The sequence below is a fragment of the Streptomyces sp. NPDC007901 genome (genome assembly GCF_042959465.1).
Lineage (GTDB): Bacteria > Actinomycetota > Actinomycetes > Streptomycetales > Streptomycetaceae > Streptomyces.
This window is the reverse complement of the sequence record NZ_JBIBKW010000002.1, coordinates 221,232-276,260: the sequence shown is the minus strand read 5'-3', so window position 1 is coordinate 276,260 and position 55,029 is coordinate 221,232. Positions and strand designations below refer to the sequence as shown.

General features: G+C 71.8%; 53 protein-coding genes, 1 other RNA gene and 1 pseudogene (2 of these 55 running past the window's edge). 22 read left to right on the top strand and 33 right to left on the bottom strand.

What is annotated here, in order from left to right; translation table 11 throughout:
* The 3 genes in view from ACFZDK_RS06995 to ACFZDK_RS06985 are tightly spaced (at most 57 nt apart) and all read right to left on the bottom strand, a layout consistent with a single transcriptional unit that may run on beyond the window.
* On the bottom strand, positions 1 to 1,346 hold the 5' portion of the coding sequence (locus ACFZDK_RS06995) for an aldehyde dehydrogenase family protein (RefSeq protein WP_390970531.1). The gene continues 70 nt to the left of window position 1, outside the view; 1,346 of the gene's 1,416 nt are visible here — the first part of the coding sequence; the start codon lies at positions 1,344 to 1,346; the stop codon falls past the left edge of the window.
* Entirely contained in the window at positions 1,346 to 2,443 is a 1,098-nt protein-coding gene (locus ACFZDK_RS06990) for a phenazine antibiotic biosynthesis protein (protein ID WP_390970529.1), read from the bottom strand. The genes ACFZDK_RS06995 and ACFZDK_RS06990 overlap by 1 nt, the downstream gene beginning before the upstream one ends.
* Positions 2,444 to 2,500: 57 nt before the next feature.
* Complete coding sequence (locus ACFZDK_RS06985; protein ID WP_390970527.1) at positions 2,501 to 3,226, bottom strand: dithiol-disulfide isomerase; 726 nt, start codon at positions 3,224 to 3,226, stop codon at positions 2,501 to 2,503.
* Between the two features lie 1,013 nt (positions 3,227 to 4,239).
* Between ACFZDK_RS06985 and ACFZDK_RS06980 the strand changes: the two genes are divergently transcribed.
* From ACFZDK_RS06980 to ACFZDK_RS06945, 8 genes are all read left to right on the top strand, one after another.
* Positions 4,240 to 5,415 (top strand): 3-deoxy-7-phosphoheptulonate synthase, encoded by a 1,176-nt coding sequence (locus tag ACFZDK_RS06980; protein WP_390970525.1) that lies wholly within the window; start codon positions 4,240 to 4,242, stop codon positions 5,413 to 5,415.
* A 56-nt stretch (positions 5,416 to 5,471) separates the two neighbouring features.
* Entirely contained in the window at positions 5,472 to 6,242 is a 771-nt protein-coding gene (locus ACFZDK_RS06975; protein ID WP_390970523.1) for a 2,3-dihydro-2,3-dihydroxybenzoate dehydrogenase, read from the top strand.
* 49 nt (positions 6,243 to 6,291) lie between these two features.
* Entirely contained in the window at positions 6,292 to 6,951 is a 660-nt protein-coding gene (locus ACFZDK_RS06970) for an isochorismatase family protein (RefSeq protein ID WP_390970521.1), read from the top strand.
* A 25-nt stretch (positions 6,952 to 6,976) separates the two neighbouring features.
* A complete protein-coding gene (locus ACFZDK_RS06965) occupies positions 6,977 to 8,911 on the top strand; it encodes a chorismate-binding protein (RefSeq protein WP_390970519.1) in 1,935 nt (644 codons plus the stop codon).
* Positions 8,899 to 9,240: a hypothetical protein gene (locus ACFZDK_RS06960; RefSeq protein ID WP_390970517.1), complete on the top strand. Its 342-nt coding sequence runs from the start codon at positions 8,899 to 8,901 to the stop codon at positions 9,238 to 9,240. The genes ACFZDK_RS06965 and ACFZDK_RS06960 overlap by 13 nt, the downstream gene beginning before the upstream one ends.
* A gap of 178 nt (positions 9,241 to 9,418) precedes the next feature.
* Complete coding sequence (aroA, locus tag ACFZDK_RS06955) at positions 9,419 to 10,759, top strand: 3-phosphoshikimate 1-carboxyvinyltransferase (protein ID WP_390970515.1); 1,341 nt, start codon at positions 9,419 to 9,421, stop codon at positions 10,757 to 10,759.
* Positions 10,760 to 10,765: 6 nt separating this feature from the next.
* On the top strand, positions 10,766 to 11,974 hold the full coding sequence (locus tag ACFZDK_RS06950) for a 3-hydroxybenzoate 6-monooxygenase (protein ID WP_390970513.1): 1,209 nt from the start codon (positions 10,766 to 10,768) through the stop codon (positions 11,972 to 11,974).
* Positions 11,975 to 12,237: 263 nt separating this feature from the next.
* A complete protein-coding gene (locus ACFZDK_RS06945) occupies positions 12,238 to 13,464 on the top strand; it encodes a transposase (protein WP_390970511.1) in 1,227 nt (408 codons plus the stop codon).
* Positions 13,465 to 13,521: 57 nt separating this feature from the next.
* Here ACFZDK_RS06945 and ACFZDK_RS06940 read toward each other — a convergent pair whose 3' ends face one another.
* The 4 genes from ACFZDK_RS06940 to ACFZDK_RS06925 form a co-directional block, all read right to left on the bottom strand.
* Positions 13,522 to 15,453 carry a helix-turn-helix domain-containing protein gene (locus tag ACFZDK_RS06940; RefSeq protein ID WP_390970509.1) on the bottom strand — a complete coding sequence of 644 codons (1,932 nt, stop codon included), beginning with the start codon at positions 15,451 to 15,453 and terminating at the stop codon, positions 13,522 to 13,524.
* Between the two features lie 55 nt (positions 15,454 to 15,508).
* Complete coding sequence (locus ACFZDK_RS06935) at positions 15,509 to 16,363, bottom strand: shikimate dehydrogenase (protein WP_390970507.1); 855 nt, start codon at positions 16,361 to 16,363, stop codon at positions 15,509 to 15,511.
* The gene (locus ACFZDK_RS06930; RefSeq protein WP_390970505.1) at positions 16,360 to 16,482 is read right to left on the bottom strand and encodes a hypothetical protein; all 123 of its coding nucleotides are present in this window, start codon (positions 16,480 to 16,482) and stop codon (positions 16,360 to 16,362) included. The genes ACFZDK_RS06935 and ACFZDK_RS06930 overlap by 4 nt, the downstream gene beginning before the upstream one ends.
* 250 nt (positions 16,483 to 16,732) lie before the next feature.
* Positions 16,733 to 17,578: a BTAD domain-containing putative transcriptional regulator gene (locus ACFZDK_RS06925; protein ID WP_390970503.1), complete on the bottom strand. Its 846-nt coding sequence runs from the start codon at positions 17,576 to 17,578 to the stop codon at positions 16,733 to 16,735.
* A gap of 164 nt (positions 17,579 to 17,742) precedes the next feature.
* Here ACFZDK_RS06925 and ACFZDK_RS06920 point away from each other — a divergent pair, with 164 nt between their 5' ends.
* Positions 17,743 to 18,498 (top strand): TetR family transcriptional regulator, encoded by a 756-nt coding sequence (locus ACFZDK_RS06920; protein ID WP_390970501.1) that lies wholly within the window; start codon positions 17,743 to 17,745, stop codon positions 18,496 to 18,498.
* Here the strand turns inward: ACFZDK_RS06920 and ACFZDK_RS06915 are convergent.
* Complete coding sequence (locus ACFZDK_RS06915) at positions 18,438 to 19,169, bottom strand: glucose 1-dehydrogenase (protein WP_390971584.1); 732 nt, start codon at positions 19,167 to 19,169, stop codon at positions 18,438 to 18,440. The genes ACFZDK_RS06920 and ACFZDK_RS06915 overlap by 61 nt on opposite strands.
* 100 nt (positions 19,170 to 19,269) lie before the next feature.
* A complete protein-coding gene (locus ACFZDK_RS06910; protein WP_390970499.1) occupies positions 19,270 to 19,899 on the bottom strand; it encodes a ScbR family autoregulator-binding transcription factor in 630 nt (209 codons plus the stop codon).
* Positions 19,900 to 20,032: 133 nt separating this feature from the next.
* Between ACFZDK_RS06910 and ACFZDK_RS06905 the strand changes: the two genes are divergently transcribed.
* Positions 20,033 to 21,007: a ScbA/BarX family gamma-butyrolactone biosynthesis protein gene (locus ACFZDK_RS06905; RefSeq protein ID WP_390970497.1), complete on the top strand. Its 975-nt coding sequence runs from the start codon at positions 20,033 to 20,035 to the stop codon at positions 21,005 to 21,007.
* Between the two features lie 68 nt (positions 21,008 to 21,075).
* On the opposite strand, the gene ACFZDK_RS06900 is transcribed toward ACFZDK_RS06905, so the two are convergent.
* From ACFZDK_RS06900 to ACFZDK_RS06880, 5 genes are all read right to left on the bottom strand, one after another.
* A complete protein-coding gene (locus ACFZDK_RS06900; RefSeq protein WP_390970495.1) occupies positions 21,076 to 21,891 on the bottom strand; it encodes an SAM-dependent methyltransferase in 816 nt (271 codons plus the stop codon).
* Positions 21,892 to 22,017: 126 nt separating this feature from the next.
* On the bottom strand, positions 22,018 to 23,226 hold the full coding sequence (tgmC, locus tag ACFZDK_RS06895; protein ID WP_390970493.1) for an ATP-grasp peptide maturase system methyltransferase: 1,209 nt from the start codon (positions 23,224 to 23,226) through the stop codon (positions 22,018 to 22,020).
* Entirely contained in the window at positions 23,223 to 24,185 is a 963-nt protein-coding gene (gene tgmB, locus ACFZDK_RS06890) for an ATP-grasp ribosomal peptide maturase (RefSeq protein WP_390970491.1), read from the bottom strand. Before tgmB ends, tgmC begins: the two co-directional genes overlap by 4 nt.
* A 5-nt stretch (positions 24,186 to 24,190) precedes the next feature.
* Positions 24,191 to 24,448, bottom strand: coding sequence for a putative ATP-grasp-modified RiPP (gene tgmA, locus ACFZDK_RS06885; RefSeq protein WP_390970490.1), 258 nt, complete (start codon positions 24,446 to 24,448; stop codon positions 24,191 to 24,193).
* A 298-nt stretch (positions 24,449 to 24,746) separates the two neighbouring features.
* A complete protein-coding gene (locus ACFZDK_RS06880; protein ID WP_390970488.1) occupies positions 24,747 to 25,193 on the bottom strand; it encodes an ATP-binding protein in 447 nt (148 codons plus the stop codon).
* Between the two features lie 299 nt (positions 25,194 to 25,492).
* On the opposite strand from ACFZDK_RS06880, the gene ACFZDK_RS06875 reads away from it, so the two are divergent.
* Both ACFZDK_RS06875 and ACFZDK_RS06870 read left to right on the top strand, forming a co-directional pair.
* The gene (locus ACFZDK_RS06875) at positions 25,493 to 26,683 is read left to right on the top strand and encodes a helix-turn-helix domain-containing protein (protein ID WP_390970486.1); all 1,191 of its coding nucleotides are present in this window, start codon (positions 25,493 to 25,495) and stop codon (positions 26,681 to 26,683) included.
* 10 nt (positions 26,684 to 26,693) lie between these two features.
* Positions 26,694 to 27,167, top strand: coding sequence for a hypothetical protein (locus tag ACFZDK_RS06870; protein WP_390970484.1), 474 nt, complete (start codon positions 26,694 to 26,696; stop codon positions 27,165 to 27,167).
* A gap of 118 nt (positions 27,168 to 27,285) precedes the next feature.
* Here ACFZDK_RS06870 and ACFZDK_RS06865 read toward each other — a convergent pair whose 3' ends face one another.
* The 7 genes and pseudogenes from ACFZDK_RS06865 to ACFZDK_RS06835 all read right to left on the bottom strand — a co-directional run bounded on the left by ACFZDK_RS06865 (position 27,286) and on the right by ACFZDK_RS06835 (position 31,634).
* Positions 27,286 to 27,753: a hypothetical protein gene (locus ACFZDK_RS06865; RefSeq protein WP_390970482.1), complete on the bottom strand. Its 468-nt coding sequence runs from the start codon at positions 27,751 to 27,753 to the stop codon at positions 27,286 to 27,288.
* Positions 27,754 to 27,759: 6 nt separating this feature from the next.
* Positions 27,760 to 28,166, bottom strand: an RNA gene (gene rnpB, locus ACFZDK_RS06860) — RNase P RNA component class A.
* A gap of 115 nt (positions 28,167 to 28,281) precedes the next feature.
* A pseudogene (locus ACFZDK_RS06855) lies at positions 28,282 to 29,004 on the bottom strand (DMT family transporter); the annotation flags it as partial.
* A 79-nt stretch (positions 29,005 to 29,083) separates the two neighbouring features.
* Positions 29,084 to 29,914: an AraC family ligand binding domain-containing protein gene (locus ACFZDK_RS06850; protein ID WP_390970480.1), complete on the bottom strand. Its 831-nt coding sequence runs from the start codon at positions 29,912 to 29,914 to the stop codon at positions 29,084 to 29,086.
* Between the two features lie 17 nt (positions 29,915 to 29,931).
* Positions 29,932 to 30,471: a WHG domain-containing protein gene (locus ACFZDK_RS06845; RefSeq protein WP_390970478.1), complete on the bottom strand. Its 540-nt coding sequence runs from the start codon at positions 30,469 to 30,471 to the stop codon at positions 29,932 to 29,934.
* Positions 30,472 to 30,490: 19 nt separating this feature from the next.
* Positions 30,491 to 30,910, bottom strand: a complete 420-nt coding sequence (locus tag ACFZDK_RS06840) for a DUF4260 family protein (RefSeq protein ID WP_390970476.1) — start codon at positions 30,908 to 30,910, stop codon at positions 30,491 to 30,493.
* 88 nt (positions 30,911 to 30,998) lie between these two features.
* A complete protein-coding gene (locus ACFZDK_RS06835) occupies positions 30,999 to 31,634 on the bottom strand; it encodes a TetR family transcriptional regulator (protein ID WP_390970474.1) in 636 nt (211 codons plus the stop codon).
* 46 nt (positions 31,635 to 31,680) lie between these two features.
* On the opposite strand from ACFZDK_RS06835, the gene ACFZDK_RS06830 reads away from it, so the two are divergent.
* Positions 31,681 to 33,318, top strand: a complete 1,638-nt coding sequence (locus ACFZDK_RS06830) for an FAD-dependent monooxygenase (protein ID WP_390970472.1) — start codon at positions 31,681 to 31,683, stop codon at positions 33,316 to 33,318.
* Between the two features lie 39 nt (positions 33,319 to 33,357).
* Here ACFZDK_RS06830 and ACFZDK_RS06825 read toward each other — a convergent pair whose 3' ends face one another.
* The gene (locus ACFZDK_RS06825) at positions 33,358 to 34,794 is read right to left on the bottom strand and encodes an RNB domain-containing ribonuclease (protein WP_390970471.1); all 1,437 of its coding nucleotides are present in this window, start codon (positions 34,792 to 34,794) and stop codon (positions 33,358 to 33,360) included.
* Between the two features lie 154 nt (positions 34,795 to 34,948).
* On the opposite strand from ACFZDK_RS06825, the gene yaaA reads away from it, so the two are divergent.
* Complete coding sequence (gene yaaA, locus ACFZDK_RS06820) at positions 34,949 to 35,731, top strand: peroxide stress protein YaaA (RefSeq protein WP_390970469.1); 783 nt, start codon at positions 34,949 to 34,951, stop codon at positions 35,729 to 35,731.
* Positions 35,732 to 35,804: 73 nt separating this feature from the next.
* Positions 35,805 to 36,479, top strand: coding sequence for a bifunctional 4-hydroxy-2-oxoglutarate aldolase/2-dehydro-3-deoxy-phosphogluconate aldolase (eda, locus tag ACFZDK_RS06815; RefSeq protein WP_390970467.1), 675 nt, complete (start codon positions 35,805 to 35,807; stop codon positions 36,477 to 36,479).
* Here the strand turns inward: eda and ACFZDK_RS06810 are convergent.
* Genes ACFZDK_RS06810 through ACFZDK_RS06800 form a run of 3 tightly spaced genes read right to left on the bottom strand, consistent with a single transcriptional unit; the run spans position 36,451 to position 39,306 of the window.
* A complete protein-coding gene (locus ACFZDK_RS06810) occupies positions 36,451 to 37,707 on the bottom strand; it encodes a bifunctional RNase H/acid phosphatase (protein WP_390970465.1) in 1,257 nt (418 codons plus the stop codon). The genes eda and ACFZDK_RS06810 overlap by 29 nt on opposite strands.
* Positions 37,708 to 37,726: 19 nt before the next feature.
* A complete protein-coding gene (locus tag ACFZDK_RS06805) occupies positions 37,727 to 38,470 on the bottom strand; it encodes a C4-type zinc ribbon domain-containing protein (RefSeq protein WP_390971583.1) in 744 nt (247 codons plus the stop codon).
* Positions 38,467 to 39,306 (bottom strand): Nif3-like dinuclear metal center hexameric protein, encoded by an 840-nt coding sequence (locus ACFZDK_RS06800; protein WP_365690412.1) that lies wholly within the window; start codon positions 39,304 to 39,306, stop codon positions 38,467 to 38,469. Before ACFZDK_RS06800 ends, ACFZDK_RS06805 begins: the two co-directional genes overlap by 4 nt.
* A 188-nt stretch (positions 39,307 to 39,494) precedes the next feature.
* Here ACFZDK_RS06800 and ACFZDK_RS06795 point away from each other — a divergent pair, with 188 nt between their 5' ends.
* Together ACFZDK_RS06795 and ACFZDK_RS06790 are read left to right on the top strand one after the other, a co-directional pair.
* Positions 39,495 to 40,682: a hypothetical protein gene (locus ACFZDK_RS06795; RefSeq protein WP_390970462.1), complete on the top strand. Its 1,188-nt coding sequence runs from the start codon at positions 39,495 to 39,497 to the stop codon at positions 40,680 to 40,682.
* Positions 40,683 to 40,775: 93 nt separating this feature from the next.
* Positions 40,776 to 40,928 (top strand): hypothetical protein, encoded by a 153-nt coding sequence (locus tag ACFZDK_RS06790; RefSeq protein ID WP_390970460.1) that lies wholly within the window; start codon positions 40,776 to 40,778, stop codon positions 40,926 to 40,928.
* A 72-nt stretch (positions 40,929 to 41,000) separates the two neighbouring features.
* Here the strand turns inward: ACFZDK_RS06790 and ACFZDK_RS06785 are convergent, their stop codons facing one another.
* Genes ACFZDK_RS06785 through ACFZDK_RS06775 form a run of 3 tightly spaced genes read right to left on the bottom strand, consistent with a single transcriptional unit; the run spans position 41,001 to position 43,929 of the window.
* Positions 41,001 to 41,951: a 3-oxoacyl-ACP reductase gene (locus ACFZDK_RS06785; protein WP_390970458.1), complete on the bottom strand. Its 951-nt coding sequence runs from the start codon at positions 41,949 to 41,951 to the stop codon at positions 41,001 to 41,003.
* A gap of 14 nt (positions 41,952 to 41,965) precedes the next feature.
* Positions 41,966 to 43,042 (bottom strand): alcohol dehydrogenase catalytic domain-containing protein, encoded by a 1,077-nt coding sequence (locus tag ACFZDK_RS06780; RefSeq protein ID WP_390970456.1) that lies wholly within the window; start codon positions 43,040 to 43,042, stop codon positions 41,966 to 41,968.
* A 29-nt stretch (positions 43,043 to 43,071) separates the two neighbouring features.
* Positions 43,072 to 43,929, bottom strand: a complete 858-nt coding sequence (locus ACFZDK_RS06775; protein ID WP_390970454.1) for a MaoC/PaaZ C-terminal domain-containing protein — start codon at positions 43,927 to 43,929, stop codon at positions 43,072 to 43,074.
* Positions 43,930 to 44,207: 278 nt separating this feature from the next.
* Between ACFZDK_RS06775 and ACFZDK_RS06770 the strand changes: the two genes are divergently transcribed.
* Complete coding sequence (locus ACFZDK_RS06770) at positions 44,208 to 45,479, top strand: histidine kinase (protein ID WP_390970452.1); 1,272 nt, start codon at positions 44,208 to 44,210, stop codon at positions 45,477 to 45,479.
* Here ACFZDK_RS06770 and ACFZDK_RS06765 read toward each other — a convergent pair.
* The gene (locus ACFZDK_RS06765) at positions 45,457 to 47,028 is read right to left on the bottom strand and encodes an arabinofuranosidase catalytic domain-containing protein (RefSeq protein ID WP_390971582.1); all 1,572 of its coding nucleotides are present in this window, start codon (positions 47,026 to 47,028) and stop codon (positions 45,457 to 45,459) included. The genes ACFZDK_RS06770 and ACFZDK_RS06765 overlap by 23 nt on opposite strands.
* 260 nt (positions 47,029 to 47,288) lie before the next feature.
* Here ACFZDK_RS06765 and ACFZDK_RS06760 point away from each other — a divergent pair, with 260 nt between their 5' ends.
* The gene (locus tag ACFZDK_RS06760; RefSeq protein WP_390971581.1) at positions 47,289 to 47,921 is read left to right on the top strand and encodes a response regulator; all 633 of its coding nucleotides are present in this window, start codon (positions 47,289 to 47,291) and stop codon (positions 47,919 to 47,921) included.
* A 34-nt stretch (positions 47,922 to 47,955) separates the two neighbouring features.
* Here ACFZDK_RS06760 and ACFZDK_RS06755 read toward each other — a convergent pair whose 3' ends face one another.
* The 4 genes from ACFZDK_RS06755 to ACFZDK_RS06740 form a co-directional block, all read right to left on the bottom strand.
* Positions 47,956 to 48,774, bottom strand: coding sequence for a hypothetical protein (locus ACFZDK_RS06755; protein WP_390970450.1), 819 nt, complete (start codon positions 48,772 to 48,774; stop codon positions 47,956 to 47,958).
* Between the two features lie 3 nt (positions 48,775 to 48,777).
* The gene (locus ACFZDK_RS06750) at positions 48,778 to 49,314 is read right to left on the bottom strand and encodes a SigE family RNA polymerase sigma factor (RefSeq protein ID WP_390970448.1); all 537 of its coding nucleotides are present in this window, start codon (positions 49,312 to 49,314) and stop codon (positions 48,778 to 48,780) included.
* Positions 49,315 to 49,398: 84 nt separating this feature from the next.
* Positions 49,399 to 50,829 carry a DHA2 family efflux MFS transporter permease subunit gene (locus ACFZDK_RS06745; RefSeq protein WP_390970446.1) on the bottom strand — a complete coding sequence of 477 codons (1,431 nt, stop codon included), beginning with the start codon at positions 50,827 to 50,829 and terminating at the stop codon, positions 49,399 to 49,401.
* Between the two features lie 104 nt (positions 50,830 to 50,933).
* Complete coding sequence (locus ACFZDK_RS06740) at positions 50,934 to 52,148, bottom strand: beta-ketoacyl synthase N-terminal-like domain-containing protein (protein ID WP_390971580.1); 1,215 nt, start codon at positions 52,146 to 52,148, stop codon at positions 50,934 to 50,936.
* 172 nt (positions 52,149 to 52,320) lie between these two features.
* Here ACFZDK_RS06740 and ACFZDK_RS06735 point away from each other — a divergent pair, with 172 nt between their 5' ends.
* The 3 genes from ACFZDK_RS06735 to ACFZDK_RS06725 form a co-directional block, all read left to right on the top strand.
* Positions 52,321 to 54,075 carry an MFS transporter gene (locus ACFZDK_RS06735; protein ID WP_390970444.1) on the top strand — a complete coding sequence of 585 codons (1,755 nt, stop codon included), beginning with the start codon at positions 52,321 to 52,323 and terminating at the stop codon, positions 54,073 to 54,075.
* Between the two features lie 204 nt (positions 54,076 to 54,279).
* Positions 54,280 to 54,927: a class I SAM-dependent methyltransferase gene (locus tag ACFZDK_RS06730; RefSeq protein ID WP_390970442.1), complete on the top strand. Its 648-nt coding sequence runs from the start codon at positions 54,280 to 54,282 to the stop codon at positions 54,925 to 54,927.
* Between the two features lie 22 nt (positions 54,928 to 54,949).
* Positions 54,950 to 55,029: the beginning of an N-acetylmuramoyl-L-alanine amidase gene (locus ACFZDK_RS06725; protein ID WP_390970440.1), read on the top strand. The gene runs 832 nt beyond the window's last position; the window shows 80 of its 912 coding nt (coding positions 1–80); the start codon lies at positions 54,950 to 54,952; its stop codon lies off the right edge, out of view.

Here is a 55,029-nt window from a genome sequence, read left to right as displayed (position 1 = left end):
TCCATCCAGTGGGTGGGATGGTCACCGACGTACACGTTGGCGACGGTCCGGTCGGCGACCAGCTCGTCGATCAGCTCGGCGTCCGACGGCGCGACCTCGTCCTCGGCCAGCACGCCGACGACGAGCGAGTCGCCCAGGACGGCGGCGCCGTCGGCGCGGGTCCAGGGCACCACCCACACACAGGGGAAGGGCAGTTCGGCGGTGTGCCAGCCGCCCTTGAGATCCGGCGCCTCGAACACCGCGGGGCGCAACACCGCGCCACCGCCGACGAGTTCGTCCACGATGCCGTCGCCGCCGAGGTGTGCGGTGGTGCCCTTGGCGCGGTCCAGCAGATGCCGCTCCAGGGCCCGCGCCCGGTCGAGCGGCTGCACGGGCAGCCCCGCCTTCTCGTCCTCGGCCGGCAGGCTGGGCAGTGTGCCGAGCCGCTCGGCCAGCGCACGGGCCACCGGCGCCGGATCGCCCTCGACGAAGACCGCGGTCGCGTTGACGCACTTCATGCCGCCGTGGTGCGCGACGGAGTCCACCATCGTGTCCAGGTGGGCGCGCCAGTCCGACCCGGCCGTGACCAGGATCTTCGCCCGGCCGGGCCCCTGCACCAGCACATCGGGGTCGTCGGCGTACCTGCGGACGACGTCGTCGCCGCCGTACACCAGGGCCAGGTCGGCGCCGGTGAGCAGCTCGCCGGCCACCGCGTGGTCGGTGGGCAGCAGCACCACGTGGTCGTCGCCGAACCCGGCCGTGCGCAGCGCGGCGACCAGCCGGTGCGGGGTGAACGGCTCCCGGCGGGAGGGCCGGATCGCGATCCGGAAGCCCAGCGCGAGGGCCTCCAGCCACAGCGCGTGCGGCGCCGGGTGGTTGCCGGCCGCGTTCACGGCGAGCACCTCGCCGCGCCGCGTCCACACCGCGCTGCCGGTACGGGTACGGGCGTCCTGCCAGTCGAGCACCGCGCCGCCGGGCAGCGCGCCGTAGGCCCCGGCCAGCGCCCGGCGCGCCGAGTCGGCGATCTCGTCGGCGGCGGAGCGCACGGCGGGCAGCGGGATCCCGGAGACCCGGGCCACGGTGCGTTCGTACGCGTCGTACGTCAGCCCCTGCACCTCGTCCTCGCGGAAGAGGCGGGCCGCGCGGGCGAGGGCCGCCAGCCGCCGCTCGCGCGGCAGCGGGGTCGCCCGGTGCAGGGCGGTGACGGCCCGGCTGACGAACAGCCGGGGCACCAGGCTGAGTTCGGCGACCACCGTGCCGGCCGTGTCGGTGACGGTCTCACGGTTGCGCGCGCGGTACGGGCCCCGGGGCCCCAGCGCGTCCAGCGGGTACGGCTCGTGCGACTCGTGCGGCTGGGAGCCGGGCATCAGTAGACCCCCTCGATGACCTTCTCGTCGTCGAACTCCCGCACCGGGGCGATGTCCGCGACCGAGTCGCCGACCTGGCCCGGCAGGGGGCGGATCCGGGTGGCGACGTCCCGCTCCACGTTGTTGGGCAGGAACAGGCTCTTGCCGACGTAGTGCATGACGACACGGCCGCGCTCGCCGTACCCGACCGGCCGGCGCTTCTCCAGGTCGACCACGTTGTAGGTCATGTACGGCGAGAACGGGTCGTAGACGCAGGGGTCGTCGTCGCCCAGGCCCGGGCGCTCGGTGACATGGCCGAGCGTCATGGTGTTGCCGAAGCCGCTGCACAGCACGGTGTCGGGGAACAGTTCGGTGCGGTACAGGTTCCGGGTGTCGGGGTCGAGCTGGGTGCCCACCCACATGATCGCGCGGACCTTCTCGCGGACCAGGTCGACGAGTTCGTCACGGCGGCACAGCCGCTCCAGCACCGGCGGCGTCAGCATGAGCACGCCGATGTCCTGGGAGCGCAGCGGATGCTGGAGCTGGTCGATGAGGTGCTCGGTGTACCGGTCGGACTCGGCCTGGTCGCCCCGCGCGATGATCTTCTTCACCCAGCGCGGGTCGACGTCGACGGCGAAGGACAGGCCGCCGCGCCGGGCCACCAGCTGCTGGAAGGAGGCGCCGACCATGTGCGGCCCGGACGGGATGGCCAGCAGCCAGTTCACGTCCCGCGGCACGCCGTGCGCGTCCAGCTGGGCGTCGCTGTGGGCCAGCAGCATGTCCAGCCACTCCTGGAGCATGACGACGCGCTTGGGCGCTCCGGTGGTGCCGCCGCTGTCGAAGACGCCGACGATCTCGGGGCGGCCGCCGTACCCACGCGGGATCAGGTCCTCGGCCCGCACGTCCCGCAGGTCGTTGGCGAAGTTCGGGAAGAGCTTCAGGTCGTCGAAGGAGCGGATGTCCTCGACGGGGTCGAAGTCCAGCCGGCCGAGGCGATCGAGCCAGAACGGCGTGCCGGTCTCCTTCGAGAAGTGCCAGCGGATCGCGGCGCGCAGGAACGCGTCGGGGTCGGGCGTGGTGCCGTAGGGCAGTTCGAGAAGGGGGTCTGCAGCAGACATCGGAGAGCTTCCTTTCGGCCAGGTCCGGCGGGGGCGTGGTCGCGGCCCCGGGGTCGGTCAGTCGGCCTGCGGCGCCTTGGCGATGCGGTCGAGGAGTTCGTCGGCCCAGTCGCGCGTGTAGGAACGGAAGTGCGGGAATCCGCCGTCGTACGGGTCGCCCGTCCACACGAAGTCGGCACCGGGGTTGTGCACGTCGGTGCCGGACGCGGTGAACAGGTGCGGGCTGCCCTGCACCCGGGGGCCGCGAGCCACACCGAAGTCACGGTGGACCGCCGCGCGGGCCGTGCCCCGGGCCAGGGCGTCGGCGAGTGCCGCCTCGTCCACGAACGGGCACCCGGCGGCCACCGCGAGGATCTCGGAGACGAGGCTGATACAGCGGCCCTGCCCGTAGAACGCGTGGCGCAGAGCGGTGTCCAGCTGATCGCTCGCGGGCAGCCCGCCGACGGCCGGTGCCTTCGCGGCCTGTACGGCCTCCAGCGCCGGCAGCGTCGTCACCGGGTAGCACCGCTCCGGGCCGGGCCACAGGCGCCAGCCGAGCGTGGGCACCAGCGCGCCGATCGCCACCGTCTCGGCGTCGACGATCGGCTTGGGCGTGGGTTCGGAGTTGAACAGTTCCAGGGGGAAGGCCCGATGGTCGACCAGGAGTTCCCGGCCGCGTTCCGCGGCGGCGGTGTGCAACGTGGCCAGCGCCAGCGTCGCCCACGGGCAGCCGATGTCCGACCATACGGTCACGACGGCCTCGTCGGTCGCGTACAGCGCGGCGGTGTCGGCCTGGACGGTCATGGCGGGCACGCTCCTGCTGGTCGGTGCGACGGGACGGGTCGGACGGCCAGCATTCTGGTCACAGGCGCGACCGCCCCCGCACGGCCCGGCCGCGGACTCTGTCACCCCCCGCAGACTTCGTCACAAGCGCCCGGACAACGTGACGGAGTCACCCACCACCGGTCGACACCCACCCCGCACCTGCCGGATCATGACGCACCGCGCACGGGGGGGGGTGGCCGGCCGGGAGCCCTGACAGCGTCGCGTGTGAGCCCTCCGCCCGGCCCCGCCCGACCGCCACCGCGACCTCGACGGCGCGGCGGGGCGGGGCGGGGCCGGCACGCGAGCGGGGCGAGGGTGGCCTCGGTGGCAGCGCTCGTGTCGTAGGCGAGATGGCTGGTGCCGTACGCGACAGGCCCACGTCGTATACGGCATGGCTGCGCCGTACGCGACACGCCAATGCCGTACCGACACGGCGATGCCGTACGCGACACGGCCGGTGCCGGACGACGGACGGCCGCTCCCGACGGGGAGCGGACCGGGCCCTGGTCCGCCCCGGGTCACCCATGTCGGCCGCCCTGCGTGACCGCATCTCGGCGTCGGCCCTCCGCGTTGCCGTCGCGACCGCACCCCGCCGCCCACCCACCCCGCCGCCGCCGCCGCGACCGCAGCGCTTCGTCGGACATCCCTCCCCCGCCCCGCCCCACCCCGCCCCGCCCCACCAAGGTGACGGACTAGGCGCTTTCGCGACGGACTACAGGTCATCGCGACGGACTACCGGTCATCCCGACGGACTCAGCACGATCGCGACGGACTACGCGGCCGTGCGTTGCCGCTCAAGGCACCCCGCTTTCACAGTGGTGTGGCCCGGCCCGGATGTGGGCCCGCTGGAGGACGCACTCCGGGCTGCCCGCAGCTGCGGCCCCGCCGGGCAGAGACCCGGCCGGCGCGCACGTACGCCCGTGCCCGCTTCGCACACGGCCCTGCCCGCCATCAGCCGGAGTCGCTCCGGCATGCCCCGCAGAGGGAATTCGATGACCGACACTGAGTCCTACCTTCGCTCCCTGCCCGCTCTCCAACAGCCCGACTGGGCCGACCACCCCCGTCTGGACACCGCCCGCGCCCGGCTGCGCCGGATGCCCGCCCTCGTGGACATCGAGGCGGTGCACCGGCTCAGGTCCCTGCTGAGCGAGGCCGCGGCCGGCCATGTGCAGATCGTGCAGGCCGGTGACTGCGCCGAGGACCCGGCCGAGGCGACCCCCGAGGACGTCGCCCGCAAGACGGCGCTGCTCGACGTGCTCGCCGGGACGATGAAGCTCTCGTCCGGCAAGCCGGTGCTCCGGGTGGGCCGCCTGGCCGGGCAGTACGGCAAGCCCCGCTCGCGCCCGACCGAGTCCGTGAACGGCGTCGAACTGCCCGTCTACCGGGGCCACCTGGTCAACCGGCCCGAGCCCGACGCCGAGCTGCGCCGCCCCGACCCCGACCATCTGCTCTCCGGCTACCGGGCCGCCAGCGACACCATGCACTACCTGGGCTGGCGCGGCACCGCCGGCCGCCGTTCGGAGTTCGGCGTGCCCGTGTGGACCAGCCACGAGGCGCTGCTGCTCGACTACGAACTGCCCCTGCTGCGCCGCGAACCCGACGGCTCGCTGCTGCTGGCCTCCACCCACTGGCCGTGGGTGGGCGAGCGCACCCGGCAGCCGGACGGCGCCCACATCGCCCTGCTCGCCGCCGTGTCCAACCCGGTCGCCGTCAAGGTCGGACCGGGCATGACGCCCGACGAACTGCTCGCGCTGTGCGAGCGCCTGGACCCCGGACGCAGCCCCGGCCGGCTCACCCTGATCGCGCGGATGGGCGCGGAGGACGCCCCGCGCAGGCTGCCCGCCCTGGTGGCGGCCGTCGCCGCGGCCGGCCATCCGGTCCTGTGGCTGTCGGACCCGATGCACGGCAACACCGTGTCCGGCCCGGAGGGGCTCAAGACCCGCCTGGTCGAGACCGTGGTGTGCGAGATCCAGGCGTTCCAGGAGGCGGTGCGCGCCGGCGGCGGCGTCGCGGCCGGCCTGCACCTGGAGACCACCCCCGAAGCGGTCACCGAGTGCGTCTCGGACGCGGTCGAGCTGGACCGCATCGGTGACAAGTACCTGAGCTTCTGCGACCCGCGGCTGAACCCGCAGCAGGCCGTCGAGGTCACCTCGGCCTGGCGGGGCTGATCCCGCATCCCGCACCGCGTCACGCGACTCGCCGCTCGCACAAGGAGGTTGGAGACGTGCAAGGAACACTCGCCCTGGTCACCGGGGCGGCCGGCGGTATCGGAGAGGCCGTCGCCCGGTTGCTGGCCGAGCGCGGCGCGCAGGTGGCCGCCGTCGACCTGGACGCCGGACGGATCGCCGCCACCGCCGAAAGGCTGCGCGCGGACGGTCTGGACGTGACCGGGCTCGCCTCCGACGTCACGTCGAGTGCCGCCGTGGAGCGGCTCGTCGACGACGTCGAGACCCGGTTCGGCCCGGTGCGGCACCTGGTGAACGCCGCCGGTGTGCTGCGTCTCGGCCCGGCGCGCGCCCTGTCCGACCAGGACTGGAACGCCACGTTCGCGGTGAACGCCACGGGCGTGTTCCATGTGTCGCGGGCCGTGGTCAACCGCATGATCCCGCGGGGCACCGGCGCGATCGTCACCGTCGCGTCGAACGCGGCGGGCACCGCGCGCGCGGAGATGGCGGCCTACGCGGCCTCCAAGGCCGCCGCGACCGCGTTCACCAAGTGCCTGGGCCTCGAGGTGGCGCACACCGGCATCCGCTGCAACGTGGTGGCCCCCGGCTCCACCGACACCCCGATGCTGCGCGGCATGCACACCGCCGACACCGCCGCCAAGGCCTCGATCGCCGGCCGGCCGGACCAGTACCGGGTCGGCATCCCGTTGGGCAAGGTCGCCCGCCCCGAGGACATCGCCCGGACCGTCGCCTTCCTGCTGTCGGAGGACGCCGGGCACATCACGATGCACGAACTGACCGTGGACGGCGGAGCCACCCTCGGTGTCTGAGAACGAAGTGTCCGAGAACGAGGTGTCCGAGAACGAAAGGAAACACCCCATGCCCGGCATCCCCCCGGTGGAGTCCTACCCCCTGCCCACCGCGGAGCAGCTCCCCGAGAACACGGTCGACTGGCAGCTCTCCCCGCGCCGCGCGGTGCTGCTCCTGCACGACATGCAGGAGTACTTCCTGCGGCCGTTCCCGCGCACCACGGACCTCGGCCGGACCCTGGTGGACAACACGGCGCGGCTGCGCGCGCGGGCCAGGGCCCTCGGCATGCCCGTCGCCTACACCGCCCAGCCCGGCAGCATGACGCCGGAACAGCGCGGGCTCCTCAAGGACTTCTGGGGCCCGGGCATGCGGGCCACGCCCGAACACCGCAGGGTGGTCTCCCCGCTGGAGCCGGCCGACGGCGACTGGACGTTCACCAAGTGGCGCTACAGCGCCTTCTTCAAGACCGACCTGCTGGCCCGGATGCGCGCGCAGGGCCGCGACCAGCTGGTCATCTGCGGGGTGTACGCGCATGTGGGCGTCCTGATGACCGCGGTGGAGGCGTACACCAACGACATCCAGCCGTTCCTCGTGGCCGACGCGGTGGCCGACTTCTCCGCCGACTACCACCGGCTGGCCCTCACCTATGCCGCCGAGCGTGCCGCGAAGGTCGTGACGGCCCAGGCGGCGCTGACCGAACTCGACACGGCGACCGCGGCAGCGCACTGAGCGCGCCCCCGGCGAAAGGATCCCCATGACCAGGCAGGACGGCGCACTGGCGCTGCTGTCACGCGTTCTGGACGGCTCGACGGAGGCGTTCGCCCTGCTGCACCGCCCGGAGGCGGCAGGAGACGACTCCCTGGAGGTGCTGACCGGTGAGATGGCGCGGGTCGGCACGCTCGCGGACCTCGAACTCGACCTCGACCTCGACCTCGACCTCGACCTCGACCTCGACGAGACGCAGAACGCCGGCCCCGGCGCCGGCCAGGAACTGCTGGTGCTCATCCCCTACCGGCAGCTGGCCGAACGCGGCTTCGCGGCCCCGGACGACGGCAGTCCGCTGCTGGCGATGCGGGTGCGCGAACAGGCCTCGCTCCCGCTGCGCGAGACCCTGGGACTGCTGCCCGGCCATCCGGTGAAGGTGACCGGCGGCCACTTCGACATCGACGACGACACCTACGCGGAGACGGTACGCCGGGTCGTCGCCGACGAGATCGGTACCGGTGAGGGCGCCAACTTCGTGACGAAGCGGTCCTTCACCGCCCAGCTGCCGGACTTCGGCGTGCCGGCCGCGCTGTCGTTCTTCCGCCGCCTCGTCGAACGGGAGGCGGGCGCGTACTGGACGTTCCTCATCCACACCGGCGAGCGGACCTTCGTCGGAGCCACGCCCGAACGGCACATCAGCGTCCGGGACGGCCGGGCGGTGATGAACCCCATCAGCGGCACCTACCGCTACCCCGCGTCCGGCCCGGACCTGAACGGGGTGCTCGCCTTCCTCGCCGACACCAAGGAGGCCGACGAGCTGTACATGGTCGTCGACGAGGAACTGAAGATGATGGGCCGGATCTGCCCCGAGGGCGGCCGCGTGGTGGGGCCGTACCTGAAGGAGATGGCGCGCCTGGCGCACACCGAGTACTTCATCGAGGGCCGGACCGACCGCGATGTGCGCGACATCCTGCGCGAGACCCTGTTCGCCCCGACGGTGACCGGCTCCCCGCTGGAGAGCGCCGCACGCGTCATCAGCCGCTACGAACCCGAGGGGCGCGGCTACTACAGCGGCGTGGCCGCCCTCATCGGACGGGACGCCGCGGGCGGGCGCACCCTGGACTCCTCGATCCTGATCCGCACCGCCGACATCGACCCCGCCGGGGTGATGCGGATCGGCGTGGGCGCCACGCTGGTGCGCCACTCCGACCCGGCCTCGGAGGTGCAGGAGACCCGCGCCAAGGCGGCGGGGCTGCTGGCGGCGCTCGGCGAGACCGAACCCACCCGGTTCGGCGCGCACCCGGCGGTGCGGGACGCACTCGACTCGCGCAACGACGACATCGCCCGGTTCTGGCTGCGGGACACCACCGGCCCCGCCCGTCCCACCGGCCCGCTCGCCGGACGCAGGGTGCTCGTGGTCGACGCCGAGGACACGTTCACCGAGATGATCGCCCATCAGATCCGCTCCCTGGGCTGCGCGGTGGACGTGCGGCGCTTCGACGAGTCGTACGACTTCGACGCGCACGACCTGGTGGTCATGGGCCCGGGGCCGGGCGACCCGCGGGACACGTCCCACCCGAAGATCGCCCATCTGCGCGCCGCGGTGGCCCAACTCCTGGAGGAACGCAGGCCGTTCCTCGCCGTCTGCCTGAGCCACCAGGTGCTGAGCACGCTGCTCGGCCTGGACCTGGTCCGCCGTCCGGTGCCCAACCAGGGCGCACAGCACGAGATCGACCTGTTCGGCAGGACGGCACGGGTGGGCTTCTACAACACCTTCGCCGCCCGGTGGGACGCGGACTCCTTCGAGCACCCGGTGCACGGCCGGGTCGAGGTGAGCCGGAACCCGGCGACGGGCGAGGTGCACGCGCTGCGGGCGGCCGGGTTCGCGTCGATGCAGTTCCACGCCGAGTCCGTGCTGACCGTGGACGGGCCGGACATCATCGGCTCGCTGCTCCAGGAGGTCGCCGGCACATGCACGCGGTGATCGTCTGGTGGGACCTGGCGGGCTCGCGGCAGACCATCGAGTCGCTGCGCGGATTCCTCCGCGAGGAGGCGGTGGAACGCTTCTCGCACGTACCCGGCCTGCGGCTGAAGTTCTGGATCTCCGACCCCGCCACCGACCGGTGGGGAGCGGTACTGCTGTGGGAGTCGCGGCAGGCGGCCCAGGCCGTGCTGCCCAACCTGGCCGCCCCGCTGATCGGCTACCCGCCGACCGAGCGCCACGCCTTCGACGTGGAGGCCACCGTGGAGGGCGCGTCCACCCTGACCACCCTCGCCGGCCACGGCCTGGCCCTGGAACCGGCCGGCACCTGACCCCACCGCCGGCCCGGCACGCCGTGCTCCACGCGGGCATGCGGATGCGCCGATACGCAGGTACGGCTGCCCCCGTGCTGCGCCGCGGCGCTCGCCACAGCCACGGCCACCCGACGCCCGGCTCCCCGCGACCCACGCCTCAGCCCACGGGCCCGCCACCCATCGATGAAGGACAGCAATGACCACCGCCCTCGCGTCGCCCAAGGCGTTCGACGCCCGTATCCCCGGCTCGAAGTCCCTGACGAACAGAGCCCTGTTGCTCGCCGCCGCGGCCGACGCGACCAGTGTGCTCGCCGCTCCGCTGGTCAGCGAGGACACCCTGGCCTTCCGTGCCGCGCTGACCCGGCTGGGCGCCCGGGTGGAGCCGTCGGCGGACGGGGACGCCTGGCGGGTCACCGGTCTGGGCCGGGGCCCGGTCGGGGGCGGCCGGATCTGGTGCGCGGACGCGGGCACGGCGGCGCGCTTCCTGCCCCCGCTGGCGGCCACGGGCCACGGCGACTTCGTGTTCGAGGGCAGCGCCCAGCTCACCGCCCGCCCGGTGGCCCCGCTCGCCGACGCGCTGCGCCGGCTGGGCGCCGAGGTCACCACCGCCCCCGGCGGAACGCTGCCCCTGCGGGTGGCGGCCCGCGGGCTCGACGGCGGCCGGCTGGACGTCGACGGCCGGCTCAGCAGCCAGTTCCTCAGCGGGATGCTCATGGCGGGCCCGCTGCTCGGCACCCCCCTGCTGGTCCGGGTGCGCGACCTGGTCAGCCGCCCCTACATCGACATGACGCTCGCGCTGATGCGGCACTTCGGCGCCGAGGTCACCGAAGACGCCCCGGGTGAGTTCACCGTCCGTCCCACCGGCTACCGCGCCGCCGGGCTGCGCATCGAGCCGGACGCCTCCACCGCGTCGTACTTCTTCGCCGCGGCGGCCGTCACCGGGCGCAGTGTGACGGTGGACGGCCTCGGCCGGGAGAGCCTGCAGGGCGACATGCGCTTCGTCGACGTACTCGAACGCACCGGCGCCCGGGTGCACCGCGGCCGGGCGGCGACCACGGTCACCGGGACCGGCGTGTTCCGGGGCGGGTTCGCGGTCGACATGGGGGAGATCTCCGACACCTTCATGACGCTGGCGGCGGTCGCGCCGCTGGCCGACGCCCCGATCACCGTGCTCGGCATCGGCCATGCCCGGCTGAAGGAGTCGGACCGGATCGAGGCGGTCGCGCGGAACCTGCGGGCGGCGGGCGTGCGCGTCGAGACCGGCCCGGACCGGATCACCGTGCACCCGGGCCGCACCTCCCCCACGCGCATCGCCTGCCATCGCGACCACCGGATCGCCATGGCGTTCTCCGTGCTGAACCTGCGCAGCGGCAATCTCACCCTCGACGATCCCGGCTGCGTCGCCAAGACGTTCCCCGGCTTCCACGAGGAACTGCACCGACTCCTCCCGCGGCACCCGCTGCCGCCGTCCACCACCCACCATCCGCACGCGGCACCCACCGACGATCACCACTCATCCGACTCCGAAGGGAACTGACGGACCATGGCAGACACAGTGATCGCCGGGGGCGGCATCGGCGGACTCGCGACGGCCTTGTCGCTGGCCCGGCGGGGACACCGCGCGACGGTGCTGGAGCGCAGCGACACCTTCGCCGAGATCGGGGCAGGCATCCAGCTCGGCCCCAACGCCTTCCACGCCCTGGACCGACTCGGCGCGGGCGAGAGCGTGCGTGAACGCGCGGTGTTCATCGACGAGTTGCGGTTCATGGACGGCACCACCGGCGAGCGGGTCGCCGCCATGGAGCTGACCGGCGCCTACCGCGAGCGGTTCGGCAACCCGTACGCCGTGGTGCACCGCGGGGACCTGTACCAGCCGCTGCTCACCGCCTGCCAGGAACTGGACGGCGTCGAACTCGTCACCCGGGCCTCGGTGCGGAGCTACGAGCAGGACGCCGGCGGTGTCACCGTGCGCACCGCCGACGGGCGGACGTACCGCGGCGCGGCACTGATCGGCGCGGACGGCATCCGCTCCACCGTGCGCGCGGCGCTGCTCGGCGACGGTGAGCCCCGGGTGTCGGGCCACACGATCTACCGCTCGGTGATCCCGATCGAGAAGGTCCCGGAGGAACTGCGCTGGAACACCGTCACGCTGTGGGCCGGCCCCAAGTGGCACTTCGTGCACTACATCATCGGCGGCGGCCGGTACCTCAACCTCGCGGTCACCCGCGACGACGGCGCGACCGTGCCCGTGGCCGGGCGGGAGACCGAACGCGCCCATGTCCTCGCCCAGTTCCCCGGCATCGGCACCACCGCCCGGCGCCTGCTCGAACTGGGCGAGGGATGGCGCGAGTGGGTGCTGTGCGACCGTGATCCGGTCCGGACCTGGACCGACCGGCGCGTGGCCCTGGTCGGCGACGCCGCCCATCCGATGCTGCAGTACGCGGCCCAGGGTGCCTGCCAGGCGCTGGAGGACGCCGTGGTCCTCGGCGACCTGCTCGACGGCACGGGCGCGGACGACGTCGTACAACGCCTGGAGAAGTTCAACGCCGTACGCCGCGAACGCGCCGGGCGCGCCCAGCTGATCGCCCGGCGCATGGGCAGCGAGCTGTACCACCCGGCGGGTGAGCACGCCCGGGCGCGCAACGCCATGCTCTCCGCGCTGACGCAGGGCGAGATGTACGACAAGGTGTCCTGGCTGCACGGCGACCGCGACTTCACCGACAGCGGCCCCGGCGGCCTGCGGGTGGGGTGAGTTCGCCACGGGCCGGGGTGACCGCACCCCACCCCGGCCCCCGAACGGCGGTTGTCCGGGCACCACCCCCGCGGGCGGCGCAGTACGCCGTACAGGTTCGTACGGAGACGTCGACACGCGCAGTTCACGTACGCCGACGGCAGGTGACCGTCGGCGCATCGAGCCGTGAAATCAGGTGCCCGGATCACCTCGTGAGATCACGGCCGTGCCAGCCATCGTGAACAGGCAACCCCGACAGTGCCGCCCCACACGGCTGGAGCATCGTGAACACCTTCATCCTCGAATCAGCCGACTCTGCCGACACACTGACGCTGCCTCACCAGGACGGCGTCCCCTCGGGTACCGACGTGTCCTACGTCTCCGACGTCTCCGACGTCTCGGACGACATCGTCGCCGAGCTGTGCACCGTCCTGTTCTCCCTGCTGAGCCGGAGGGACCGCCGGCTGCGCGCGGAGCAGTACCTGCGCGGTCTGCTGGCCACACCCGGCCGCAAGTCCATCCGCAACATCGCGGCCCATCTGGGCGGCGCGGCCGTGGAGCAGAGCCTGCACCACTTCATCTCCACCTCCGCCTGGGACTGGCGGCCGCTGCGCACCGCCCTGGCCGACTACCTCGAACACACCGCGGCACCGCAGGCGTGGGTGATACGGCCCATCCACATACCCAAGGCGGGCAAGCACTCGGTGGGCGTGGACCGGCACTTCGCGCCCCATCTGGGCCAGGTCTTCCGCGGCCAGCAGGCGCTCGGCGTCTGGCTCGCCTCCCCCGAGCTGAGTGCGCCCGTCAACTGGCGGATGGTCCTTCCGGAACCGTGGATCAACGACCCGGAGCGGCGTGAGCAGGCCGAAGTGCCCGACGGGCTCGGGGCGGAGAACACGGAGGAGTGCGCCGTGTCCGCCGTCCTGCAGATGGTGCGGCGGTGGAACATCCCGCGGCGGCCGGTCCTGCTCGACCTGCGGCGCGGCGGGATCCCGGCCGCGACCGGCCGGCTGGCCGCGGGCGGGGTGCACTTCGTCGCGCGGATCAGCCCCTCGTTCCGGACGGCCGTCGCCGACCCGGTGCTGCCCGGCTACCGGGCCGGTTCACTGCCCGCCCAGCGGATACTCGAACTGGTCAGGAGCGCGCGGACCCCGGTCGCCTGGCGGGACGCGGCGCACGGCAACACCCTGCGCACGACCCTGGCCGCGGCCGTGCCCGTGGCGCTGCCGGGGCCCGCCGGGGCCAGGTCCCAGCGTCTGCTCCTGCTCGGCGAGTGGACCAACCCGGCCCAGCCTCCCTCCCGGCTGTGGGTCACCGGCATGACGCATCTGCCGGTCGGCTCCCTGCTGCGGATCACCAAGCTGAACGACCGGGTGGAGGAGGATGTCGAGCGCATCGGCGACCGGGCCGGACTGCGGGACTTCGTGGGGCGCTCCTTCAACGGCTGGCACCGCCACATGACCCTGGCCTCCGTGGCCCACACGGCGATCGCCCTGGGCGCCTCCGGATGAGGCCCCGGCGTGGCCCCTGCGGCAGGGTGACCGGTACGACGGCCCGCCGCCGATGTCTCAGGAGCGGGCGGCGTCCGGCGCACCGAGGCGCAGGACCGACCTCATCCGGTGTGTTCTGAGGGCCAGTTGGACGTCCAGGACGCGGTCGGGCTGCTGCCACCCGGAGCCCAGCAGCGCACTGATGCGTTCCAGGCGGCGGGAGACGGTGTTGGGGTGGACGTGGAGCGTCTCGGCGGCCTTGCTCGGGCTGGCGCCCGTGGCGAAGTAGGCCTCCAGTGTCTCGGTGAGGCCGGTGGCGTTCTTGCGGTCGTAGTCGAGCACCGGCCCGATGGTGGTGTCGATGAAGCCGCTCACGTCGTGTGTCTCGGACAGCAGCAGCCCCATGAAACCGAGGTCTCCGAGGGCCGCGGTGCTCCCGGCGGCGTCGAGCGTGGTCAGGGCCTCCAGGCAGCGCAGCGCCTCCGCGTGCAGCCGGGCCACGTCGCCCGGATCCCGGCCGGGTCCCGCCGCGCCCACGGTCACGGGATGGCCCAGCACCGCCGCCAGTTCGGCGCCCACGGAGCGCGCGATCGCCGACGCGTCCGTGCCCGGCAGCAGCAGCATGACGCAGCCGTCCTGGACGGTCTTGAGACCGGCGTGCGCGTCCGCGTAGGAGGAGGCCCACACGATGGCGCGGCCGTAACCGCCCCCCTCGGGGCGTACCGCCAGCAGGACGTGCGGCCCGGTCAGGTCCAGGCCGATGTCGCTCAGGCGTTGTTCGAGGTGGCGCGCCTGCTGCCCGTCCCGGGACGGCAGGGCGAGCAGCGCGTTGAAGAGGGCGTCGTGGACCGGCGCCTGGGTCACCGCCGTACCGCGTTGCAGGAGCAGCTGGAGTGCGAAGGTCTGGGTGACGAGGCGCAGCACCTGCTGGTCCTCCCCCACCAGCGCCGTGGTGGGACGCAGCACGACGAACCCGAGGTTCTCGGCGCCGGCCACCACCGGCGTGACCCAGGTGCCCTCGCCGTGCACCACGGAGGTGCGCCGCGCGTGGGCGTCCCAGGACGTCCGGGCCACCGCGGCGTCGTCCAGGTCGGGCATGTCGGCGGTGGCCGTCATGACCCGGCCGGCGGGATCGCGCAACTGCAGGGTGCTGTCCAGCGCGTCGGCGGCGGCCTGGGCCACGGTGTCGAGATCCGCCCCGGACAGCAGCAGGCTCATCATGCGGCTCTGCGCGTCCCCGAGCTGCTCCAGCCGGGCCAGGGTGGTGCGGGCGCGGAAGCCGTCCAGTTCGAGTTCGCTCACCTCGCTCCTGGCGTCCTGCAGCCGCTCCGCGCGTTCGATCGCCACCGCCCCGAGCGCGGCCAGCGAGCACACCAGGCCGATCTCCTCGGGGGTGAGGCGCCGCACACTGCGGGTGGCGCAGAACAGGACGCCCAGCGCGCTGTCGCCATGGATCAGGGGCACGGCGAGCAGCGACTTGATGCCCTCGGCGCGCACGAACTCGTCGGCGTGCGGGCAGTGCTCCAGGCCGGTGTCGCGCAGGTAGTCGGCGGTCCACAGCGGGGCGCCCATGGCGATGGCCTGGTGCCCCGGTCCGCCGTCCAGCCGCATCCCCGGCACGACGGCCGTGGTCGCGCCCTCGGGGGCGTGCAGGCTCAGACTGCCGTCGTCCTCGCGCAGGCCGATGCAGGCGAGGTCCGCGTTGACGATCCGTTTGACCCGCCGGGTGATGACGTGCAGCAGCTCGCCCAGGTCATGCGGCTGGGTCATGTCGCGTGCGGTGTCGACGAGTTCGGCGAGCCCGTCCTCGCGCTGCCGCCGCCGGTCCTGGGACGCGTGGATGACGTAGGCCAGTCTGACGGCCTGTTCGAGGCGGAGCCGCTCGACGGCGGAGCACTCCTGGCCCGCGCGCAGCAGGAGCTCCTCGTAGCTCTCCAGCGGCGCCTCCTCGGCGAGGAGCCTGAGGACGGTGAGGAGATCGGGGCGATGTATGTCTGCTTCGTCCACCATGCCCTGCCCCCCGTCGGCTGTGCGGCTCCGTCGAACCTAGACAGTGCAAGATCGGCTAGTCAATCGTCTTTCCCTCGCGGGCGACGAGGGCTCGGAGGGCGCGTTCGGCCGCGGCACGCATGGCGCGCAGCGGTGCCGGGGAGCGTCCCGTCATCACCTCAACCTGCAGCGCCGCTTGATGGATCAGCAGATCGAGGCCGCCCACGAGCGTGCCGCCGCGGGCCCGCCAGCGGTGGGCGAGCCGGGTCGGCCAGGGGTTGTACAGCACGTCGAAGAGCACGCCCGGCCGCTCGGGTACCGCCTCCGCCAGGGCGTCGGTGACATGGGCCGGCGTGGTGGCGACGACGAGCGGTGCGCCCAGCCCCTCCGCGGCCCTGCTCCACGCGGCCGTACGCACCTCCAGTCCCAGCCGGCCACCCCACTCCCGCATCTCCTCCGCCCTGGCCGCGCTGCGCACGTAACCGGTGACCTCCCGCGCCCCCATGCGCGCCAACGCGGCCAGCGCGGAGGCCGCGGTCGCTCCACCGCCGAGCACCACGGCCCGCTCGACATGCTCGACACCGCGCTCGCGCAGCGCCGCGGTGATGCCGGGGATGTCGGTGTTGATCCCCACCTTTCTGCCCGCGGGCGTGAGAAACACGGTGTTGACCGACCGCACCGACTCCGCGACCTCGGTCACCGAGTCCAGCAGCGGCAGCACCGCCCGCTTCAACGGCATGGTCAGCGACAGCCCCGCCCACCCGTGGTCCACGGTGTCGAGGAACGCCTCCAGACCGCGCTCGTCCACGTCGTGGCGCTCGTACGTCCAGTCGTCCAGGCCCAGTTCGCGGTAGGCGGTGGAGTGCAGTACCGGGGACAGCGAGTGCGCGATCGGGGAGCCGAGGACCGCGGCCTTCCTTGCCGTGGTCACCGTCCGGTCCTCCGCGGGCCGGCCGGTGTCGTGTCCGCCGCGTCCGCCGCGTTCCCGTTCTGCGGGGTGCGGGTCCGGCCGGAGCCGGGGGGCGGGGTGCTGGTCGCCTGCTGGGGCACGGGACTCAGGGCTCCTTGTCGCGAACCGGGAGGGGAGAAGGGGAGAAGCCGCACGGCACGACCTGCACGGCCGGGTCACCATGACCGCCTGCACGGCCGGGTCTCCCCGACCGCCCGCACCGCCGCCGGTTCCCCATGCTGGTGTGCCGCGCGCGGCTCCCGCCAGCGTGCGCCGGACAGCTCGTCAGGTAGACGGCCAGTCCGTCAAGTCGCGCGGGCGGAGCCGCCGTAGCGGGTTCTCCCCCGCCCGTCAGATTCGCTGGAGCCGCGGGATCCCGTGCACGGCCGCGACACCGCGGACCCGGTCGCCACCGCGCGTCGCCGTCCCCAGCGCCTCCCTGCCCGCCCCTTCCCTGCCCAGCCCTTCCCTGCCCTGTACGAGCCGGCGGGCAGTGAGCGCCGGGGCGCCCCGGCGTCGGCGCAGATACCGCCTGATCACCTCGGGGTCCTGGCCGTTGAGGTCGAGATCGGCCTTCAGCTGGGCGTACAGCGGCGCCGGTGAGTGGAACCGGGTGAGCACCCCGGCGAGTTCGGCGCAGAGTTCACGCCAGCGTCCGAGCCGGAAGTCCGCCTCGATCCACCGGTCCACGGCGCGCTGCCAGGAGTCGGTGAGTACGGCGGCATGTGAGCGCAGATGCGGTCCCTGGGCGACTCCGGTGAACGGGGCGGCCGTCCACAGGTCCAGTGCCTCACGCAGCCGAAGGCCGGCCAGGCGCAGGTCCCCTGCCTCCAGCGCCCGGTAGCCCGCCCCGGCGGTCCGCTCGAACGCCCGGGCATCACTGGAGCCCCCGACGGTGTCCAGTCGGTACGCACCGGGCACCCGGACCAGCACGTCCTCGGCCGACCGGCAACTGCCCGCCGCCCGCAGCGCCGCACCGATGTCGGCACGCAGCTGACGAACATGCGACTCCATCGCCTGTTCGGCGTGCGCGGGCGCCCCCTGCGGCCACAGCTCCTCGGCGATCGCGCAGGTGGGGACGACGCGGTCGGCGGATGCCGCCAGCAGGGCGAGCACCTGTCTGGGCAGCGCCCCGGACGGCGAGATCGGCACTCCCCCCTCGTGCGCCGCCAGTCCTCCGAGCACCCTCAGGTCCATGTCGTCAGTCCCCCTTCGTCGACTCGACGATTGCCGACTCAACGAAGAATAACATAGTCATTTTTTTCTTTCTGGGCCTTACGGAGCCCATGAACAGGGCTAATCTGACGGGGTGGTCGCCACCAGTGGCAACGCGTCTGAGCAGCTCCGAGGAAGAGGGGACGATGAAGCAGGAGAGGGCCAGTCGCACCCGTCGCGCCTTGCTGACGGCGGCTGCGGAGGAGTTCGACCGCCTCGGTTACGCGGGAGCGTCACTCGGCGGCATCGCGCGGGCCGCGGGCATCTCGCTCGGGGCACTGACCTTCCACTTCCCCTCCAAGCAGGAGTTGTCGACGGCCGTCAGGGAAGAGGGCTGCGCCGCGACCCGCGCCCTCGTGGCCCGCACCCGCGCCCGCCGCGACCCTCCGGTCCAGTGCGTCGTATCGCTCACGCTCGGCCTGGTCGAACTCCTCCAGAAGAACCCCTCGGTACGCGCCGCCGCACGGCTGGACCGCGAGGCCGCCGACGCCCGGCACAGCTGGCGGGGCGTCTGGACACCGCTGATCCACGAACGCCTACGAGGGACGCCCGACGCGGGGGCGTCTGCGGAGGTGTCTGCGGACACAGTTCCGGGGGCATCTCCCGGGGCATTCCCGGTGACGGACTCGGCGGCACTCACGGTCCTGGCGGTCCTGCTGGTCTGCGGAACCGAGGCGACCCTCCCCCGCCGCGACAGCCCCGACCCCGACAGCGAGCAGGACAACTCGGCCCTGCTGGCCCGCGTCTGGCGCCAGATCCTGCCTCAGGCAGCCCCGCCCGGCTGCGGCGACGGACGACCGCCGCGGCCCCACACGCCCCACCCGCCACTCCAACCCGCCTCTCACACGGCGCTGCAGCCTCCGTCCACGGGCACCCCGGCCCCCGTGACGAACGAAGCCTGATCGCTGCAGAGCCAGAGCGCCGCCTGAGCCACCTCCTTCGGATCGGCCAGACGGTGCTGGATGGCCCGGGCGACAGCGGCCTGCTCCAACTGGGGAAACTGCTCCATCGCCGTCTCCATCAGCTCGGTACGGGTGCTGCCCACCATCAGAGCGTTGACACGGATGCCCCGGTCTCCGTACTCGGCGGCCGCGGCCCTGGTCAGACCGAGCACCGCATGCTTGGCCGCCACGTAGGGGGCGAGGGCACCGGTCGCGAACGACCCCGCCGTACTGGACGTGTTGACGATCGCCCCGCCCCCCTGCCGCAGCATGGCCGGAATCTGCTGCTTGAGGCAGTTCCACACCCCCCGCACGTTCACGTCCATGATCTGCTCGAAGACGGCGTCGTCCGTCTCGTGCAGCGGGGTACCGGCACTCCCCCAACCCGCGTTGTTGAAGGCCGCGTCGAGCCCGCCGTACGTCGCGACCGCCGCCGTCACGGCCCGTTCCACGTCCGCCGGCGACGTCACGTCCCCGGCGGCCACCAGGACACTGCCACCAGCCCCCTCGATGTCCTTCTTCAACGCGAGCAGCCTGTCCTCCCGCCGCGCCATCACGGCCACCGCCGCTCCCTGGGCGGCGAACAGCCGGGCCGCCGCCTCCCCGATACCGCTGGACGCTCCGGTGACCATGACGACCTTGCCCTGGAGCAGACCCTGCGCGGACTCCACCACGTTTTCCCCTCGCACTTTCTCGTTGATCACGTACAACAACCGGTCGACAACCGGTCCGTCACGCGCTTTTCGCGCGGGATGCGCCGAACTGCAGGCTCTTGACGGCGCTCGGCACCGCGACAGCCGGGAGCAGGCACTGCCACATCTCCTCCACCCGGTCCGGCAGGTCCCGGCGTCTGGTCTCCAGGTGGGAGTGCATCTGTGCGCCCGTACACGCGTTGACCACCAGCCGGGCCAGCGCGTCCACATCGACCCCCGCGCGCAGCTCGCGCCGCCGTTTCGCCTCGTGCAGATCGCTGGAGATCACGCGCGTCCACTGCTGGTGGGAGTTCTCCGAAGGCTCGACGAACTGCTCCTGCTCCATCACCAGCCGCGCCCCGGCGAGCAGCACCGGGTTGTCGAGCAGCTGGTACGCCCAGGTGAGGGTGACGTCGACGGCGTGCTGCAGGCCCGTGGAAGGGTGCGGGGGCACCACGAGGTCCGGTTGGGAGAGCACGATCTCGCGGGCGAGATGCCCCTTGTTCCGGAAGTGGAAGTACAGGGCGCCCAGCGTGAGACCGGCCCGTTCCGCGATCGCCGACACGTTCGATCCGGCATAGCCGGACTCCGCGAACACCTCCGCGGCAGCCCGCAGCAGCGTCGCCCTCGTCTGGACGGCCCGCTCCTGCCTGATCACTCGACCTGCCATGACTCCCCACCCGTCCCTCGACAAAGAAAAGAACAACCTTTATTTTTACTCGTGGCTCATTCAAGCAGCTGATCGACTCCAACTCCTGCTGACGAGCTTCTCTGCACGCCGACGTCCCAAGGGGGAGGACGCAATGCCCAGCAACCCGCACACCGATTTACTCACCAGCGATCTGCAGCGGTTCGCCCGCAAGTCGAGCCCCGGAGAGGTCTTCGTGCGTGACTGGCACGAGGACTCCCCGCAGACCGATGTCGTCCATCTCGGCTGGCCGCGCTCACACGCTTTCTACACGCTCCGCAGCGGAGTCACCAGCCCGCTGCTCTTCGTCGAGACCGTCCGGCAGGCACTGGCGGTGCTCTCGCACGCGACCCAGGACATATCCCTGGACCACCGTCTCGGCTGGGAATCCGCCCGCTACACCTTCACACCGGCGGCCTTCCGCAAGCGCGAGACACCCGCCGACGTCCAACTGCGCGTGAGGCACAGCGACGTCACCCGCCGCCGGCTCGGCTCGGTCCGCCTCACCGCCCACATCGAGGCCACGTGCGACGGCGAACCCCTCGGCTCCGCCGAGATCAAATACGTCACCCACCCGCCGGCCATCTACAACCGCCTGCGCAAGGAATACTCCGACGCGCAGCAGGCCTTCGCCGCGGCACTCCCGCCGGCCCGGCCCGTGCCCCCCACCGTGGTCGACCGCAGCCACCCGGGTGACGTCGTCATCGCGTGCACGTCCAAGCCGCACCACTACCAACTGCGCACGGACACCACGAACTCCGTACTCTTCGACCACGCCCACGACCACGTGCCGGGCATCGTGCTCCTCGAGGCCGTGGTCCAGGCCGCACACGCCTCCGCCCCGGGCCACGCCCAACTCACCGCCCTCGACACCAGCTTCCTCCGCTACGTCGAGTTCGACGCCCCCTGCTGGATCGACGTCACCCCCAAGTCACCCGACGACCAGCACACTTCCCGCCTCCTGGTAACCGGCACCCAGAACGGCCACGAAGTCTTCTCCACCACCGTGACCTTCAACTCCCCCACCACCCCCCTCAACCCCCCACACCTCACCACCAACCCGACACCGGCCACCTGCCAGGCCTGGTAAACCCACCTAGCCGTTTGGCCAACACCATCACGTCGGCCAAACGGCTGGGCACCACACCACCCCCGCCCCTACAGCTTCCGCGCCAGCCCACCGTGCTCAGCAACAACCTCCGGCACACCCGCCCCGCCCTCCACACGCCACTCCGTCACCGACACCACACCGGGTTCAACCAGCTCCAGCCCCTCGAAGAACGCGCTGATCTCCTCAACGGAGCGCAGGTTGTACGGAACGGCCCCACTGCTGTTGTAGGCGTCCTGAGCCTGCTCGAAGACAGGGTCGATCCCACGCGACCCGTCGTTGATGGACAGGTAACTACCCGAGGGCAGGGCCTCCACCAGCCGCGAGACGATGGAACGAGCCTGATCGTGGTCAGCGACGTGCCCCAGGATGTTGCTGAGAATGAGCGCGGTAGGACGCCCGAAGTCCAACGTCTCGGCGGCCACGGCGAGAATCCGCTCCGGATCCGTCACGTTCGCGTCGACGTAGGCGGTCGCCCCCTCCTTACTGGAGTAGAGCAGGGTACGGGCGTGCGCCAACACCATCGGATCGTTGTCGACATAGACGATCCGCGCCTCAGGCGCGAGCCCCTGAGCGACCTCATGCGTGTTCTGCGCCGTCGGAAGCCCCGTCCCCACATCCAGGAACTGCCGCACCCCCGCCTCGGAGACGAGATACGCGATATTCCGCCGCAGGAACGCACGGCTGGACCGGGCGATCGTCACGATCCCCGGAAACACCTCGGTGTACGCATCCCCAGCCGCCTGGTCGACGGCGTAGTTGTCCTTGCCCCCGAGCCAGTAGTTCCAGATCCGCGCCGAGTGCGGCACCGTCGTGTCGATCTTCTGCCGCTCAGCCGACTCGGTCATCGGCACAGGGTCGGTCATGAGTCGTACGTCCTTCAGCCGGGGCGGGGAGCGTTCGCGGCACAGCCTACGATCGAACTCCCCCTTCGTGCTTACCAGTTCATGACTTCCTTCCGACTGGTTGCGACAGCTACGCGCGGTCGTTGGTCAGCGAACGGGGTGTTCCCACCGCAGTATCGGCTTGTCCCCGATCCACTTCTCACCCCCCGGAGTGGTGATCCGCTGCCCTCCGATCCAGTACGTGTGCGCCCGCTCAGTGATGTGAACGCGTACCGCGCTGATGTCGGGCTGTCCGGCGTCCTGCCACGCCGTCAGAGCCCCTTCGATGTCGTCCCAGAGGGACACGGGGCCTCCTTGGCGGACCGTCCAGCCGGAGGCGCCCTCGGTGAAAGCGGCGAACGACTCGCGGTCTGCGTCGAACAGGTACAGCGACAGCGCTCCGTCTGTGCTGGTTGCCTTCACGAACTGTGCCCGCGGGGCGGCAAGCTGGGCGAGGAAGGCAGGCATCCAGTCGTTCAGCAACGTCGGCGGCACCTTCGCCTCCCGCTCGGTGTCGGCGTAGGCGGTGCGGGCCGACAGATCCCCGGCCAGAGGTACAACGGCCTGTGCGCGAGCGTGCATGAACGACGACCGGCCGATAATGCGCCCTTCAGCTGAACCAGCTTCGTTGACAGTGACCTTAGCGAGGCCGGTCCCGTACGCCCATGAGCCGACGGTGGCGAGGATGGTCCCGCCTGGCCGTGTCTGACGTACCCACGTGTACGGGATGCGGCGTACGGCACAAGTGGCAATCACTCGGTCGTACGGTGCCCTGCCAGGGTGGCCGAGAAGACCGTCACCGGTCACAGTCCACGTGGAGAACCCAGCCCCTTCGAGAGCAGCATCCGCGCGGGCCGCGACCTGCGGGTCCACCTCGATCGTGGTGACGTTGTCCTCGCCGAGCCGGTGACACATAAGGGCGGTCGAGTAGCCCGTACCTGTGCCGATCTCCAGCACCGTATGCCCGTCGTCAACGCCGAGGTGTTCGATCATGTCGACCACCGTCACGGGCGTGGTCGAAGATGAGGTGGGTGTGCCGCGGACCGGTTCACCGGTCTGGTCGGCGGTCAGGTGTCCGTCGAGCTGAGTGGCCAGGGACTGGTCGCTGTAGGCGATCTCGACCCACTCGGCGGGGTCGGTACCGAGTGCAGTCACGGGGCGCCAGAGTCCGTCTTCGACGGGCAGGAACACGCCCGGATTGAGGAACAGTTCACGCGGTGTGGCCTCGACCGCAGCCCGCCATGCGGGGGTTGTGAGGACGCCCGCCGACTGGAGCCGGTCCGCGAGGGCACGCCGCTGTGGTGCGGTGTAGGTCATCGGGGTTCTCCTCGGGTGAGCAGGTCGGCGAACGCGGCGGCCATGGGCAGCCCGGTGTTCTCCTCCAACCAACCCCACTGGCCGTTGGGGTTCAGCTCCAGCCAGTGCGGTTCGCCGACTCGGTCGATGGCAAGGTCGAAGCTGCCGGAAGTGAGGCCGTAGTGGTCGAGGTAGGCGCGCAGAGTCCTCGTCAGGCAGTCGGGCAGGTCTACCACGTGGTACGTGAGTGCGCTGTAGTCCTTGCGCCAGTCCAGCAGACCGGAGTCGATCCGTACGGCGAACACTCGCTCGCCGACGAGGAGAACCCGCAGATCCGCCGTTTTGTCCACACGGGCTTGAAACAAGTGCGGGGTGACACGCACGGCTTCGGTGATCTGATCGGCGGAGACCGGCTCCGCCCACGAGGTGAGCCCGATCCCGTCTCGCTCGTACGGTGTCCATCGCAGCGTCTTGTAGATCACTTGACCGTGTTCGTGGATGAAATTCCTTGCGGCATCAGGGTCGTTCGTGACGAGAGTTGGCGGAACCTTAAGGCCCAGGCGCCGGGCCAGGGCGAGTTGGGCGGGCTTGTAATCAGCCGCTGCATCCCTCAGAGGGTGGTTCAACCACAGAGGGCCGTCGAGGGCATAGAGGATGCCGCCGAGCCCGAAACGGACCTGAGCGGCGGCGAATCGGGCATCATCCGCCGCCAGATTCCCGAAAGAGGGCCAGATGGGGCGGCGCCAGTACACCGCTCTGATGTGCTCCAGGTCGGCAGTTCTCGACGTGGTGCGGAGCTGCCCGACCCCAAGGGTCGAGCAGGCACCGAACTGAGCCGAGACCGTCAGATTCCTACCGATGTCAGCAGGGTTGAAGCGGACCACCGGAACGCCCTTGCGGTTGAGTTCGGTGATCACCAGGTCGGCGGTCAGGTCGAAGGGTTCGGTGGCCACGAGGACGGCCCTGTCGATCTCGGCCATGAGTGTCAGTCCTGTTGTGAGTCCTGGTCGGACCCCTGGTCGTTGCGCGAGTCCAGATTGGTGACGGTAGTCGTCGAAGTTGCGGAGCTGGTGCCGTGCTTACCCATCTCCACCACACACCCGTGACCATCGCGGAGCACACCGGTCTGCGTCGCCGGGTCGATCGTGACCGACGTGAACGGCATGCTCACGGTGATCGGATACGGGGCGAGGCGGTCGGCACCCCACGGGCGGGCTGGAGCGAGCTGATCTGCCGCTGTCATGTGTCGTCTCTCCTTTGTGTGATCCATCGGCGTGCGCCCTGCCAAGGTTCGCCTTGCCTGACAGGGCGATGCCCCGGGCCGGGGTGTAGGTCGGGCTCTCGTTGAGGGGACACGGGTCGTACGGCCGCCGGAGATCACCAGCCGGCGCCGCAGGAAAGCAGGGCACATACGAAAGCAGTGACCGCGATGACGAAGAGGAGCTGAGCCGCTGCCTGTCTCCATGCGATCCGGACTCGTCGGTGCGGGGGCGATGGCCAGGTCGGCTCCTCCTCCAGGTCTACGTCCAAGCCGTCGAGGATCACAGAGCTACCTGTTTCACAGAGAGTTCGGCCCAGCAGCGTTTGCCCCACGGGCGGCGTGCGGGGCCGAGCCGGTCGTAGCCCCATCGATCACTCATGGCCTCGACGAGAACCAGCCCGCGCCCGCTCTGCTCTTCGTCCTCCGGGGTACGCAGGTCCGGAAGCCGGTAGGGAGCGCAGTCGACGACCGCCAAGCGCACACGATCGTCGTCGAGCCGGTCGACGGTGACCCGCACTGACGGGCCCGAAGCGTGACGTACCGCGTTGGCGACGAGTTCGGCCATCACTACGGCCGCAGCCTCGGTCACCTCGGGCGGGAGACCCCATATGGCGCAGGCGGTGCAGACCAGGCCACGGGCCAGGGGCGCCGTCGCTTCGATGCGGGGGTGGGTTTCGCTGTAGCCGGGGCGCCCCTTGGGGCGGGGCTTGGGCGCCGTCATCGTCATGGTTCACGCCTTGGTCCGGGGGCGGGGGGGACGGTCCGTCCCCGGCGGAGGAATGCGGGGGATTACCGCCATCGCACAATTGCCCGAACTCCCGCTGCGGAGCGGGTCGTTGTGCTGTCACCAGTCAACGATCACTGTGTGAGGTGGGACCATCGCACATGCGGCACTCGCATGCGGATATGCGCTCAGCGGGTACGGGTAGGCGCGCGGTGCTATGAAGACTCGTAGCGTGGGGGTAGGTCGTGGATTTCCAGACAAGGCCGGTCCAAGAAGCATCCCGGGCCGGGAATTACGGGCGAGTGATCGAACTCGTCCGCAGCGAGTGGCGGATCACGCAGACCGCCCTGGGGCAAGCCCTGGGCATGAGCCAGTCCGCCGTGTCCCGTCTGGAGAAGAAGGGAACCTCGGCCTACAGCACCGACATCCTGGCGGCGGCTGCCGCGCACCTGGAGATCCCGCCGACACTCGTCGGACTCGCCGACAGTCACCCCCAGCCCCACGCGAAGGACGGGTCTGACGACGTGGACCGACGCCGCTTCCTCGGCGGAGCCGTGGCCGTGGCCACAACCCCCGCTCTGGCCGCACTCACCGACGCAGCCGACACCACCAGCGGGCAGGTGGCAGCCCTCCGCCTCAGCACGTCCGCCTACAGACGGCTCGACGGCTCAACCCCCTCCCGGGACCTGGAAGAGTCCGTACGCGCCCATGTGCGCCTGATTCAGAGCATCACCCGAGACGCGGACCCCAAGCAACGTCTCCGCCTGGCGGCCGTCGGCAGCGAGGCAGCAAGTCTCGCCGGCTGGCTCGCGTGGGACATGGGCGACAACGGCAGCGCACGCACTTGGTACGGCTCCGCCATCAAGGCCGCCAAGGCTGCCGGCAATCCGCTACTGACGGCCTACCAGGCCGGCAGCCTGGCCCAGTTCGAGGCCCACGCGGGTAACGGCATCCAGGCCCTGAACCTCGCGGCGAAGGCCCGCCGCGCGCTCGGCGACCGGCGCCCCGCCATTGCGGACGCCTGGCTCTCCAGCGTCGAGGCTTTGGCGCATGCGGCTGCCGGAGACCGACGCCGTGCCGAACGATCGCTGACATCGTCACGGGCTGCTGTCACCACCCTGGACGGGCAGGAACCGCCGCCATGGCCATGGGTGTTCACCTTCACCGAAACGAAGGTCGCCGCCGCCCGAGTAGCCTGCGGCGCACGGCTCGGCCTCGCCGACTGGGTCCTCTCCGAGGACGCGGAGGCACTTGCCACCGGCCACGAGAAACAGCGCGCGCTGCTGGTGCTCGACATCGCCTCCGGCCACCTCTCCTCAGGACGCGTCGAGGCTGCGTTCACCCTCGCCTCCCGCGCGCTGAACACCGGCCTCAAGTACCGGTCGGGGCGGATCGTGGAGCGGGCCCGCGCCATGCGCCGTACTCTCACGACCAGCGCACCGCCCAAGGTGGTGCGGGACTTCGATGAGCAATTGCACGGCGTCTACCTGTAGGAGGTACAGAGTGCGGGTGGGGATCACGGGACATCGCGGGCTGAGCGCAGAGGTCGAGGAACAGGTGCGGGCGATGCTCGACGAGGCGGTACGCGGCTACGACGCCTCAGATCTGGTCGCCGTCTCGTGCATCGCTGATGGTCCCGACTCCTGGTTCGCCGAGGCGGTTCTGATGCACGGCGGGCGCCTCGAAGTCGTCATTCCGGCATCCGAATATCGCGACGGCCTCCCCGAATGGCATCACGACACGTACGACAAACTGATCCGGCAAGCGGCCGACGTGCACGAGACCGGCATGACCGAGTCAACCTCGGAGGCCCACCAGACGGGGAGCGAAGTCCTCGTCGGTCTGGTGGATGAGCTGCTTGCCGTGTGGGATGGGAAACCCGCGCGGGGGTACGGCGGGACGGCGGACGTCGTTAACTATGCCGAACGCAACGGCATCCCCGTACGGGTGTTGTGGCCGGAGGGTGCCTCACGCTGAACAGCGTTATGGCAGCACGCCGCGTGGGTGCATGCGTCGCCATCATAGGACGTAGCGCCGGAACTCGGTTACCTGTATCTGCTAGTCGCGGGGTGCTGACGAACGCCGCCTTAAACAATTAGTAGTACTCGAGAATGTATCCCAGTGCCTTCCCGAAAACTTCCTGGTCGCGAATCTTGAACTTGATGCAGAGCGCCTTACGGAGTGCCTGCTGGACAAGGCGATCGCCTTCGCTGGTGTGCTGCCAACCGTCGAAGCGGACGGCACGGACAACAGAGTCGACCTCGTCGACGACCTTCTCGGCGATGATCGGAGTCTCCTCACCCCTGAGCGACTCGAAGAGTTCGGTCAGGGCGGCCTTGCCGCGCTCCTCGCGGGGTACCTCGGCGGCGGCCTTCTCCGCTGCGACTGTGTCTCGCGCCAGCGGGAATAGTTCCTTGAGGAACTCCAGCGATGCCTGCTGGGAGTCGGCGTACTTCTCCCGCAGAGCATTCAAACGCTGGCCGAGCTCGATGAAGGCCGGGTTGCCGACGTGCTTGGCGATGCGGGCAGTGATCCACTTCTCGACCTCGACGGGGTCGAGCACCAATGGCAGACGAGTCGGGCTGTACGCCGGGTTCTGTGCCCCGGTCCCTCGCGGGTGCCGGGGTGACGGCCATCCATCTAGGGCCGGCGTTGCCGCCGGCCTCGTGCGGTCTACCCGCGGACTTGGGCGGGCAGCCCTCGAACGTCCGCGCAGGGCGCTTTTCACGGCGCCCCTCTTGACCTTGCTCCGGGTGGGGTTTACCTAGCTGCCCAGGTCGCCCTGGGCACTGGTGGTCTCTTACACCACCGTTTCACCCTTACCCAGCACCGAGGTGCTGGGCGGTTTGCTTTCTGTGGCACTGTCCCGCGAGTCGCCTCGGGTGGCCGTTAGCCACCACCCTGCCCTGTGGAGCCCGGACGTTCCTCGGGAAGCCCCCCGTCAAGGGGACTCCACGCGGCCGTCCGCCCGGCTCGTCTGCCGTGTCGACCATGTTACCGGGCGGGCGGGCCTCTTCGGTGCCGAGGCCATCGTCGCCAGCACGGAGCCTGTGAGGATCAGTGCGAAGGAGACGGCGATGGTGGGGGTGAAGCTCTCGCCCAGGAAGAGGGCGCCCGCCGCCACCGCCACCGCCGGGTTGACGTACGTGATCACCGTGGAGCGGGTCGGGCCTATCTCCTTGATGAGCTCCAAGAACGCTACGAAGGCCACCGCCGTGCAGAGGACTCCCAGGGCCAGGAGGGACACCAACGCGTTCGTCGAAGGCATCGAGGACGGCCACGTGGCTGCCGCTGCCGGGGCGTAGACCAACGCCGCCAGGGTCAGGCACGGCGCTATCAGCTGCAGCGTCGGGACGTCCTTCAGGCGGCGGGCCGCTATCAGGGGGGCCGTCGCGTAGCCGATCACGGTGAGGAGTACCTCGCCGAGGGAGCGGGCGTCGCCACCGGTCAGGTGGGGGACGGTCAGGACTGCTACGCCTGCCAGGCCGATCAGGAGGCCGGCGATCCGGCGGACGCCCAGGTGTTCGCGCTCGCCGCCGAAGTAGCGGGCGGCGACCACGCCGACGATCGGGACGCCCGCGATCAGCAGGCCGGCGGTGGAGCTGGAGAGGTGGCGTTCTGCGTCGGTGAGGGTGAACCACGGGCCCATGATCTCGATGCACGCGAAGGCCAGCATCGGGCGCCAGTGGGTGCGGAGGGTGCCCAGCAGGTTGCCCTGGCGGATCGCCAGGGGGAGGAGCAGCAGCGCGCCCACGGCACACCGCGCGAAGACCACCGTCGACGGGGACACCTCGTCCACCGCCACCTTGATCATCAGGTAGGGAACACCCCAGATCACTCCCATGAGGGAGAACAAGAACCAGCCGCGTGCAGTCATACGGCAAGCATCGGTGTCAGGACCGTGCCGCGTCTTGAACGCTGTTGCGGTAGGCCGCCGGGGTCACCCCCAGCACCCGGCGGAACCAGCGGGTCAGGTGGGCCTGGTCGGCGAAGCCCACCAGGGTCGCCACCTCCGCCGGGCGCAGGCCCGCTTCCAGCAGGCCGCGGGCGCGGTCGACCCGGTACTGGGCCAGCCAGGCGTACGGCGGGACGCCCATGGTCGTGCGGAAGGCGCGGAGGAGTTGGTAGCGGGAGAGGCCGAGGTCCGTGGCCAGGTCGGAAAGTGACGGTGGGGCCGTCAGTTCGTCGGCCAGGCGGTCGCGGACCAGGAGGGCGATGCCGGCGGCGCCGGGTATGCGGTCCGGTGCCGAGCGGGCCGTGGAGTGGCGGCGGGACAGGGCCGTCAGCAGCCAGGGGAGGCGGGATTCGGCTTCCAGGGGGTCGGGGCAGGTGGAGAGGGTGGTGTGGGCGGCGCGGAAGGCGGCGGCCAGTTCCGGGTCGTCCAGGACCGGGTCGCGGAAGTGCGGGGTGCCGGCGTTCAGGGTGCCGTCCGCCAGCAGGGCCGGGGCCGCGTACAGGGCGCGGTAGGCGTAGCCGTCGGTCAGGGTGGCCGGGCCGCCCGTGTGCATCTCGCCGGGGGCCAGGACGACGATCGAACCGGGGCCGGTGCTGATGTGGCCGCCCCGGTAGTCGATGATCTCGGAGCCGCCGACGCACACCCCGATGGTGAACTCGGCGTGCGCGTGCGGGGCGTAGGTGTGCCGTTCGAAATTCGCCGTCAGCAGGTCGAGCGACGGACCGCACCGGCCCAGCCGGGCCCTCGTCCACCGTGCGTGTTCGGCCACCTTCGCACCCCCTTGCGCTAAGGGTGCAACGCCTTCACACCCCGTTTCCATGCCGCGTCCAGATCCGCGTCGTCCGGAAAGCGGCCGTGGATCTCCAGGACGACCATGCCGTGCGCGAACGCCCAGGTGGCGCGGGCCAGGTCCCGGTCGCCGCCGCAGGCCCGCAGGAGCGGGAGAGCGGCCCGGTCCTCCAGGCCCTCCGGCAGGAGGGTGCGGGGCAGGGGGCGTTCCGTGGCCAGGCAGTAGAGGTGGGGGTGGGCCAGGGCGTAGGTGCGGTAGGCCTGGGCCAGGGCCTCCAGGGAGCCGGGGGTCCGGGTCGCGGCCGCTTCCAGGGCCGCCGCCGACTCCTCCAGCATCTGCGCGGTCAGCTCGACCTCCACCGCGTGCTTGTCCAGGAAGTGCTTGTAGAGGGAGGGGGCCTTGATGCCGAGGCGGTCGGCGAGGGTGCGCATGGTGAGGACGGCGGGGCCGGACTCCTCCAGCAGGTCCCGGGCCGCCGCCACGATCTCCCGCGCCCTCGGCGTCAGCCGGTCGGGCACATCAGTCACATCAGTCATGCCCTTCGCCTCCGTCACGTCAGCCACGCTGGAAGCCTTCCTTCGTCCGCAACCCGTACCCGAAGGCGCGATCGTACGAGATGTGGGCCAGCCAGCCGCACAGCGCGGCGAAGGCCGGAGGCCAGGCGACCGGCCCGAACGCGTACGTCACCAGCAGCGCCAGCGGGATCAGCGCGCGGTGCATCGCGTTGTAGTACGGCACCGCGCGCGGCGGCAGCTGTCCCTTCGCCATCCGGGGCGCCTCGTCGAGGGCGACCAGGAAGGTGAGGTCCGGAAGGACCAGGAAGAGCAGGGCCAGGGCACCGGCGAGCCAGCCGTGGTTCACGCCCTCCAGCACGGCGAACGCCGTCCAGAACAGGGCGCCCGCCAGCCAGGCCGTGCGGCGCACCACCGTGGTGGCGGTGCGGAGGGTGGGGGTGACGTTCGTGGTGCTGGTCATGGCTGCCTCCCGAGGGCACTTCAGCTAACGCCGTTAGCCACAACGGTAGGGCTAACGGCGTTAGCCGTCAAGGGAGGGCGCTCAGGGCCTACAGCGCCATCCGCTCCAGCGCGTCGAACGCCGCCCCCATCCGCTCCCGGTGGTCCACGGCCAGCCCCGCGAACGGCTCACCCGCCAGCTGACGGCTCACCGAGGTGACACACACCGAGCGGTACGCGGCGACGACCACCGCCGCCGCCAGCTCCGGCTCGGCGAGCCCGGCCTCGGCGAGCGCCCCGGCCAGCGCCCGCTCCACCTCCTCGACCGCCTCGCGGGCCCGGGCCCGCAGCGCCGGCGACTCGGCGACGACGGGCCAGAAGCCGACGAAGTTCTCCCCCATCCCACCCAGCGGGTGCCGGGCGTCGATGAACCGGAAGGCCAGGCGGCGCAGCGCCGCGAGCGGGGACTCGTCGGGCCCGCGGTCCCGCACCGCTCCGGCGAAGGCCTCGACGGCCTCCGGGATGCGGTCGAGGAACAGGTCCTCCTTGCGCGGGAAGTAGTTGAAGACGGTCATCGCCGAGACCCCGGCCGCCCGCGCGACCTCGACGACCGTCACCTGCTCGAAGCCGCGCTCCCGGAACATCACGGTCGCCACGTTCGAGATCCGCTGCCGCGTCTCCCGCTTCTTGCGCTCCCGCAGGGACTCCCCCGGCTTGCCGCCACCCGCCACATTTCTGTCCGTCACAAGAAAACTATAGCCGCTCGAAACTTTTAGTGACTACAGTGAAGCCATGACGACGACAGACAGCAGCAAGAACAGCAAGAGCAACAGGAACAGCGACAACGGCACGGACTACGACGTGGTGGTGGCCGGCGGCGGACCCGTCGGGCTCTTCCTCGCCGGGGAGCTGCGGCTCGGCGGGGCGCGGGTGCTGGTCGTGGAGCGGCTGGCCGAACCGGACGAGACCATCAAGGCCGGCGGGATCAACACGGCGGGCGGGGTGGCGCTGTACCGGCGGGGGATGCTGCCGGATCTCGCGGCGGCCTGGGAGCGCAACCGGTGGCGGATGCGGGCCTTCCTCGGCGATCGGGGTCCGGACGCGCCCCGGACTCCCCCGAAGTTCGCCGGGCACTTCGCCGGGATCATGATGCGCGGTGACCTGTTCGACGACTCCGACCCGGCGTTCGCCGACATCGGCCCCGCCGACGGCGTCGGCCTCGGCATCCCCCAGATCGAGCTGGAGCGGATCCTGGGCGCCCGCGCCGAGCGGCTCGGCGTCGAGGTCCGCCGGGGCGTGGAGCTGACCGGATTCGACGCCGACGAGGACGGAGGGGACGGAAAGGACGGAGTCGTCGTACACCTCGCCGACGGCGCGCGGGTCCGGTGCGGGTGGCTGGTGGGGTGCGACGGCGGGCGGAGCACGGTCCGCAAGCTCGCCGGGTTCGGCTTCCCCGGTACGGAGCCGGAGATCACCGGTTATCAGGCGGTCGTCGAGATGACGGGCGGCGAGCGGCTGGGGAAGGGGTGGAACACGACGGACGTCGGGACGTACGTCAACGGGCCCTTCCCGGGCCGGATCCTGACCGTCGAGTTCGACGGGCCGCCCGCCGACCGCTCGGCGCCGATCACCGCCGAGGAGCTGCAGGCCGCCCTGCGCCGGGTGTCGGGCGTCGACGAGGTGACCGTCCACGAGGTGCACTCCTCGACCCGGTTCACCGACAACGCCCGGCAGGCGGACGGCTACCGCAGGGGCCGGGTGCTGCTCGCGGGGGACGCGGCGCATGTGCACTCGCCGTTCGGCGGGCAGGGGCTCAACCTCGGGCTCGGCGACGCCATGAACCTCGGCTGGAAGCTCGCCGCCGTGGTGCGCGGGCTCGCGCCGGACTCCCTCCTCGACAGCTACACCGCCGAACGGCACCCGGTCGGCGCCTGGGTACTGGACTGGACCCGCGCCCAGATCGCCGTGATGCGCCCCGACCGGCACGCCCGCGCCCTGCGCCGGGTCGTCACCGACCTCGCGCTGACGACGGCCGGGACGACGTACCTCGTCAAGCAGATCTCCGGCGTCTGGCAGCGCTACGAGCTGCCCGGCGAGCACCCGCTGACCGGGCACAGCGCCCCCGACCTGGAACTCTCCGACGGCACCCGGCTCGGCGACCATCTGCACGTCGGCCGTGCCGTGCTCCTCGACCTCGCCGACGACCCGAAGCTGCGCGCCCGCGCGGAGGAGTACGGCGACCGGGTGGACGTCGTCACCGCGGCCTGCCCGGGGCGTCCGGAGCTGGCCGCTCTGCTGGTACGGCCCGACGGATTCGTGGCCTGGGCCGCGGACGGGACGGACCGGACGGACGGGACGGACCGGATGAACGGGAACGATCAGGGAGACGGCCTCGACGACGTCCTGGCCCGCTGGTTCGTCGCCTCCTGAGCCTGTCGTCCGACGACGCCACCGGTCTCGTACGACGGCTCACGCGGGCGCGAACCGCACCTTCGCCGTCCCCGGATCGGCCTCGGTCAGCCGTACCCACAGCCGCTCGCCCAGTGGAAGGGGCTCCCCGCCCTCGATCCGGCCTATGACGGCGGGCTGCTGCAACAGCACCCGCCCCACGGTCGGCCGGCGCTGTTCGACCTCCACCACACAGCCGTCGAAGACGTCCCCGACCCGGTCCTTGAGCAGGGCCGCCTCGACGATGTCGACGCTCTCCCGCTCCACCGTGCCCGCGCGCCGCGCGCCCTCGGCCATCTCCTTGGGGAGCGTGTCCAGCGCCGTCAGCACCCAGTCGGGCGGGTCCTCGCCGGCCGCGGCCGCCAGGCACAGCTCGGAGGCGTAGCGGTCGGCGAGGCGGCGCAGGGGCGCGGTGCAGTGGGCGTAGGGGGCGGCGACGGCCGCGTGGGTGGTGATGGTGGGCAGGGCGCCGTCCCGGAAGACCGTGTAGCCGGCGCCGCGCAGCAGCGTCGTGCACTCCTGGAGGAAGGCCGCGTGCCGGGGGCGGTGCGGGTTCAGGGAGCGGATCAGCGTCGCGTACGAGACGTGGTGCGGCCACTCGATGCGCAGCGCGTGCGCGGTGCGGCGCAGGCGGGCGACGGCACCGTCGGGGGCGACCGGGAGGGTGCGGAGCACGCCGGTGCCGTGGGCCAGCATCAGCTCGGCGGCGGTCATGCCGGTGAGCAGGGAGATCTGGGCGTTCCAGGCGTCGGCGGGCAGCGGGGCGCGGTAGGTGAGCTCGTAGGTGTGGTCGTACTCGACGATCTCCTGCTCCGGCACGTTGAGCGAGATGCCGCCGCGCTCCACCTCGAGGCGTTCGCGGGCCTCGCCGATCTCCCTGAGCAGCGCGACCGGCTCCTCGGCGGTCCCCTCGTCGATCTGCTTCTGCACTCCCGCGTAGTCCAGCTTGGCCCGGCTGCGCACGAGCGCGCGGCGGACGTCGGCGGTCACCGTCCGCCCCTCCGCGTCCAGGTCGATGGTCCACAGGACGGCCGGGCAGGTCTGGCCGGGCAGCAGACTGGCCGCGCCCTCGCTCAGCACGGCGGGGTGCAGCGGCACCTTCTCGTCGGGGAAGTAGAGCGTGTTGACGCGGTGGTGCGCCTCGGAGTCCAGGGCACCGCCGGGTACGACGAAGGCGGCGACGTCGGCGATGGCGTACCGGACGCGGTAGCCGCCGTCGTGCCGGGACAGGTGCATCGCCTGGTCGAAGTCGTGCGCGGTGGGCGGGTCGACCGTGAAGAAGGGGATGTCGGTGGCGTCGTGCCCGGGCACGGCCGGGTAGTGCGCGACGCCCTCGGCCTCCGCGAGCACCTCGGGCCGGAAGCTCTCCGGGACGGCGAGGTCGGTCCGGAGCGCGGCGAGCGCGGCCCTGAGGGGGGCCTCGGGGGCGCCCTTGACGCGGATGTGACGGCTGGGCATAGGACGAGCGTAATCACATCGGGCGACTCCGGCCCCTTACGCTGGCGCGAAGCGTTGATGACGAACGGTGCCGGACGTCGTCGGTGAATCGTCGGTGCGTCGTCGGCGGGTCGTCGGCGGGTCGTCGGCGAGTCTTCGGTGAAGAGGAGTACGTGTGCTGGTCCTGCTGCCGCCCTCGGAGGGCAAGGCGTCCTCGGGTCGTGGTGCCCCGCTGAAGCCGGAGTCGCTGTCGCTGCCGGGGCTCGCTCAGGCGCGCGCGGCGGTGCTCGCCGAGCTGGTCGACCTGTGCGCGGGCGACGAGGAGAAGGCGCGCGAGGTGCTCGGGCTGAGCGAGGGGCTGCGCGGCGAGGTCGCGAAGAACGCGGAGCTGCGGACGGCGGGTGCGCGTCCGGCCGGGGAGGTCTACACAGGGGTGCTGTACGACGCCCTCGGCCTGGCCTCCCTGGACGCGGCCGCGAAGAGGCGCGCCGCGCGGTCGCTGCTGGTCTTCTCGGGGCTGTGGGGCGCGGTCCGGGTGACGGACCGGATCCCGTCGTACCGCTGCTCGATGGGGGTGAAGCTGCCGGGTCTGGGCGCGTTGGGCACGCACTGGCGCGGGCCGATGGCCGAGGTGCTGCCGGAGGCGGCCGGGTCCGGGCTGGTACTGGACCTGCGGTCGGCGGCGTACGCGGCGGCGTGGAAGCCGAAGGGGGAGGTGGCCGGGCGGACCGCGACGGTGCGGGTGCTGCACGCGCCGACCCGGAAGGTCGTCAGCCACTTCAACAAGGCGACGAAGGGGCGGATCGTACGGAGCCTGCTGACCGCCGGGATCGCGCCGGCCGGCCCGGGCGAGCTGGTGGAGGCGTTGCGGGACCTGGGGTACGAGGTGGAGGCGGCGGCGCCGGGGAAGGCGGGGCAGGCGTGGGCGGTGGATGTGCTGGTCACGGAGGTGCACTGAGCCCCTCGGCGTGGTCATTGCGCGATATGCAACGGTGATTGCGCAAGGTGCAGCGCCTCGCCAGGATGGCGGCATGCCCACTTCCGTGCTGGACCTCGCGCCCGTCGTGCCCGTCGTCGTGATCGAGGACGCCGGCGATGCCGTACCGCTGGCGCGGGCGCTGGTGGCCGGTGGGCTGCCCGCGATCGAGGTGACGCTGCGGACCCCGGCCGCGCTCGACGCGATCCGGGCGATCGCCGGTGCGGTGCCGGGCGCGGTGGTCGGGGCGGGGACCGTCCTCACGCCCGGTCAGGTCACCAAGTGCGTGGCGGCCGGGGCGCGGTTCCTCGTCAGCCCCGGGTGGACGGACGGGCTGCTGGGGGCGATGACCGCGTCCGGGGTGCCGTTCCTGCCGGGGGTGTCGACCGTCTCGGAGGTCGTGGCGCTGCTCGAACGCGGGGTGCGGGAGATGAAGTTCTTCCCGGCGCAGGCGGCCGGCGGCACGGCCTACCTGAAGTCCCTCGCCGGTCCGCTCCCGCAGGCTCGCTTCTGCCCGACGGGCGGGATCGGGCCGGACAACGCGCCCGAGTACCTCGCCCTCCCCAACGTCGGCTGTGTGGGCGGCACCTGGATGATCCCGGCGGATGCCGTGGCCGCCCGGGACTGGGCCCGCGTCGAGGCGCTGGCGCGGGCGGCGGCGGGGCTCCGGGACGGTCTCGGGGGCGGCCCCGGGGACGGTCTCAGGGACGCAGGTGGGACGTGTCGTTGAAGAGCCGTACGCTCGCGTTGCCGTCGGCGTAGTACGCCACCGCCGACAGGGAGGCCGCGGACAGTTCCATGCGGAACAGGGACTCCGGCGGGGCGCCGAGGGCGAGCCGGACGAACGTCTTGATCGGCGTGACGTGGGTGACCAGCAGGACCGTGCGGCCCGCGTAGGCCGCGACCAGCTTGTCGCGGGTGGCCGCGATGCGCGTCGCGGTCTCGGCGAAGCTCTCGCCGCCGCCGGTGGGGTGCGCCTCGGGGTCGGCGAGCCAGGCGTTCAGGTCGTCCGGGTGGCGCTCGCGGACCTCGCCGAAGGTGAGGCCCTCCCAGGCGCCGAAGTCCGTCTCCTTCAGCCCCTCCTCGATCGTGACGTCGAGGCCGAGGCGCTCGGCCACCGCGCCGGCGGTCTGCCGGGTGCGGGTGAGCGGGGAGGCGAGGATCGTCTCGATCGTGCCGCGCCGGGCGAGGGCCTCGGCGACGCGCTGCGCCTGCTCCAGGCCGACGTCGGAGAGGGCGGGGTCGGTGCCGCCGCTGCCGGAGAAGCGTTTCTGGGGGGTGAGGGGGGTTTCGCCGTGGCGGAGGAGGACGAAGGTGGCAGGGGCACCGAGGTCAGGGGCCGAACTCCAGCCGGGGCTCGCGACGGTGCTCGCGGCGCGGGTGTCGGCGGTGGTTTTGTCGGTCGTCGTCACAGTGCCGGTGCGTGGGGGCTGGTCGCGCCCACGCGGCGGAGCCGCAGATGTCTCAGCCCCGCGCCCCTTACGGGGCGCTGTCCTGCCGCCCGCGTCCAGCTCGGCCGTCGACGCCGAAGCCGACCACTGCTCGCCCCGCTTCCCCGCGTCCATCGCCTCGTTCGCCAGGCGGTCGGCGTGCTTGTTCTCGGCCCGGGGGATCCACTCGTAGGTGACCTGGTCCGCGGGGAAGACGCGGCCCGCCTCCTTCGCGAGCGGCTTCATGTCGGGGTGCTTGATCTTCCAGCGGCCCGACATCTGCTCGATGACCAGCTTGGAGTCCATGCGGACGTGGACGGCGGCGGACGGGTCGAGGGCGTGGGCCGCGCGCAGGCCCGCGAGCAGGCCGCGGTACTCGGCGACGTTGTTGGTGACGACGCCGAGGTACTCGGCGGCCTCCGTCAGCGTCTCGCCGGTCGCCGCGTCGACGACCACCGCGCCGTAGCCGGCGGGTCCCGGGTTGCCCCGGGAGCCGCCGTCCGCCTCGACGATGAACTCCCTTGCCACGTGCGCCCCTTAGGTGTTGCTACAGACCCGACTCGGCCGTACGCACCAGGATGCGGCGGCAGTTCTCGCAGCGGACCACGGTGTCGGGCGCGGCCTTGCGGACCTCGGCCAGCTCGGTGATGGCGAGCTCCTGGCGGCAGCCCTGGCAGGTGCGGGCGTACAGCTTGGCCGCGCCGATGCCGCCCTGCTGCTCGCGCAGCTTGTCGTAGAGCTTGAGGAGGTCCGCGGGGACCGAGCCGGCGATGACCTCGCGCTCCTTGGTGACCGTCGCCGCCTCGCCGTCGATCCCCTCGAAGGACGCGTCCCGGCGGGCGGTCGCCTCGTCGATCCGGCCCTGCACCGCGCCGACCCGCTCGGTGAGTTCGGCGACCCGCTCCTGCGCGGACTCGCGGCGCTCCATGACCTCCAGGACGACGTCCTCCAGGTCACCCTGGCGCTTGGCGAGGGAGACGATCTCCTTCTGGAGGTTCTCCAGGTCCTTGGGGGAGGTGACCGCGCCGGAGTCCAGGCGCTGCTGGTCGCGGGCGGCGCGCTGGCGCACCTGGTCCACGTCCTGCTCGGCCTTGGTCTGCTCGCGGGCGGTGTCGCTCTCCTCGGTCTGCGCGGCCACGAGCAGGTCGCGCAGCTGGGTGAGGTCCTTGGTCAGCGACTCGATCTCGGCGTGCTCGGGCAGCGACTTCCGCTTGTGCGCCAGCTGCTGGAGGCGGACGTCCAGGGCCTGGACGTCGAGGAGTCGGATCTGGTCGGCGGGCGCGGCGTTCAGTTGGGGGCTCCAAGGGACGGTGAGTGGCTGGTCCAGGGGTCGGTGACCGTCCTGGAGACGTGCACGCGCAGGTCCCAGCCGTGGCGGTCGGAGATTTCGTCGAGCTGGGCTGCGGCCAGCTCGCACCAGGGCCATTCGGTCGCCCAGTGCGCCGCGTCGAGCAGCGCGAGGGGGCTGTGGGCGACCGCTTCGGACGCCGGGTGGTGGCGCAGATCGGCGGTGAGGAAGGCGTCGACGCCGGCAGCGCGTACGACGTCGAAGAGGCTGTCGCCGGAACCGCCGCTGACGGCGATCGTGCGGACGAGGGCCTCGGGGTCGCCGGCGACGCGGATGCCCTGCGCGGTGGCGGGGAGGCGGGCGGCGGCCCGGTCGGCGAGCTCGCGGACGGTCACCGGGTGGTCCAGCTCGCAGACGCGGCCCAGGCCCCGGCGGCCTTCCGGGTCCGTCGGGTCCGGCACGAGGGGTCGTACGACCCGCAGGTCCAGGGCGCCCGCGAGCGCGTCGGAGACGCCCGGGTCGGCGGTGTCGGCGTTGGTGTGGGCGACGTGCAGCGCGATGTCGTTCTTGATGAGCGTGTGGACGACGCGGCCCTTGAAGTGGGTCGCCGCGACCGTCGTCGTACCGCGCAGGTAGAGGGGGTGGTGGGTGACCAGCAGGTCGGCGCCCAGCTTCACCGCCTCGTCGACGATGTCCTGGACCGGGTCGACGGCGAACAGGACCCGGGTGACCTCCTGGTCGGGGTCGCCCACGACGGTGCCGACCGCGTCCCAGGACTCGGCCCGCTCGGCGGGCCACAGGTCGTCCAGCGCGGCGATGACTTCTGACAGACGGGGCACGGGGAAAAGGCTACCTGCCTGTTCCGTCGGGCCGTACCTGCTCGCCCACGGGAGACGACGCTCAGCACACCCGTCCCCGTTTCCTCAGGCGAATCGTCGAGTGTGCACCCGTATGTGTGAAGCCATGGGCGGGCGGTCCCCCGCCTGTGCGTGCGAAAACTAGCTTCGTGGCCGGAGGTGACCGAACGATGACGGCCTGTGCGATCGAACCCTCGGCTGCGGACGAGGACGACAGCGTGCCGGGGGCGGGCTGCGCCATCACGGCGGACGGGACCTACGCGGCCCGGCTGGCTCAGCAGGATGGTTCCTGCTTCCCGGAGCGGTGGACGCTGGACGGCCCCGAGCCCTACGCCGTACCGCTGCCCGGCAACCAGCCGGAGGAGCCGGACACGGAGGTGCAGCCGATGGGCGACGGGCGGGTGCTCATCCACCGCCTGGTGGACGGGCGCCACCACTTCGCCCTGCTCTATCCGACCGGTCCCGGCACCGGCGAGCTGCCGCTGGGCGCGGTGGAGTGCCCGGACGAGGATGCTTCGCTCCGGCTGCTGCCGCCCGCGCCGGGAGGCACGGCCGCGTGCGCGCTCGCCGTGGGCCCGCGCTCCTCCACCGTGTGGCTGGTGGCGGGCGGCGCCTTCGGGCCCGAGCGGCTCGCGGTGGTCCCGGGGCGCTGCTCCGGCGGGGTCTGGCTGGACCGGGCCGGGCGGATGCTGGCCCTGGACCGGGAGCTGGGCGGGCGGACCAAGGCGGTCGTGGTGGATCTGGGGCGCGGGGGCGAGGTGTCGCCGCTGCTGCAGATCGCGGCCGAGAGCGACGACCGGCTGCTGCTCGCCGACGCGGACAGCGGGCTGATCCTGGTCGGCTCGGACGCGCCCTCCCCCGGGCAGGAACGGTTGGGTTGGGGTGTCCTCGGCAGCACGCTGCCGGTGCGCTTCCCGGACAGCCTGCGGGCGACGGAGTGCACGGTGACGCCGTTCGCGATCCAGCCGGGGCAGGTGCTGATGCCGGAGAACTGCGGGGTCGCGCTGCGGATCGACGGTCCGCTGGGCAGCTGGGTCGGCGCCTGGCGGCCCAGAACCCGCAAGGTGTGCCATCTCCCGGCGCCGGAAGGGTGGTTGGCCGGCGCCGGGCTGTGGACGCGGGACGGGGCACTGCTGCTGCCGTACACCACGGGGGAGGTCCCGTGCGGTGTGGCGGCGGTGGCAGTGCCCTGGGGGGAGCCGGGGGAGACGGGGGACGCGGGGATGGCGGGGGAACACGGGGGGCCGGGGGACGCGGGCCCGGGGGATCCGGCTGAACCGGATCCCCCGGAGCCTGTCGTGAACCGGCCGGTGCCCTTGCAACAGGCTCCGTTGGCACGGCTTGTAACGAACCCGTAGCGGTCGGCGTGCCCGCCTGGATTCACCCCGTGGTGGGCCGGTTAAACTCGCCGCGCTGTAAGAAAGATCATGTTGACGGGGTGAATTCTTCCGATGAGCGACCACAGCACGTCCGAGCAGCTGTCCGCCGAGCTTCACGAGACGGGCGGTCACGGCAAGCACCGTGGCCAGGTCTCGGGCCAGGAGAGCGAAACGGCCCCCAGCGGCCGGCACCGCAAGCCGGAGCCTGCCGAGGCGGCGGCCTGAGGGTAGGTACGACAGCGGCTCCGCCCTTTCGGGGGCGGGGCCGCTGTCGTGTTCCGTCCTGCAGGCGCCGTCCTACTGGCGCTTGAGCCCCAGCACCTCCGCCGCCGCGAACGTCTCCCCCGGCGGCCGGTCCGCGTAGTGCGGGGTGAGCAGGGCGTCGAGTTCGTCGTAGCTGAAGGTGTCCTGCTTGCTGTCGAACCGGGCCTGGACGCGCGGCCGGTCGACGATCGCGACCATGCCGCCGTGGACGACCAGGAGTTGGCCGTTGATCCGCTCGGCGGCCGGTGCGGCCAGGTAGCCGACGAGCGGGGCGACGTGTTCGGGGGCGAGGGGGTCGAGCCCTTCGACGGGCTGTTCGAACCCGGCGAAGACGTCCTCGGTCATCCGGGTGCGGGCGCGCGGGCAGATCACGTTGGCGGTCACGCCGTACTTGGCGAGGGCGAGGGCCGTGGAGGTGGTGAGGCCGACGATCCCGCCTTTCGCGGCCGCGTAGTTGGGCTGGCCCGCGGAGCCGGCGAGGAAGGCCTCGGAGGAGGTGTTGACGATCCGGCCGTACACCTTCGCGCCGCCTGCCGCCTTGGACCGCTCCCGCCAGTGCGCCGCCGCGAAGCGGGTGGTGTTGAAGTGGCCCTTGAGGTGGACCCGGATCACCGAGTCCCACTCCTCCTCGGTCATCGAGAAGACCATGCGGTCCCGCAGGATGCCGGCGTTGTTGACGAGGATGTCGAGTTGGCCGTAGGTGGTTGTCGCGAGGGTGAGAAGGTCTCGCGCCTGCGAGAAGTCGGCGACGTCCCCGGTGTGGGCGACGGCCTGTCCGCCCGCCGCGCGGATCTCCTCGGCGACCTGCTCGGCCGGTCCGGCGGAGGCCGCCCCGGAGCCGTCGCGGCCGGGCTGCCCGAAGTCGTTGACGACGACGGCCGCGCCCAGCCGGGCGAGTTCGAGCGCCTCGGCCCGGCCGAGCCCACGGCCGGCACCGGTGACGATCGCGGTGCGTCCGTCCAGCGGCCTCTCCGACTCCGGCATACGACGGCTCCCCATCAGATCTCTATGCAGGTGCGCAGCGCCGTTCCCGTGCGCATCTGGTCCAGGGCCTCGTTGATCTCGGCCAGCGGCACCCGGTGGGTGATCAGGCCCTCCAGGTCGACGCGGCCCGCCCGCCACAGGGCGATGGTGCGCTCGTAGGAGCGGACCACGTCCCCGCCGCCGTACATGGACGGCAGGATCCGCTTCTCGTCGAAGAACAGCTCGAACATGTTGAGCTGAAGGAAGTCGTCCATGGCGCCCGCGCCGACCACGACGAGCGTGCCGCCGCGCCGGGTGTTCTCGTACGCGGTGCGGGCGGTCGCGGACTTGCCGACGACCTCGAAGACGTAGTCGAAGCCCTCGCCCGCGGTGACCTCCTGTTTGGCGCCGGGCAGTTCGTCGGGTGAGACGGCCCTGGTCGCCCCGAACCTGAGGGCCGACTCACGCCGGGAGGCGACCGGGTCGACGGCGACGATCTCGGCCGCGCCCTTGAGCCGCGCGCCCTGGATCGCCGAGATGCCGACGCCCCCGCAGCCGATGACGGCGACCGCCGAACCGGCCTCCACGTCGGCCGTGTTGAGAGCGGCGCCGAGCCCTGTAGTCACGCCGCAGCCGATCAGCGCGGCGATGTCGAAGGGCACGTCGTCCGGGATCGGCACCGCGCACCCGGCGTCGACCACGACCTCCTCGGCGAACGTGCCGGTGCCCGCGAAGCCGAAGACATCACCGCCGGGGCGCTTGAAGTTGGGGGTGCCGGCGTTCATGAACCCGGCCAGGCAGAGCTCGGTCTGCCCGCGCTTGCAGGCGGGACACGCCCCGCAGGCCGGCAGCCAGCAGACGACGACCCGGTCGCCGGGCTTCACCCGGGTGACACCCTCCCCCACCTCCAGGACCTCGCCCGCGCCCTCGTGCCCGGGCACGAACGGGCCCGGCTGCGGCAGCACCCCGTTCATCGCCGACAGGTCCGAGTGGCACAGCCCCGTGGCGCGCACCCGTATCCGCACCCTGCCGGGCCCGAACCCCACCGCCTCGACGTCGTCGAGGACCTCCAGCTTCTCCTGGCCGATCTCGTGCAGAACGGCTGCGCGCATGGTGCGGCTCCCCTCAACTGCTCACTGGATCAAGAGTGTTCGACGATCGTGTCGGCAAGGACGGGCGCGTCGTCCCGCTCGGCGGCGCTGACGGCGACCCGTGTGGAGTCGGGCGCGTGCCACATCCGGATGCGCAGCGTCTCCCCCGGGTACACCACCCCGGCGAACCGCGTCCCGTACGACCGCACCCGGCTCACGTCCCCGCCGAGCAGGGTGTCCACGACCGCCTTGAGCGTGATGCCGTAGGTGCACAGCCCGTGCAGGATGGGCCGGTCGAAGCCGGCGAGCTTGGCGAACTCGGGGTCGGCGTGCAGCGGGTTGTAGTCGCCGGAGAGGCGGTAGAGCAGGGCCTGGTCCTCGCGGATGCCCCGTTCCACGGTCCGGTCGGGCTTCCCGGAGGGCGGGTCCAGCCGGGTCGAGGGCCCGCGGTCGCCGCCCCAGCCGCCCTCGCCCCGGACGAAGATCTGGGCGTCGTTGGTCCACAGCGGGCCGTCGGCGTCAGCGACCTCGGTGCGCATCACCAGGACGGCCGCCTTGCCCTTGTCGTACACGGCGGCGATGCGGCCGGTCGCGGTGGCGGTGCCCGCGACGGGGATGGGGCGGTGCAAAGTGAGGGACTGGCCGCCGTGCAGCACCTTGGCGAGGTCGACGTCGACGCCGGGCATGGACAGTCCGCTGATCACCCCGGGCGAGCCGGTGCCCGCCACGGTGGCGAAACTGGGCAGGACGTGCAGCCGGGTCTCCAGGGTGTAGCGCAGTTCGTCGGGGTCGGTGGCGGGGCGGCCCGCGCCGATGCCGAGGTGGTAGAGCTGGACGTCCCGGCGCTCCCAGCGGATCTCCCCTGACCTGGGTTCGGCGGCGAGGGCCTTGGCGGCGTCGATGGGCATACGGCTCCTGAGGTGTCTCAAGACCTCGGCACGGCCGTCCGCACCGTCGGCCGCACCGAGGTCGTCCACGGGTACGGATCTAGAACGCGTTCCATTCCAGCGCCCCTTGTATAGCCCAGCGCTCCGCACTTGTGAAGGCTCCTGACGTCGTGTCAGATCCGGCCGCGCCGGGCCGGGACATTTGTCCTGCCCAGGGCCGTACATCCACCCCTGCCGGACGGGCCCGCCCTTTCGTATGGTCGTAGCGCTGGACCGGTACGGATCGGGGGACGGGCGACATGGCGTGGTGGCGGCAGGTGAAGTGCCGGGTGGGTGCCTGGCAGCGGGCTCGTGCGCAGTGGCGGGAGGAGATGACCCGCTTCAAGGAGCAGCAGAAGGCCGCGCGGAGGAGCGGGAAGGTGCCGGAGCATCCGGGGCCGCCGCCGACCGGCTTCGCGCTGCTCCCCTGGCTGCTGATGGGGCTGGGTTCCTTCTCCAACCTGCTCCAGGGCAAGACGCCCAACCCGTGGATCGGCGGCCTGGGCCTGCTCGCCTTCAACTCGCTGTACGTCTACGTGACCTTCCGCTCCTTCCACAAGGAGGCCCGGGAGAGCGTCTCCACCCGTGTCGCCCTGCTGCTGATGGGCCTGCTGACCACGGGCCTGGCCCTCGGCTACGGCGGCAACTGGCTGATGTTCTTCCCGCTGCTCGGCCTGGCCACCGGCGCGGTGCTGCGCGGCCCCTGGCTGGGCCGGTCCGGGATCCTGCTGGCCGGCTTCGCCTGTGCGGTCTCCTGGTACCGGGACGGGTCCGACGCCATCACCATCGCCTACGGCACCTTCCTCTCCACGATGATCACCGCCGCGATCCTCTCCCTCTCCGAGGCCGTACGGGAGCTGCGCGCGGCCCGCGAGGAGCTGGCCCGGCGTGCGGTGGAGAAGGAGCGGCTGCGGTTCTCCCGGGATCTGCACGATCTGCTCGGGCACACGCTGTCGGTGATCGTCGTGAAGTCGGAGGCGGCCCGGCGGCTCGCGCCCCGGGACATGGACGCGGCGCTGGCACAGGTCTCCGACATCGAGTCGGTCGGCCGGCAGGCGCTCACCGAGATCCGCGAGGCGGTGACCGGCTACCGCGAGGGCAGCCTCGCCACCGAGCTCACCCGGGCCCGCTCGGCCCTCGCCGCGGCGAGCGTCGAGACGGTGGTCCGGCAGTCCGGGGCCCCGCTCGCGCCGCAGACCGAGACGCTGCTTGGCTGGGTGGTGCGCGAGGCCGTCACCAACGTGGTCCGGCACAGCGACGCCGGCCGCTGCGAGATCACCGTCGACAGCGGCGCCGAGCGGGTCCTGCTGACGGTCACCGACGACGGATCGGGCGCGGCGGCCGCCGAGCCCCGCAGCGGGGGCATCGGCGGCACCGGCCTGAAGGGGCTGACCGAGCGCCTCGCGGCGGCGGGCGGCTCCCTCAGGGCCGGCCCGGCGCCGCGCGGCGGCTTCACGGTCACCGCGGAACTCCCCACCGAGGCACTGGAGTTGCTGACCTCGATGGTGGCTACGGCGCCCACGGCGAGCTGACGGCCCAGCTCACGTCGTCGGTCCACGAGGTGGCGGTGTCCCAGGCGTTGGAACCTCCGTCGCTCGCTATGTAGAGGTTGTAGTTGTAGTGGCGTAGGTATTTCGTCGGGTAGTTGTAGGACGCGAAGGACGTGCCCGTGCCGCTCTTGCCGGTCGTCGGACAGAAGGTGGCGTCCTGTCGATACGTGCTGGTGCCGTCCATGGGCTGCCGGTAGATCTTGTAGTTGTAGTGGCGCAGGTAGTCGCCGGGGTAGTTCCGGGACTCGAACGAGACGCAGGAACTGCTCGCCAGGCCGGGGCGGACGATCCAGGTGGCATCGCTCTTGTCGAGAGCGGAGCTGCTGGAGGTGATGGCGGACATGACGCCGGCGTTGTTCTGGTGGCGGACGAAGTCCGTGGTGCAGCAGGACGTGGTGGCCCGCAGGGAGATCTCCGAGGCGGCATTGAGAGTGCCGGTGGAGCCGGTCGCGCCGCCGTAGCCGACGGAGACGATGTTGGACTGGACGGCGTCGTCGGCGGCGTCGGTCGGGATGCCGGAGGTCATCACGCCCTCGAAGTAGGAGCCGATGGAGCCGTTGCTGTTGTCGCCGCCGGTGCCGAGGACGATCGCGCCCTCCTGGTGCATCGGCGAGTAACCGCTGCTGGTGCTGGGTTCACTGCCGGAATACGTGGTCGTCAGACCGCCCGATTGCGCGTTTCCCCATTTCAGTGCGAAATGATCCTGGCCGTTGTTCTTCAGCAAAGCGGTGACGAACGGTATCGCGCCCGTGCCCGTGTTGGACGAGTTGGTGCTGTGGCCGAGGTTGGACTGGAACAGCCCGTTCTCCAGGTCCGCCTGCACCCAGGGGCCGGAGCCGTAGCAGGGCGAGAACCAGCACTCGGTGCCGAAGTTGATGGCGTCCATGTGGCCGTTGCCGGTGTCCTTGTTGTTGGTCTCGGCGTTGCCGTAGTCGAAGCAGCAGCTGCCGTTCACATGGGTGCCGGAGGTGACCATGTACATCCCCTCGGCGCCGCCGTTGGTGGCGACTCCCGAGGTGGAGTTGTCCCGGTAGCCCATGCCGGCCGAGATCTCCAGGCCGTAGACCTGGTGCCCGCCGACGGTCACCGGCAGGGCGTCCGCGGGGGCGCCGACATCGGCCGCGCCGGCCCCGCCCGCACCCTCGACGGTGAGGTCGTTGTGCTTGCTGGACTGGTCGTAGATCTTGGTGATGATGCAGGTCGTACCGGCGCAGAAGGAGTCCTGCGCGGCCGCGTTGGCGTAGCCGCCGGTGGCCAGCAGACCGATGTTGGCCGTGGCACTGTCCGAGGCGCGCTGCACCTGGTAGAGGGAGCCGCTGTACGACGAGTACAGCGCCCGGACCAGGCTGTGCGCGGCGACGCAGGGCGTGCCGGCGGCGGCGTAGACGTCACAGGGCAGCGAGCTCGCGGCGGACGCCTCCGGGGCGCCGGCCCCGACGACGAGCGCGGCGATGGTCACGAACGCCGCCAGCACGGACAGCACGGCTCTCTTCAGCCGGGGCGGACAGGAGCGCGCGGCTCCTGGGGTCACTGAGAACACGATGCACCTCTTCTTCGGTTCCTCGTAGGGCGGTGCGGGTGCGTGGCCGATATACCGAACGCCGTTCGATCGATATACCGAACCTATTCAGCTGTCGAAATGCCGACCGTTCGCCGACCATTCGGGGAATTGCAGAGGTGATTGTTTGAGCACGGTCAACTTCCGTCAAGACCTGCGGGCCGGAACAATAACTACTCTTTAATTGCCGCCCCTGAAGCTACGCTTGGCCTGTGTACGAGCCTGCGAACGAGATGCCCCGGTCCCACCGGCCCGCCAAGTCGATCAGGGTGCTGCTCGCCGAGGACCAGGGGATGATGCGCGGGGCGCTCGCCTTACTGCTCGGCATGGAGCCGGACATCGAGGTCGTCGCCCAGGTCGGGACCGGCGACGCGATCGTGGACGCGGCCCTGGTCCACCGGCCCGACGTGGCCCTCCTCGACATCGAACTGCCGGGCCGCAGCGGCCTGGACGCGGCGGCGGGGCTGCGCGACCAGGCCCCCGACTGCCGGGTGCTGATCCTCACCACCTTCGGCCGGCCGGGTTATCTGCGCCGGGCGATGGAGGCCGGGGCGGCCGGGTTCCTCGTCAAGGACGGGCCGGTCGAGGAACTGGCCCAGGCGATCCGGCGGGTGCTCACCGGGGAGACCGTGGTCGACCCGGCGCTCGCCACGGCCGCGCTCAGCGCCGGGCCGAACCCGCTCACCGCCCGCGAGTGCGACGTCCTCAAGGCCTCGGTGGACGGCGCGACCGTCGCCGACATCGCGGCGAAGCTGCATCTGTCGGAGTCGACGGTCCGCAACTACCTCTCCGCCGCGATCGGCAAGACCGGCACCCGCAACCGGGCGGAGGCGGTACGGGAGGCCCGTCAGCAGGGGTGGCTGTGACCTCCCGGCGGGCCGGCCGACGGGCGGCGGCGCGTTACTTCGTCACCTCCGCCGACTGGTAGACCGTGCCCTGCGGGGCCACGCAGACGAACCAGTTCGCCGTCGGGAAGCCGTCGACCGCACGGATCGCGTTGCCGTCGTCGTGCGCCGAGAAGCCCACGAGGGGGTGGGCCACGCCGGTCCGGCCGTCCTTCCAGTGGCAGGTGACCTCCTGGGCCGTCTTCGCGACGATGCCGATCACCAGCCGGCCCGAGCTCGCCGGGTCGGACGAGAAGCGGGTCGCGATGGCCTCCAGGTCCGTGCCGGCATAGGTCTCCGGTGTGCGGACGGTGTTGAACATGACCTGCTGGCCGTGTTCCCCTTCCCAGCCCCGGGTCGCGAAGTACGAGATCTTGCCGATCAGATCGGCGGGCACCCGGACGTCCGCCGGCTTCATCCCCAGTGCGCCCATGGCGTCGAACTGCCGGTCCGCCTCGGTCTCGTTGCGCGGCGCTCCCCACACCTGGACACTGACGCTCCACTCCCTGCCCTGGTACGTCCCGCGGGACAGCGTGGTCCGCTGCGGCTCGTACACATGCCGCGCCTCGGGAGACGCCGGCTTGGCCGCCACCTGCGTCCGGTGTTCACCGGGCAGCCCGGCGAACGCCAGTGTCACCCCCGCCGATCCGCCCAGCACCACCACCGCGGTGGCCGCCGACACCGCCCAGCGCCGGGCCCGGCGCCGCCGGCCGCCGCGCATCACCGCCTGGACGGGGGCCGTGCCGATCTCGACGGCGTCCGTGGCGTCCGCGAGGAGGAGGGCGATGTCCGCCTCTGCCTGTGTCATGTCGTGGTTCTCCCGGTCCGCGCTCATCCGTCACGCCCTCCCTTGCGTCACCATGTCGGCCAGTCCCGGTATGGCACGGAGCTTCGCGATCCCCTTGGCCGCGTTGCTCTTCACCGTGCCGACCGAGCAGCCCATCGCCTCCGCCGCCTGGGTCTCCGTCAGGTCCTCCCAGTAGCGCAGCACCACCGCCTCACGCTGCCGCGGCGGCAGTTGGGCGAGTGCGGTGAGCAGGGTGCTGCGGTCGTCGGCCTGGGCGATCCGGTCCCCCGTGTCGGGCACCTCGCGCACCAGGCCCGAGTCGTCCCTGGGGGCGAGGAACTCCTTGAGTTTCCTTCTGTGCCGGCGCGCGTGCGCGTTGATCATCACGCGCCGCACATACGCCTCCGGGTCGTCGGCCGAGCCGACCTTCCGCCAGGCCACGAAGACCTGTTCGAGCGTCGACTGGACCAGATCCTCGGCGGCGTGCTGCTCCCCCGTGAGAAGAAATGCCGTACGCATCAGCCGCGGCCAGCGGCCGATCATGAAGCTCTGGAACTCCTCGTCCCGAGCGTCCTTCCGCTCCCCCATGGGCACCTCCTAGATGCAAAGAGGAGTCCACGAGCCGCCCGGACCGTTGCCCGCCCCGCGGAAATTCTCCGGAGCCAACCGAAGCTACCGAACCTGCCGCGCCACGGCTCCCCGGCGCGGCAGCCACAGCAGCATCAGCACCGCCCCGCCCAGCAGCAGCCCGGTGCTGGTGCGGAACGCGGCCGCGTACCCCGCCGTCAGGGCGGCCGCCCCGCCGTCCCCGCCGGTCCGGGCCGCCGCGATCGTCGACATCACCGCGAGCCCCAGCGAACCGCCCATCGTCCGCGAGGTGTTGACGAGCCCCGACAGCAGCCCGGCCTCCGCCGGTGCCGCCCCGGACGTGGCCAGCGAGGCGAGCGGGGTCGCGGCCAGACCCGCGCCGAGCATCATCAGGATCCCCGGGACCATGATGGCCGTCGTATAGGCCCCGTGCGGGCCCAGCGTCGACTGCCAGGCGAAGCCCGTCGCCGCGACGAGCGTGCCGCCCACCGCCACCGTCCGCGTCCCCGCCCGCCGCATCAGCCGCGGCGCCAGCTTGGAGCCGACGAGCACCGCGACCGAGCTGGGCACCAGGGCGAGACCGGCCTCCAGCGGGGAGTATCCGAGGACGTTCTGGGCGTAGAGCGTCATGAAGTACCACATGCAGAACATCGCCGAGCCGGACACCAGCATGGCCGCGTTGGCGGAGGCCACCGCGCGCCGGCCGAGCAGTCCGAGCGGCATCAGCGGGGCCGCCGTACGCGCCTCGACCGCCAGGAACAGCCCGAGCAGCGCGAGTCCGGCGGCCAGCGGGACCAGGGTGGCGGCGGCCGTCCACCCCTCGGCCTCGGTCTGCGAGATGCCGTACGCCAGCGTGCCGAGGCCCGCCGTCACCAGCAGCGCGCCGGGCAGGTCGAGCCGCCGGCCGTCCCCGGCCCGGCTCTCCGTCAGCCACCGTAGCGACCCGGCGAGGACCACCGCGCCCACCGGCACGTTGATCAGCAGCACCCAGCGCCAGGACAGCACGTCCACCAGCACCCCGCCGACCAGCCCGCCCGCCGCGCCGCCCCCGGCGCCGACCGCCGTCCAGGTGGCGATCGCCCGCGCCCGGGCCGCCCCCTCCGGTACGGCCGCCGTGAGCAGCGTCAGCGTCGAGGGCGCCAGCACGGCCGCCCCCAGCCCCTGCACGGCCCGGGCCAGCAGCAGCTGCCAGCCGTCCTGCGCGAGCCCGCCGCCGAGCGAGGCCAGCGTGAACAGGGCGAGCCCGACCAGGAACATCCGCTTGCGGCCGTACAGGTCACCGGCCCGCCCGCCGAGCAGCATGAACCCGGCGAAGGCGATGGCGTACGCGTTCACCACCCACTGCAGTCCGGACGCGCTCAGCGCCAGATCGGCCCGCATCGACGGCAGCGCCACGTTCACCACGGACACGTCGAGCACGACCAGGAACTGTCCGGCACACGCCAGCGCCACCACCAGCCAGGTGGGGGACGCGGTACGGCGGGATATGTGCGAGGTGTCCGCGGCTTCCAGCATGAGTGTCATGCTCTCAACCCGGTTACGGTCCTTGCATCGGCTTTTCGATCGGCTTTCGGCCCACCCGGCCCTAGGTCCCCGGTCGTACGGCCTGCTCGTCCGGCCTATGCCGCCGTCCGGAACAGCGTCACCACCGCCGCCCCGCCCAGCCCGATGTTGTGCGCGAGGCCGACCCGCGCCCCCGCCACCTGCCGGTCCCCGGCCGTGCCCCGCAGCTGCCAGACCAGCTCGGCGGTCTGGGCGAGCCCGGTCGCGCCCAGCGGATGCCCCTTGGAGATGAGCCCGCCGGAGGGGTTCACCACCCAGCGCCCGCCGTAGGTCGTGGCGCCGGACTCGACGAGCTTGCCGGACTCGCCGACGGCGCACATGCCGAGCGCCTCGTACGTCAGCAGCTCGTTGACGGAGAAGCAGTCGTGCAGTTCCACGACGTCGACGTCCTCGATGCCGAGGCCCGAGCGGTCGTACACCTGGCGGGCCGCCGCCCGGGACATCGGCTGTCCGACGACGTCGATGCACGAGCCGGACGCGAAGGACTCCTCGGTGTCGGTCGTCATCGCCTGCGCGACGATCTCGACGAGCCCGGTGAGCCCGCGCCGTTCGGCGAAGCGTTCCGAGACGACCACGGCGGCCGCCGCGCCGTCGGAGGTGGGCGAGCACTGGAGTTTGGTGAGCGGGCGGTGGACCGTGCGCGCGGCGAGGATGTCGTCGACCTCGTAGACGTCCTGGAACTGGGCGTACGGGTTGTTCGCCGAGTGCCGGTGGTTCTTGGCGGCCACGGCGGCGAGCTGCGCCTCGGTGGTGCCGTACCGCTCCATGTGCTCGCGGGCCGCGTCGCCGAAGATCTGCGCGGTGGGCGGGGTCATCTCGAAGCCGTGCCGGGCGGCCATCACGCCGTAGTGCCGGGCGACGGGAGAGGTCGCGCTCCAGTCGTCAGCGGCTCCGCCGCGGGCCCCGCCGTCGGCCCCGCTCCCCAACGCGCCCCTCTTCATCTTCTCGAAGCCGAGGGCGAGGACGCAGTCGGCCGCGCCGCCCTCCACGAGCTGCCGGGCGAGCATGAGGGCGGTCGCGCCGGTGGCGCAGTTGTTGTTGACGTTGTAGACGGGGACACCGGTGAGACCCAGTTCATAGGCGGCCCGTTGACCGGCGGTGGAGGGCTGGAAGCAGTAGCCGATCGGAACCTGTTCCACCTCGCTGTACGAGATCCCCGCATCGGCGAGAGCGGAGCCGCCCGCCTCCCGGACCATGCCCCAGTACTGCCAATCACGGGTCTCGGGCTTCTCGAACCTGGTCATCCCGACCCCGGCGACATACGCCTTCACGGCACTCATGGCGCGTGAGACTAGAACACGTTCCACAAAGAGGCCAGACCCTGACGGCAGATCAGAAACCCATGGGACGGTCAAGGATTCGTTAGCAGCTCGAAGCAACGGAATAGTTGCCTGTGCATACGAGGTTTACCGGGCACTTATCCAATCGGGGAGGCCTCACTCAATGACGCACACGACGACCGACCAGCCCACCCGGGGCGCGAGCGGGGCCGTGGTCCCGGTGCTCGCCTTCGCGGGCATCGTGGTCGCGGTGATGCAGACCCTGCTCGTCCCGGTCATCAAGGACCTGCCGCAGTTGCTGGGCACCGAACCCAGCAACGCCACCTGGGTCCTGACCTCGACACTCCTGTCGGGCGCCGTGGCCACTCCGATCATGGGCCGCCTCGGCGACCTGTACGGCAAGCGGCGGATGCTCATCCTCAGCCTCGCCGTGATGGTGGTCGGCGCGCTGATCAGCGCGCTCACCAGCGAACTGCTCACGATGATCGTGGGCCGCACCCTGCAGGGCTTCGCCATGGGCGCGATCCCGCTGGGCATCGGCCTGATGCGCGACATGCTGCCGCGCGAGAAGCTCAGCTCGGCGATGGCCCTGATGAGCTCCTCCATCGGCGTCGGCGGCGGTCTCGCGCTGCCCGCCGCGGCCCTGGTCGCACAGCACATGAACTGGCACGCCCTGTTCTACGGCGCCGCCGGCCTCGGCGTGCTCTCCATAGCCCTGACCCTCCTGGTCGTGCCGGAATCCCCGATGCGCGCGGAGGGCTCCTTCGACGTGGTCGGCGCGCTGGGCCTGTCCACCGGCCTGGTGCTGCTCCTGCTCCCCATCACCAAGGGCAGCGACTGGGGCTGGTCGTCCGGCACCACGCTCGGCCTGTTCGGCGCCTCGGTCGTCGTCCTGCTGCTGTGGGGCGTGTTCGAACTGCGCCACTCGGCCCCGCTGGTCGACCTGCGCACCACCGCCCGCCCGGCGGTGCTCTTCACCAACCTCGCGTCGATCATGGTCGGCGTCAGCTTCTACGTCGTCTCGCTGGTCCTTCCGCAGCTGCTCCAGCTTCCGAAGGCCACCGGCTACGGCCTCGGCCAGTCGATGGTCGTGGCCGGTCTGCTGGTCGCTCCGCTGGGCCTGACCATGATGTTCACGGCCCCCGTCTACGCTCGCCTCTCCGCCAAGTACGGCCCCAAGACCACCCTCATCCTCGGCCTGCTGATCATCGCGATCGGCTACGGCGCGGGCCTCGGCCTGATGAGCGCGCCCTGGCAGAGCCTGGTCATCGCGGTCGTCCTCGGCGCGGGCATCGGCCTCGCGTACTCGTCCCTGCCGGCGCTCATCGTGGGCGCGGTCCCGGCGTCGGAGACGGGGGCGGCGAACGGTCTCAACACGCTGATGCGGTCCATCGGTACGTCCGTGTCCAGCGCCGTCATCGGCATGGTGCTGGCGAACACGGCGAACCACGTGGGCGGTGTCGCCATCCCGACGATGCACGGCTTCCGGGTCTCCTTCCTGATCGCGACGGGTGCGGTGGCCGTGGGCCTGGTGCTCGCGCTGTTCCTGCCCAAGCGGAGCGTGCCGGAGGCTGCTGCCGCCCAGCACACGCAGCTGCGTGCCAGCAGCGAGGAGGACGCTGCGCTGACCAACGCCGAGTCGGTGCTGCGGGGCTTCCGTGGGCGGGTGCTGTCCGCCGAGGGGGCGCCGGTGGCTCGCGCGAAGGTCACGCTGATCGACCGGCGGGGGCGGCAGGCGGGGGCGACGCTGTCCGGTGAGGACGGGGCGTATGCGCTCGCGGTGCCGGCCGAGGGGGCGTATGTGCTGGCCGCGACGGCGGTGGGGCATGGGCCGCTGGCTTCGTCTGCCACGCATGCGGGGGATGAGCGGGCTGTGGATCTGGATCTCTCCTTGCCTGGGGAGACGGTCAGCGCCTAGTGGGGTGCCGCGGTCTGCCGGTTGGCGGGTGCGGCGCCGTCGTGGCTGGTCGCGCCCACGCGGCGGAGCCGCACATCGATACAGCCCCGCGCCCCTGAAGGGGCGCTGTCCCTGAGGGCGTTTCATTCGCACCCCCTGTCGGTTCGCCGGCAGGGGGTGCGGCAGCATGGGGCGCCGGAACGTCGTACGACCGAAGGGACCCCGATGGCAGCGCCCGAGCCCAGGACTCTCGCCGCGTTCGAGAAGGCCAAGGGGTTCATGCCCCTGCACGAGGGGCTGGCGTTGCATGCGGCCGCTGTCGAGGCCGGGGCGCTGGGGCTGCCGCTGCTTGAGGTGGGGACGTACTGCGGGCGTTCCACGCTGCTGCTGGCGGATGCCGCGCGGGCGGCCGGGGTGACCGCGCTCACCGTGGACCATCACCGGGGCAGTGAGGAGCAGCAGCCGGGCTGGGACTACCACGATCCGGAGACGGTGGACCCGGAGATCGGGCTGATGGACACGTTGCCGACCTTCCGGCGCACCCTGCACAGGGCGGGGCTGGAGGAGCATGTCGTCGCGCTCGTCGGACGGTCGCCGCGGATCGCCGCGCTCTGGAACTCGCCGCTCGGGTTCGTCTTCATCGACGGCGGGCACACCGACGAGCACGCCACCGCCGACTACGAGGGCTGGGCCCCCCATGTGGCCGAAGGCGGGCTGCTGCTGATCCACGACGTCTTTCCCGACCCGAAGGACGAGTTCACCGGGCAGGCCCCTTACCGCGTCTACCTCCGCGCCCTGGAGTCGGGCGCGTTCACCGCGATCTCGGCCCACGACTCGCTGCGCGTCCTGCGGCGAACGGGGGCAGGGATCTGAGGGCGCGGTTAGAGTCGCAGACGTGTCGTACACAGGCCCGGAATTCGATCCCCCGCAGCAGCGCCGGTCACGGCGGGCGCCGCTTGCTGTCGGTCTCGCCGC

What these genes read in the sequence shown, in the direction of transcription:
- ACFZDK_RS06990 (WP_390970529.1), bottom strand. Translation starts at nt 2,443, where the DNA reads ATGTCTGCTGCAGACCCCCTTCTCGAACTGCCCTACGGCACCACGCCC.
- ACFZDK_RS06985 (WP_390970527.1), bottom strand. Translation starts at nt 3,226, where the DNA reads ATGACCGTCCAGGCCGACACCGCCGCGCTGTACGCGACCGACGAGGCC.
- ACFZDK_RS06980 (WP_390970525.1), top strand. Translation starts at nt 4,240, where the DNA reads ATGACCGACACTGAGTCCTACCTTCGCTCCCTGCCCGCTCTCCAACAG.
- ACFZDK_RS06970 (WP_390970521.1), top strand. Translation starts at nt 6,292, where the DNA reads ATGCCCGGCATCCCCCCGGTGGAGTCCTACCCCCTGCCCACCGCGGAG.
- ACFZDK_RS06965 (WP_390970519.1), top strand. Translation starts at nt 6,977, where the DNA reads ATGACCAGGCAGGACGGCGCACTGGCGCTGCTGTCACGCGTTCTGGAC.
- ACFZDK_RS06960 (WP_390970517.1), top strand. Translation starts at nt 8,899, where the DNA reads ATGCACGCGGTGATCGTCTGGTGGGACCTGGCGGGCTCGCGGCAGACC.
- aroA (WP_390970515.1), top strand. Translation starts at nt 9,419, where the DNA reads ATGACCACCGCCCTCGCGTCGCCCAAGGCGTTCGACGCCCGTATCCCC.
- ACFZDK_RS06950 (WP_390970513.1), top strand. Translation starts at nt 10,766, where the DNA reads ATGGCAGACACAGTGATCGCCGGGGGCGGCATCGGCGGACTCGCGACG.
- ACFZDK_RS06940 (WP_390970509.1), bottom strand. Translation starts at nt 15,453, where the DNA reads ATGGTGGACGAAGCAGACATACATCGCCCCGATCTCCTCACCGTCCTC.
- ACFZDK_RS06925 (WP_390970503.1), bottom strand. Translation starts at nt 17,578, where the DNA reads ATGGACCTGAGGGTGCTCGGAGGACTGGCGGCGCACGAGGGGGGAGTG.
- ACFZDK_RS06920 (WP_390970501.1), top strand. Translation starts at nt 17,743, where the DNA reads ATGAAGCAGGAGAGGGCCAGTCGCACCCGTCGCGCCTTGCTGACGGCG.
- ACFZDK_RS06915 (WP_390971584.1), bottom strand. Translation starts at nt 19,169, where the DNA reads ATGGTCACCGGAGCGTCCAGCGGTATCGGGGAGGCGGCGGCCCGGCTG.
- ACFZDK_RS06910 (WP_390970499.1), bottom strand. Translation starts at nt 19,899, where the DNA reads ATGGCAGGTCGAGTGATCAGGCAGGAGCGGGCCGTCCAGACGAGGGCG.
- ACFZDK_RS06905 (WP_390970497.1), top strand. Translation starts at nt 20,033, where the DNA reads ATGCCCAGCAACCCGCACACCGATTTACTCACCAGCGATCTGCAGCGG.
- ACFZDK_RS06900 (WP_390970495.1), bottom strand. Translation starts at nt 21,891, where the DNA reads ATGACCGACCCTGTGCCGATGACCGAGTCGGCTGAGCGGCAGAAGATC.
- tgmC (WP_390970493.1), bottom strand. Translation starts at nt 23,226, where the DNA reads ATGACCTACACCGCACCACAGCGGCGTGCCCTCGCGGACCGGCTCCAG.
- tgmB (WP_390970491.1), bottom strand. Translation starts at nt 24,185, where the DNA reads ATGGCCGAGATCGACAGGGCCGTCCTCGTGGCCACCGAACCCTTCGAC.
- tgmA (WP_390970490.1), bottom strand. Translation starts at nt 24,448, where the DNA reads ATGACAGCGGCAGATCAGCTCGCTCCAGCCCGCCCGTGGGGTGCCGAC.
- ACFZDK_RS06880 (WP_390970488.1), bottom strand. Translation starts at nt 25,193, where the DNA reads ATGACGATGACGGCGCCCAAGCCCCGCCCCAAGGGGCGCCCCGGCTAC.
- ACFZDK_RS06845 (WP_390970478.1), bottom strand. Translation starts at nt 30,471, where the DNA reads ATGACTGATGTGACTGATGTGCCCGACCGGCTGACGCCGAGGGCGCGG.
- ACFZDK_RS06840 (WP_390970476.1), bottom strand. Translation starts at nt 30,910, where the DNA reads ATGACCAGCACCACGAACGTCACCCCCACCCTCCGCACCGCCACCACG.
- ACFZDK_RS06830 (WP_390970472.1), top strand. Translation starts at nt 31,681, where the DNA reads ATGACGACGACAGACAGCAGCAAGAACAGCAAGAGCAACAGGAACAGC.
- ACFZDK_RS06825 (WP_390970471.1), bottom strand. Translation starts at nt 34,794, where the DNA reads ATGCCCAGCCGTCACATCCGCGTCAAGGGCGCCCCCGAGGCCCCCCTC.
- eda (WP_390970467.1), top strand. Translation starts at nt 35,805, where the DNA reads ATGCCCACTTCCGTGCTGGACCTCGCGCCCGTCGTGCCCGTCGTCGTG.
- ACFZDK_RS06795 (WP_390970462.1), top strand. Translation starts at nt 39,495, where the DNA reads ATGACGGCCTGTGCGATCGAACCCTCGGCTGCGGACGAGGACGACAGC.
- ACFZDK_RS06790 (WP_390970460.1), top strand. Translation starts at nt 40,776, where the DNA reads ATGAGCGACCACAGCACGTCCGAGCAGCTGTCCGCCGAGCTTCACGAG.
- ACFZDK_RS06785 (WP_390970458.1), bottom strand. Translation starts at nt 41,951, where the DNA reads ATGCCGGAGTCGGAGAGGCCGCTGGACGGACGCACCGCGATCGTCACC.
- ACFZDK_RS06780 (WP_390970456.1), bottom strand. Translation starts at nt 43,042, where the DNA reads ATGCGCGCAGCCGTTCTGCACGAGATCGGCCAGGAGAAGCTGGAGGTC.
- ACFZDK_RS06775 (WP_390970454.1), bottom strand. Translation starts at nt 43,929, where the DNA reads ATGCCCATCGACGCCGCCAAGGCCCTCGCCGCCGAACCCAGGTCAGGG.
- ACFZDK_RS06770 (WP_390970452.1), top strand. Translation starts at nt 44,208, where the DNA reads ATGGCGTGGTGGCGGCAGGTGAAGTGCCGGGTGGGTGCCTGGCAGCGG.
- ACFZDK_RS06760 (WP_390971581.1), top strand. Translation starts at nt 47,289, where the DNA reads ATGCCCCGGTCCCACCGGCCCGCCAAGTCGATCAGGGTGCTGCTCGCC.
- ACFZDK_RS06755 (WP_390970450.1), bottom strand. Translation starts at nt 48,774, where the DNA reads ATGAGCGCGGACCGGGAGAACCACGACATGACACAGGCAGAGGCGGAC.
- ACFZDK_RS06750 (WP_390970448.1), bottom strand. Translation starts at nt 49,314, where the DNA reads ATGGGGGAGCGGAAGGACGCTCGGGACGAGGAGTTCCAGAGCTTCATG.
- ACFZDK_RS06745 (WP_390970446.1), bottom strand. Translation starts at nt 50,829, where the DNA reads ATGCTGGAAGCCGCGGACACCTCGCACATATCCCGCCGTACCGCGTCC.
- ACFZDK_RS06735 (WP_390970444.1), top strand. Translation starts at nt 52,321, where the DNA reads ATGACGCACACGACGACCGACCAGCCCACCCGGGGCGCGAGCGGGGCC.
- ACFZDK_RS06730 (WP_390970442.1), top strand. Translation starts at nt 54,280, where the DNA reads ATGGCAGCGCCCGAGCCCAGGACTCTCGCCGCGTTCGAGAAGGCCAAG.